The 43,592-nt window shown below is 64.6% G+C and carries 38 protein-coding genes and 1 pseudogene; 12 read left to right on the top strand and 27 right to left on the bottom strand.

Going from position 1 to position 43,592, the window contains the following annotated elements; translation table 11 throughout:
• On the bottom strand, nucleotides 1–218 hold a 218-nt coding region (locus ACLFKU_RS35765), incomplete at its 3' end, for a hypothetical protein (protein WP_410852303.1).
• A 264-nt stretch (nucleotides 219–482) separates the two neighbouring features.
• On the opposite strand from ACLFKU_RS35765, the gene ACLFKU_RS35770 reads away from it, so the two are divergent.
• Nucleotides 483–2,390 (top strand): ATP-binding protein, encoded by a 1,908-nt coding sequence (locus ACLFKU_RS35770; protein ID WP_410852304.1) that lies wholly within the window; start codon nucleotides 483–485, stop codon nucleotides 2,388–2,390.
• Here the strand turns inward: ACLFKU_RS35770 and ACLFKU_RS35775 are convergent.
• The 9 genes from ACLFKU_RS35775 to ACLFKU_RS35815 all read right to left on the bottom strand — a co-directional run bounded on the left by ACLFKU_RS35775 (nucleotide 2,385) and on the right by ACLFKU_RS35815 (nucleotide 11,978).
• Complete coding sequence (locus ACLFKU_RS35775; protein ID WP_410852305.1) at nucleotides 2,385–3,077, bottom strand: RNA polymerase sigma factor; 693 nt, start codon at nucleotides 3,075–3,077, stop codon at nucleotides 2,385–2,387. The genes ACLFKU_RS35770 and ACLFKU_RS35775 overlap by 6 nt on opposite strands.
• Nucleotides 3,074–3,379: a cupredoxin family copper-binding protein gene (locus tag ACLFKU_RS35780; RefSeq protein WP_368582488.1), complete on the bottom strand. Its 306-nt coding sequence runs from the start codon at nucleotides 3,377–3,379 to the stop codon at nucleotides 3,074–3,076. The genes ACLFKU_RS35775 and ACLFKU_RS35780 overlap by 4 nt, the downstream gene beginning before the upstream one ends.
• A gap of 1 nt (nucleotide 3,380) precedes the next feature.
• The gene (locus tag ACLFKU_RS35785; RefSeq protein ID WP_368582489.1) at nucleotides 3,381–3,917 is read right to left on the bottom strand and encodes a DUF4142 domain-containing protein; all 537 of its coding nucleotides are present in this window, start codon (nucleotides 3,915–3,917) and stop codon (nucleotides 3,381–3,383) included.
• A gap of 132 nt (nucleotides 3,918–4,049) precedes the next feature.
• Nucleotides 4,050–5,468, bottom strand: coding sequence for an FAD-binding oxidoreductase (locus tag ACLFKU_RS35790; protein ID WP_410852306.1), 1,419 nt, complete (start codon nucleotides 5,466–5,468; stop codon nucleotides 4,050–4,052).
• Between the two features lie 17 nt (nucleotides 5,469–5,485).
• Entirely contained in the window at nucleotides 5,486–6,745 is a 1,260-nt protein-coding gene (locus ACLFKU_RS35795; protein WP_410852307.1) for an alpha-hydroxy acid oxidase, read from the bottom strand.
• 60 nt (nucleotides 6,746–6,805) lie between these two features.
• Nucleotides 6,806–8,353, bottom strand: coding sequence for a UxaA family hydrolase (locus ACLFKU_RS35800; protein ID WP_410852308.1), 1,548 nt, complete (start codon nucleotides 8,351–8,353; stop codon nucleotides 6,806–6,808).
• A 48-nt stretch (nucleotides 8,354–8,401) separates the two neighbouring features.
• Nucleotides 8,402–9,682: an MFS transporter gene (locus ACLFKU_RS35805; RefSeq protein WP_410852309.1), complete on the bottom strand. Its 1,281-nt coding sequence runs from the start codon at nucleotides 9,680–9,682 to the stop codon at nucleotides 8,402–8,404.
• Nucleotides 9,683–9,801: 119 nt separating this feature from the next.
• Nucleotides 9,802–10,935, bottom strand: a complete 1,134-nt coding sequence (locus tag ACLFKU_RS35810) for a mannitol dehydrogenase family protein (protein ID WP_410852310.1) — start codon at nucleotides 10,933–10,935, stop codon at nucleotides 9,802–9,804.
• Between the two features lie 20 nt (nucleotides 10,936–10,955).
• Nucleotides 10,956–11,978, bottom strand: coding sequence for a zinc-binding alcohol dehydrogenase family protein (locus ACLFKU_RS35815; RefSeq protein WP_368582495.1), 1,023 nt, complete (start codon nucleotides 11,976–11,978; stop codon nucleotides 10,956–10,958).
• A 270-nt stretch (nucleotides 11,979–12,248) separates the two neighbouring features.
• On the opposite strand from ACLFKU_RS35815, the gene ACLFKU_RS35820 reads away from it, so the two are divergent.
• Nucleotides 12,249–12,959: a FadR/GntR family transcriptional regulator gene (locus tag ACLFKU_RS35820; RefSeq protein ID WP_410852311.1), complete on the top strand. Its 711-nt coding sequence runs from the start codon at nucleotides 12,249–12,251 to the stop codon at nucleotides 12,957–12,959.
• Between the two features lie 97 nt (nucleotides 12,960–13,056).
• On the opposite strand, the gene ACLFKU_RS35825 is transcribed toward ACLFKU_RS35820, so the two are convergent.
• The 12 genes from ACLFKU_RS35825 to ACLFKU_RS35880 form a co-directional block, all read right to left on the bottom strand.
• Nucleotides 13,057–13,977, bottom strand: a complete 921-nt coding sequence (locus tag ACLFKU_RS35825) for a LysR substrate-binding domain-containing protein (protein WP_410852312.1) — start codon at nucleotides 13,975–13,977, stop codon at nucleotides 13,057–13,059.
• A gap of 74 nt (nucleotides 13,978–14,051) precedes the next feature.
• Nucleotides 14,052–15,299 carry an amidohydrolase family protein gene (locus ACLFKU_RS35830; RefSeq protein ID WP_410852329.1) on the bottom strand — a complete coding sequence of 416 codons (1,248 nt, stop codon included), beginning with the start codon at nucleotides 15,297–15,299 and terminating at the stop codon, nucleotides 14,052–14,054.
• Between the two features lie 65 nt (nucleotides 15,300–15,364).
• Nucleotides 15,365–16,555 carry a M24 family metallopeptidase gene (locus ACLFKU_RS35835; protein WP_410852313.1) on the bottom strand — a complete coding sequence of 397 codons (1,191 nt, stop codon included), beginning with the start codon at nucleotides 16,553–16,555 and terminating at the stop codon, nucleotides 15,365–15,367.
• Nucleotides 16,556–16,627: 72 nt separating this feature from the next.
• Nucleotides 16,628–17,515, bottom strand: coding sequence for an ABC transporter permease (locus tag ACLFKU_RS35840; protein ID WP_368582500.1), 888 nt, complete (start codon nucleotides 17,513–17,515; stop codon nucleotides 16,628–16,630).
• A 3-nt stretch (nucleotides 17,516–17,518) separates the two neighbouring features.
• The gene (locus tag ACLFKU_RS35845; RefSeq protein WP_410852314.1) at nucleotides 17,519–18,580 is read right to left on the bottom strand and encodes an extracellular solute-binding protein; all 1,062 of its coding nucleotides are present in this window, start codon (nucleotides 18,578–18,580) and stop codon (nucleotides 17,519–17,521) included.
• Nucleotides 18,581–18,591: 11 nt separating this feature from the next.
• Complete coding sequence (locus ACLFKU_RS35850; protein WP_410852315.1) at nucleotides 18,592–19,644, bottom strand: ABC transporter ATP-binding protein; 1,053 nt, start codon at nucleotides 19,642–19,644, stop codon at nucleotides 18,592–18,594.
• A gap of 2 nt (nucleotides 19,645–19,646) precedes the next feature.
• Nucleotides 19,647–20,510 carry an ABC transporter permease gene (locus ACLFKU_RS35855; protein ID WP_410852316.1) on the bottom strand — a complete coding sequence of 288 codons (864 nt, stop codon included), beginning with the start codon at nucleotides 20,508–20,510 and terminating at the stop codon, nucleotides 19,647–19,649.
• Nucleotides 20,511–20,771: 261 nt separating this feature from the next.
• Nucleotides 20,772–22,067 carry an MFS transporter gene (locus tag ACLFKU_RS35860; RefSeq protein ID WP_410852317.1) on the bottom strand — a complete coding sequence of 432 codons (1,296 nt, stop codon included), beginning with the start codon at nucleotides 22,065–22,067 and terminating at the stop codon, nucleotides 20,772–20,774.
• Nucleotides 22,068–22,182: 115 nt separating this feature from the next.
• A complete protein-coding gene (treA, locus tag ACLFKU_RS35865) occupies nucleotides 22,183–23,991 on the bottom strand; it encodes an alpha,alpha-trehalase TreA (protein WP_410852318.1) in 1,809 nt (602 codons plus the stop codon).
• A 341-nt stretch (nucleotides 23,992–24,332) separates the two neighbouring features.
• Entirely contained in the window at nucleotides 24,333–25,823 is a 1,491-nt protein-coding gene (locus tag ACLFKU_RS35870) for an alkaline phosphatase family protein (protein WP_410852319.1), read from the bottom strand.
• A gap of 188 nt (nucleotides 25,824–26,011) precedes the next feature.
• A complete protein-coding gene (locus ACLFKU_RS35875; RefSeq protein WP_410852320.1) occupies nucleotides 26,012–27,928 on the bottom strand; it encodes a potassium transporter Kup in 1,917 nt (638 codons plus the stop codon).
• A 240-nt stretch (nucleotides 27,929–28,168) separates the two neighbouring features.
• Complete coding sequence (locus tag ACLFKU_RS35880) at nucleotides 28,169–28,480, bottom strand: glycosyltransferase (RefSeq protein ID WP_368582508.1); 312 nt, start codon at nucleotides 28,478–28,480, stop codon at nucleotides 28,169–28,171.
• 279 nt (nucleotides 28,481–28,759) lie between these two features.
• Between ACLFKU_RS35880 and ACLFKU_RS35885 the strand changes: the two genes are divergently transcribed.
• The 5 genes from ACLFKU_RS35885 to ACLFKU_RS35905 are packed head-to-tail and all read left to right on the top strand — an operon-like array spanning nucleotide 28,760 to nucleotide 34,078.
• A complete protein-coding gene (locus ACLFKU_RS35885) occupies nucleotides 28,760–29,455 on the top strand; it encodes a TetR/AcrR family transcriptional regulator (RefSeq protein ID WP_368582509.1) in 696 nt (231 codons plus the stop codon).
• On the top strand, nucleotides 29,452–30,417 hold the full coding sequence (locus ACLFKU_RS35890; protein ID WP_368582510.1) for an HlyD family secretion protein: 966 nt from the start codon (nucleotides 29,452–29,454) through the stop codon (nucleotides 30,415–30,417). Before ACLFKU_RS35885 ends, ACLFKU_RS35890 begins: the two co-directional genes overlap by 4 nt.
• Entirely contained in the window at nucleotides 30,414–31,400 is a 987-nt protein-coding gene (locus tag ACLFKU_RS35895; protein ID WP_410852321.1) for an ABC transporter ATP-binding protein, read from the top strand. Before ACLFKU_RS35890 ends, ACLFKU_RS35895 begins: the two co-directional genes overlap by 4 nt.
• 32 nt (nucleotides 31,401–31,432) lie before the next feature.
• Nucleotides 31,433–32,548, top strand: a complete 1,116-nt coding sequence (locus tag ACLFKU_RS35900) for an ABC transporter permease (protein ID WP_410852330.1) — start codon at nucleotides 31,433–31,435, stop codon at nucleotides 32,546–32,548.
• A gap of 12 nt (nucleotides 32,549–32,560) precedes the next feature.
• A complete protein-coding gene (locus ACLFKU_RS35905) occupies nucleotides 32,561–34,078 on the top strand; it encodes an efflux transporter outer membrane subunit (protein ID WP_410852322.1) in 1,518 nt (505 codons plus the stop codon).
• Between the two features lie 12 nt (nucleotides 34,079–34,090).
• On the opposite strand, the gene ACLFKU_RS35910 is transcribed toward ACLFKU_RS35905, so the two are convergent.
• The 5 genes from ACLFKU_RS35910 to benA form a co-directional block, all read right to left on the bottom strand.
• Entirely contained in the window at nucleotides 34,091–35,308 is a 1,218-nt protein-coding gene (locus ACLFKU_RS35910) for a benzoate/H(+) symporter BenE family transporter (protein ID WP_410852323.1), read from the bottom strand.
• A 124-nt stretch (nucleotides 35,309–35,432) separates the two neighbouring features.
• Complete coding sequence (locus ACLFKU_RS35915; RefSeq protein WP_368582514.1) at nucleotides 35,433–36,224, bottom strand: 1,6-dihydroxycyclohexa-2,4-diene-1-carboxylate dehydrogenase; 792 nt, start codon at nucleotides 36,222–36,224, stop codon at nucleotides 35,433–35,435.
• On the bottom strand, nucleotides 36,221–37,243 hold the full coding sequence (gene benC / locus ACLFKU_RS35920; RefSeq protein WP_410852324.1) for a benzoate 1,2-dioxygenase electron transfer component BenC: 1,023 nt from the start codon (nucleotides 37,241–37,243) through the stop codon (nucleotides 36,221–36,223). The genes ACLFKU_RS35915 and benC overlap by 4 nt, the downstream gene beginning before the upstream one ends.
• A 25-nt stretch (nucleotides 37,244–37,268) precedes the next feature.
• Complete coding sequence (benB, locus tag ACLFKU_RS35925) at nucleotides 37,269–37,760, bottom strand: benzoate 1,2-dioxygenase small subunit (protein ID WP_410852325.1); 492 nt, start codon at nucleotides 37,758–37,760, stop codon at nucleotides 37,269–37,271.
• Nucleotides 37,757–39,124: a benzoate 1,2-dioxygenase large subunit gene (gene benA, locus ACLFKU_RS35930; RefSeq protein ID WP_410852326.1), complete on the bottom strand. Its 1,368-nt coding sequence runs from the start codon at nucleotides 39,122–39,124 to the stop codon at nucleotides 37,757–37,759. The genes benB and benA overlap by 4 nt, the downstream gene beginning before the upstream one ends.
• Nucleotides 39,125–39,569: 445 nt before the next feature.
• On the opposite strand from benA, the gene ACLFKU_RS35935 reads away from it, so the two are divergent.
• The 5 genes and pseudogenes from ACLFKU_RS35935 to ACLFKU_RS35955 form a co-directional block, all read left to right on the top strand.
• Nucleotides 39,570–40,487, top strand: a complete 918-nt coding sequence (locus tag ACLFKU_RS35935) for a LysR family transcriptional regulator (protein WP_018434770.1) — start codon at nucleotides 39,570–39,572, stop codon at nucleotides 40,485–40,487.
• Nucleotides 40,488–40,774: 287 nt separating this feature from the next.
• On the top strand, nucleotides 40,775–41,548 hold the full coding sequence (locus tag ACLFKU_RS35940) for an ABC transporter substrate-binding protein (protein WP_410852327.1): 774 nt from the start codon (nucleotides 40,775–40,777) through the stop codon (nucleotides 41,546–41,548).
• A gap of 87 nt (nucleotides 41,549–41,635) precedes the next feature.
• Nucleotides 41,636–42,325 carry an ABC transporter permease gene (locus ACLFKU_RS35945; RefSeq protein ID WP_368582519.1) on the top strand — a complete coding sequence of 230 codons (690 nt, stop codon included), beginning with the start codon at nucleotides 41,636–41,638 and terminating at the stop codon, nucleotides 42,323–42,325.
• Nucleotides 42,322–43,035: an ABC transporter permease gene (locus ACLFKU_RS35950; RefSeq protein ID WP_410852328.1), complete on the top strand. Its 714-nt coding sequence runs from the start codon at nucleotides 42,322–42,324 to the stop codon at nucleotides 43,033–43,035. Before ACLFKU_RS35945 ends, ACLFKU_RS35950 begins: the two co-directional genes overlap by 4 nt.
• A 32-nt stretch (nucleotides 43,036–43,067) precedes the next feature.
• A pseudogene (locus ACLFKU_RS35955) lies at nucleotides 43,068–43,463 on the top strand (ATP-binding cassette domain-containing protein); the annotation flags it as partial.
• Between the last annotated feature and the right edge of the window lie 129 nt (nucleotides 43,464–43,592).

A 43,592-nucleotide genomic window follows, 5' to 3' on the forward strand; every position in this document is an offset into this window, starting at 1 on the left:
TGCAATTCGCGCTGGCGATTCACTTTATCGAAGACCAGCTTGCGGTCATCCGGACGCTGCGCGGCTTGACGCCGGTATTCGGCTGCCTCGACGACGCGCAGTTCAACGAAGCTCGCACCGAACAGCACTATCTGGATCTGAACAAACCGTCGCTGTCGGCCGCCGCATGCTGGTACTGGATCCGGAAGCTCCAGGCGCGCTATCTCGTCGGCGACCACGAGGCGGCCATGGCCGCCGCGTCAGAGGCGCAGCGGCTTCTGTGGACCTCGCACTCGTTTCTCGACGAGGCCGAATATCACTTTTATGCCGCGCTGGCGACGGCTGGACGGCGCGACTCCATCGCGGCTGGCGAGTGGCCGCAGCGGCGGGAAGCATTACTTGCCCACCATAAGCAGCTGCGCGTCTGGGCCGATCTGTGCGCGGAGAATTTCGCAAGTCATGCCGCACTGGTCGGCGCCGAGATCGCGCGCATCGAAGGCCACGTGGCGAAGGCCGAAACGCTCTACGAGCAGGCTATCGATTTGGCGCAGGACAGCGGCTTCGCGCATATCGAGGCACTGGCGAGCGAACTCGCGTCGCGCTTTTATGCGGCCCGCGGTCGTCGAAGAATTGCGCGCATGTATATGCAGGACGCCCGCTATGGCTATCTGCGTTGGGGCGCCATCGGCAAGGCGCGTCAACTCGAGGAACAGTACCCATACCTGAGAACCGAAGAGACGGTGCCCGGACCGACCAATACGATGGCGGCAGCCATCGAGCACCTGGAGCTGGCGAAAGTGATCAAGGTGTCGCAGGCGGCGTCAGGCGAAATCCACCTGGAAAAGCTGATCGGGATGGTCATGCGCACGGCCATCGAACAGGCGGGCGCCGGACGGGGTCTGCTGATCCTGTCGGATGCGGGCGAGCATCGGATTGCCGCGGAAGCCACCACCGCCGGCGACGCGGTCCATGTGCAGCTATCCGACGCGCAGCTCAACTCAGCGGTGTTGCCGGAGTCGATCATCAACCAGGTCTTGCGTACGCGCGAGAACATTTTCCTCGACGATGCCGCAACGGACCCGATGGCCGATCCGGACCCTTACGTCCGTCAGCATCGCGCACGTTCCATTCTGTGCCTGCCGCTGATGAACGGCGCCAAGCTGATGGGCGTGCTCTACCTCGAGAACAATCTCACTGCCCGCGTGTTCAGCCCCGCACGGATCGCGGTGCTGAAGCTCGTGGCCTCGCAGGCTGCCATTTCGCTCGAAAATGCCCGCTTGTATCGCGACGTCGCGCAACGCGAAGCAAAGATCCGACGCCTCGTCGACGCCAATCTCATTGGGATCGTCATCTGGGGCCTGGACGGACGACTCATCGACGCCAACGATTCCTTTCTCGACATGCTCCAGTACGACCGTGAGGATTTGCGGAAAGGGCTGCGATGGTACGACATGACGCCCCCCGAATGGCAACAACGCGTGCCGCGCGAGTTCGAAGAGCTTGCGGCGACCGGCGCCATGCAACCCTGCGAAAAGGAGTTCTACAGGAAAGACGGCAGCCGGGTACCCGTCCTGATCGGCGGCGCGGCATTCGAGGATCAGCCGAACCAGGGGGTGGCTTACATTCTCGATCTGAGCGCGCAGAAGCAGGCGGAAAAGAAAATCCGTGACAGCGAAGAGCGCTATCGCGACGTGCAGGCCGAACTGGCGCACGCGAACCGCGTCGCGACGATGGGGCAGCTCGCCGCGTCGATCGCTCACGAACTCAGTCAGCCCGTTACCGCGACGGTGGCCAACGCGGAGGCCGCATTGCGATGGCTGGCCCGCGAGCCCGCCGACCTCGGCGAAGCGAGGCGTGCGCTCGATCGTATCGTCAGGGACACCAATCGCGCCGGAGACGTGCTCGGCCGGATCCGGCAAATGGTCAAGAAGGCGCCACGGAAACAGGAGCCGGTAGATATCAACGAGGCGATCCGCGAGATCACCGAACTGGTCCAGGGAGAAGCAAGGAAGAGTGGCGCCAGGCTGGAGATCCAACTCGCGGAAGATTTGCCGTCCATCGAAGGCGACCGGGTGGAATTGCAGCAGGTGCTGCTCAACCTGATCATCAATGCATTGGAGGCAACGAGCAGTCTGGAGGGGACTCGGCACGTGCAGGTCAGCACGGGCGAGGCGGACGGTGCCGGCGTGGTCGTGACCGTGCGCGACTCGGGGCCGGGCTTCGGTCCGAACGGTCCGGAACACGCGTTCAGCGCGTTTTACACGACCAAAGCGACGGGCCTGGGCATGGGACTTTCAATCTGCCGTTCGATTATCGACGCCCATGGCGGCCGGTTATGGGTGAGTGAATCCACGCCGCGCGGCGCGGCGGTTCAGTTCACGGTGCCCCTGCACGCGTCGCCAATGCTATGACTCGCCACCGGATATTTTCCCGAGGACGCTCGCAACGATGCGATCGCACTGCGCCCCGCCGAATTCGAACACGTCGCGCTCGGCGAGATCGAGAGCCTGAGCGAGCGACTCGCGCAACATGCTGCGCGCGCGGAAATGCCGGCTCCGTACCGTCGCTTCGGGAATGTTCAGACACTGCGCGGTCTCCTCGACGCTCATTTCCTCGATCGCGCGCAGCACGAATACGACGCGAAACGGCTCGGGCAATTCATCGAGTTTGCGTTCGAGCAGCGCGCGCACTTGCGAACGCGCAAGCGCCCGGTCGGGGGCATCGTCGTCGTGTGTGGTCATTGCATCGTCAGGTTCGATGTATTCGGGTGCGTCCACGATCGGAATCACATTCTGACGCCGCGCCGAGCGCCGTAATCGCGCGAAGCATTCGTTGAGCACCAGCCGTGACAGCCACGTGAACAATTGCGACTCACCGCGAAACTGGCTGATCGATCGGTACGCGTGCACATACGCATCCTGTAGCGCATCTTCCGCCTCGGCGTCGTTGCGCAAGGTCGCGCGCGCCATGCGATAGAGCCGGCGGTTATGCCTTCGCATCAGCAGTTCGAACGCGTCACGGTCGCCCGCGGCGATGCGGCGCGCGATGCCGAGGTCGTCTTCAGTGGACTTGACAGGCAGATTCATCATCGCTTTCATCGTACGTTCAGAACCGCGTGCATCGTCGGATGCAGCGTGCACGAATACGCGTAGCGTCCCCCCTTGGTCGCCACATAACTCCACGATGCATCCGGCGCGATGTCATGCGAATCGAACGCCTTCGCATCAGCGGTCGCGGTGTGCGGAAACAGGTCCTTGTTGATCCACACCACGCGATCACCGCGCGCGACCGTCAACGCGGCCGGATTGAACCGCATCTGTTCGATCACGACGACGTACGTCGCCGCCATCGCATCGACGTGCAACACCAGCACGCCCATCAGACAAACGAGCCGGCGCATCTCACGCACCGCTCTTTGCCAGTTCCGCCTGCACGTGGCGCGCATGTTCGAGATGCGCGACGAAGGCCGGCCGCACCTTCACGAGCAGCGCCTTCAGTTCCTCGTTCTTCGCGCTCGGAATGAGCGTCTTGTCGAGCGCGTCGATCACGTTTTCATGATAGGTGACCTCGTGATCGATATAGGCCTTATCGAAGCTGGCACCCGAAAGTGTCTTCAGTTTGGCGATGTTCTGGTCGCCGCCCTGCTTGAGGTTCTGACTCGTCGGATTGTCCTCGGGGGTCACGTTGAGCTTCTTCACGAGATCCGTCGCGGCCTTGTTGACGCCGGTGTGATCGGTGACCATTTGCTGCGCGAACGCCTTCACGTCCTTCGATTTGGTTTTGGATTCCGCGAGCTTGCCCGCGTCGATATCGACCTGATTTGCGGTCACGACGATCGCGGCAATCTGCGGATCGCTCGGTCCGGCGCCTTGCGCGCTGGACGCGATGCTCGCTAACGCGAGCGTTGCCGCCAGCACTGTGTGGATGATGAGCTTCATCTGACATCTCCCCATATTCCGTTGCGGATATGGGATTGGATGTCACGTCGGAGAAGCGCGTTCCCGATCGGCCAGGAACGCGCCCGGAATGCGCGCGCCACGTTGCCGCGTGACGCGCAAAACCACCGCACACTACATCGCGATCACCTTGCCGGGGTTCAGGATATTGTGCGGATCGAGCGCAACCTTGATCGCCTTCATCGCCGCGAGTTCGGCCGGCGAGCGCGACATGCCGAGCACGCCCAGCTTTTCCTCGCCGATCCCATGCTCGGCCGATACCGAGCCGCCCATTTCCCCGGTGAGTTCATAGACGACGCGCTTGACCTCGTCGATGTCCGCGTCGGTCCAGCCGGGTTCCTGCGCCACCACGTGCAGATTGCCGTCGCCGAGATGCCCGTACACGAGGATCGTCGCTTGCGGCCAGCGCGCGCGCAGCCGCTCGTCGCAACGCTGCGCCGCATCGCCCGCCTGCGCGACCGCGAAGCTGATGTCGAACGAGATGCGTCCCGGGATCAGGCGCGGATATTCGGCCGGCGCGTCGCGAATCGCCCAGAACGCCGCGGCGTCCGCGTCCGATTGCGCGAGCGCGGCATCGGAGATCACGCCCGCGTCGAGCATGTCGGCGAGAAAGTCCTCGAACGCCGCCGACTGCCGCTCCGGGTCCGCGCCGCAAGTCTCCAGCAATACGTAGTAAGCGTGATCGCTGCCGAGCGGCACGCGCAGTTCGGGCAGGCGTTCCCGCACGAAATCGCAATAGCTGGGCCACATGACTTCGAACGCGGACACGCCGGCCGGCAGCCGTTCCTGCGCGCGGCCGAGCAGCGTGGTCACCGCCTCGTAATCCGGCATGCCGCACCATGCGGTCGAGATTGCGCGCGGTTTGGCGCGCAGGCGCAGCACCGCGCGCGTGATGACCCCGAGCGTGCCTTCGCTGCCGGTCAGCAGGTTGCGCAGGTCGTAGCCGGTATTGTTCTTGATCATCTTGCGCTCGCCGCCGATCACGCTGCCGTCGGCGAGCACCGCTTCCACGTCGAGCACCTGGTCGCGCATCATGCCGTAGCGGATCACGCGATTGCCGCCCGCATTGGTCGCGATGTTGCCGCCGATCGTGCAGCTGCCGCGCGCGCCGAGGTCGAGCGCGAACATGAAGCCGGCGTGATCGGCCGCTTCCTGCACCACCTGCAGCGGCGTGCCCGCGAACACGGTGATCGTCGCGCTGACCGGATCGATGTCGATGACGCCGGTCATCCGCTCGACGCTCAGCGCAACCTCGCCGCCGAGCACGCAGGCGCCGCCCGCATGCCCGGTCATGCCGCCTTGCGTGACGACCGGCTGGCGGAATTGATGACAGATCCTGAGCGCGGTGGCGACTTCTTCGGTCGTGCGCGGGCGGATCAGCGCGATCGGATCGGTCGATGGCGTGCCGCTCCAGTCGGCGAACTGCCGCCCGCCAAATTCGGCCGGCAGACTCACGATGTCCGCGCCGAGCGCTTCGCGCAGCGCGGCGACGGCTTCGTTACCGCGGGTCGCGACGTTCGGTTCTTGCTGCATCAGATATCTCCAGTTCGTCAGACGGACAAAGCCGCTGCACGCGCCTGCACGGTTTGCGTTTGCGCTTGCGATTGAGATTGCACGCGCGGCAGCGGCGCCTGCTGCCCTGGCCAACGCAGATAACTACGGTCCAGCCCGGCGATATCGCAGCAACCGAGCAAGCCGAGCGCCCGGTCGATCTCGGTCTGCAGAATCTCGATGGCCCGCTCGGCGCCCGGCTGACCGCCCGCGCTCAGACCGTAGGTGGTCGCGCGTCCGAGCAATACCGCATCGGCGCCCAGCGCGACCGCCTTCAGGATCTCGGAGCCGCGGCGAAATCCGCCGTCGAGCATCACGCACAGCTTACCCCCAACCTGCTCGACGACTTCGGGCAGCACGTCCATCGCCGATACCGCGCTGTCGAGTTGCCGCCCGCCGTGGTTCGACAGCACGATGCCGTCGACGCCGGCCTCCAGAGCCTTCAGCGCATCGGGCGCACCCAGCACGCCTTTGACGATCAGCCGACGCGGCCACAGATCGCGCAGCCAGCGGATATCGTCCCACGACAACGACGGGTCGAGTTCGCGGCCCAGTGTGATCGTCGCGCCCTTCACGCTGTCCTGCCCCGGCGGCAGCAGGTCGCCGAGATTGGCGAAGCGCGGCATGCCGTTCGGCCACAGCACGTTGGCCATCCAGCTCGGATGGCGCAGCACGTCGAACTTGTTGCGCCAGTCGAGTTTCAGCGGCTCGATGTAGTTGCGCAGGTCCCATTCGCGTTTGCCGAACACCGCGCTGTCGGTCGTGACGACCAGCGCCTCGATGCCCGCGGCGTTCGCGCGCCGCGCCAGCTTCGCGAGAGATTCGCGCGTGCGGTACATGTAGACCTGCATCCACACGCGACCGCCCGCGCGCTGCACGACGTCCTCCAGCGAGATCGTCGACACGTTGCTCAGCACGAACGGAATGCCGGCCGCTGCCGCCGCACTGGCCAGCTTGACGTCGCCTTCGCGAAACATCAGGCCGCTATAGCCGGTCGGGCCGATCATGAACGGCGACGCGCTGCGCTCGCCGAACAGCGTCACGCTCTGATTGCGCTTTTCGACGTTCACCAGCGTGCGCGGCAGAAAAGCGATTTCGCGGAACACGTCGCGGTTGCGCCGCAGTGTGGCTTCGTCTTCGGCGCCGCCCTCGACATACTCGAAACAGAAATTCGGCAGACGCTTGCGGGCCATCGCGCGCAGATCATCGATGCTGTGCGCGCGCTTCACGTCGCGGCCTGAATAAAGGCGGCGTTCCAATTACATCCTCCAGTGCGTGATTTATTCGCTTGTTTGCTTGTGTCGCTGCAATGCAGCCGTTCAGGTCACCACGCCGACTTGCCACGGCACGAACTCGCTCTGCCCGTAGCCGTGCAGCTCGCTCTTGGTGCGCGTACCCGACGCGCAGTCGAGCATCATGCGGAAGATCGCTTCGCCGAGTTCATCGATGCTCGCGCTGCCGTCGATCACCCCGCCGCAATTGATATCGATGTCGTCCTGCTGGCGCTCCCACAACGCGGTGTTGGTCGCCAGCTTCAACGACGGCGACGGCGCACAGCCGTAGGCGGAGCCGCGCCCGGTCGTGAAGCAGATCAGGTTCGCGCCCGAGGCGACCTGTCCCGTCGCGGAAACCGGGTCGTAGCCGGGTGAATCCATGAACACGAAGCCCTTCGCGGCGATCGGTTGAGCGTATTCGTAGACGTCGACCAGATTCGTCGTGCCGCCCTTCGCGACCGCGCCGAGCGATTTTTCGAGGATCGTCGTCAGACCGCCCACCTTGTTGCCCGCCGATGGGTTGTTGTCCATCGCGCCGCCATTGCGCGCGCAGTAGTCCTGCCACCACGCGATGCGCGCGAGCAGTTTGTCGCCGACCGCCGCGCTCACCGCGCGGCGCGTCAGCAGATGTTCCGCGCCGTAGATTTCCGGCGTTTCCGACAGGATCGCGGTACCGCCATGCCGCACGAGCCGATCCACCGCGGCGCCGAGCGCCGGATTCGCGGAGATGCCCGAGTAGCCGTCCGAGCCGCCGCATTGCAGACCAACGCACAGATGCGACGCCGGCACCGGCACGCGCTGCACACGGTTCGCGTCGGCGAGCATCTCGCGCACCATCGCGATACCGCGTTCGATCGTCTTGCGCGTGCCGCCGCTGTCCTGGATCGTGAAGCTGCGCAGCTTCGTCGTGCTGGCGTCGAGGCCGCCCGCCGCGAGCACGCCGTCGATCTGATTCGTCTCGCAGCCCAGCCCGACGACCAGCACCGACGCGAAGTTCGGATGCACCGCGTAGCCGGCGAGCGTGCGACGCAGAATCGCAATGCCCTCGCCTTGCATGTCGATGCCGCAGCCGAGCCCGTGCGTCAGAGCGATCACCCCGTCGACGTTCGGATAGTCGGCGAGCGCGTCGGGACGCACGTCGCGCCGGAAATGATCGGCAATCGCGCGCGCAACCGTCGCCGAGCAGTTCACACTGGTCAGAATGCCGATGTAATTGCGCGTCGCGATGCGGCCGTCGTCGCGACGAATCCCCATGAAATGCGCGGGTTCATCGACGTAGACGGTCGGCTGCGCATCGGCGCCGAACGCGTGCTCGCGCGCGAACTCGGACATGCCGAGATTGTGCGTATGAACATGCTGGCCGCGCGCGATCGCCTCGCGCGCTACGCCGATGATCTGGTTGTAGCGCTTGACCGGCTCGCCGCGCGCGATGTCGCGCGTCGCGATCTTGTGCCCCGGTGGAATCAGCCCGGCGACCACCAGTTGTTCCGCGTCGATGCGCGTGCCCGGCAACAACTGCCGGGTGGCGATGATGACGTCGTCGGCGGGATGCAGGCGAATGATCGGGCACCCGCGGCTAGCTTGAGTCGACATGAAAAGCCTCGAAGACAGGGTTATCGGTAAGCGTTCAAACAGAATACGTCAGATCGTGGAGCCCACGCCCTTGGGCAGATCGCGGCTGTCCGATTCCAGCGACAGCGGCTCGATGCGTCCCACGATGAAAAGATAGCTGAACGCGCCAAGGAAGCAGAAGCCGCCCGAGACGACGAGCGGAATCGTGAACGAGCCCTTCGACATCGCCACCATCACGCCGGTGAACGTGGTGATCACGATCCCCGCCAGATTCGACGCGAAGTTCTGGATGCCGCCGATCGACGCGACGTGGCGCGGCGTCGGCGCGACGTCGCCGGGCAGCGACCAGATGCTCGCCGCGGCGAACGCGAGGCTGCCGTACGCGATGCCGAAGAACGCGAGCATCAGATACGTGTTCTCCGTGAACGCCGACAACGTGATCACCGACGACAACAGCATGCCGCCGACCATGCAGGTCTTGCGCGCGGCCGTCAGGCTCCAGCCGCGCCGGAACAGCGCGTCGGACACGAAGCCGCCGAGCCAGCCGCCCGGAATCGCGATCAACGCCGGAATCATGCCGAGCGTGCCGAGCGATTTCAGCGAGAAGCCACGGGTCTCCACGAGGTAGCTCGGAAACCACGTAATGAAGAAATAGATCACGAAGTTCAGGCAGAAGAAGCCGAGCATCATGCCCCACAGCGTGCGGTGGCGAAACAGCGACGCCCATGTCACCTTCTCCGCGCTCACCTGAGCCGCGGGAGTCGCTTCGAGTGCGACGGCCATCTCGTCTTGCACCGGATTGCGATAGATCACGAACCAGCCGACGATCCAGACCGCGCCGAGCAAGCCGGTAAGAACAAAAGCCGCCTTCCAGCCGAGCGTGCTGATGATCAGCGCAACCACTGGAATCGACAGTGCCGAGCCGACCCGCGAGCCGCTATCGAAGATGCTCGTCGCGAGCGCACGTTCCTTGGGCTGGAACCATTGGCTCACGAGCTTCGTGCAGGACGGATACGCGCCCGCCTCGCCGACGCCGAGCAACAGGCGGCAGCCGAACATGCCCGCGACGCTGGTCGTGACCGCGGTCGCCGCGGTAAACATCGACCACCAGCCGACCGCGAGCGGCAGCGCGATGCGCGCGCCAACTCGATCGACGAACCAGCCGAACGGCATCTGCATGAACGCGTAGGTCCAGAAGAAGCCGCTCAGGATGAAGCCCATCTCGGCGGGGCCGATGCCGAGCGCCTTTTCGATTTGCGGCGCGGCGACCGCGAGATTCGCACGATCGATGTAGTTCACCGCGATCGCGAGAAAGCACAGAAAAATCACTACCCAACGCATTTTCTTCATGAAACTGTCTCCTGCTAGCCAGGCTAAGCCTATGTTTAGATGAACCTTGCGACCTCGTGAGCCGCCGGTGTACTGCGGGGTCGACTACCCGATTTACTGCGGAGTTGCGGCCCGCGCCTTTAGCCGCGCTGCACGCACGCGGCAAGCGCCGCGTTCAGACGCGGTTGCTCGACACGCACGTCGAGCTCGCGCGCGAGTTCGATCACCGGCCTGAAGCGCCGCTCTTTCTTTTGCTCGTGATTGCGCGCGATGTCGGCGAGGCGATGATCGAGGAACGGGTTTTCGAAGCGCTCGCGCACGTCGTCGAGATAGGCGCGCGCGTCGCTGCCCTGACCGAGCGCATCGAAGACCGGCAGGACCTCGTCGCGCCACAGCGATTCGAGATCGGCGCGCAACAGCGGATCGCGCATCGCGTGCAGCACGTTCTCGTCGGGATCGCGCGCGTCGGCCTGCCAGCGCTCGGCGAGCCACGTATGCCCGAGATTCAGCAGCAACAGCTTCAGGCGTTCGTAGTGCAACAGATCGTCGGTGACGATCATCGCTTCGTGCTCGCACGGCAGCACCATGCCGGCACGCCGCTCGATCGCCCACAACGCGTAGGGTTCGGCAATCGCGCCGACCGGCCGGATCGGCTCGGATACGATGCGGTCCACCAGCGAATTGACCCAGACGCAGGTGTGCTCGATGTAGCGCACGAACTCGGTCCCGGCGCCCCACTCGCGCGCGATATCGGCGACGAGACCACGCAGCGTGTCGCCGTTGCCCGATACGAGTTCGCATGGCAGCAGCGTCAGCGGCGCGGCGCCGGCATTGAAGCGCGCGTGCAGCAGTACCACGAGCTTCGCCGCGAATCCGCGCGGCACGCTCTTGTCGTTGTGCAATAGCTCGGCGGTGTCTTCGGCGAAACACTCGTAGCCTCGATCGCCGGTGTTAGAGATCACCACGCGCGCGTCGCGCGCAAAGCGCTCCACCACCGTCGGCCAATCGGTATTCGCGTTCAATGCCTCGCTGATCGCATGACAATGCGTGGTCGTATCGATCACCGCTTCGCGGCGCAGACCGCGAATGCGCACCTCGTACTGCCGGTGCGCGCGTAACGCGTCGATGCGCGCGAGGCTCTTGGGGTTGGCCGTCGTCTGCACGACGGTCACGTGTCCCAGCGCGCGGCCCGCGTCGAGCGCCGCCGATACGAACAGATCCGCGTGCGCCTGCAGAAAGCGACTCGTGCCGAATTGAAGAATCGGGTTGCCCATCGTCCGTTGTCCCCGCTCGCTCAACAGGCCACCAGCGCCTTGATGACGCCGGCATCCGGTTTCAGCAGCTTGGGGAATTCGCCCGGCAGATTGGCGAGTTCGACCACGTGCGTATTGAGCGCGGCCGTCGGAATCTTGCCGGCGCGCATCGCTTCGAGCACCGTTTCGAAGTCGGCGACGGTCGCATTGCGGCTCGCGAGCAAGGTCGTCTCGCGCTTGTGGAACTCCGGATCGGCAAACGAAATGCGCTCGCTGACGATCGACACCAGCACGTACTTGCCGCCATGCGCGACGAACTGCAGCCCGCGCTCCATCGCCTTCACGTTGCCGGTCGCGTCGAACACCACGTCGAAGAACTCGTTGTCGGTCAGCGCCGCGAGTTGGGCGGCATCGGTCGCGGCGTCGGTGGTGTCGAGCAGCACCGTGTGATCCGCCTGCAATGCGCCCGCGCACACGGACAGACGGTCCGCGCGGCCGTCGAGCACGCTGACCTCGCCGCCGCGCAGCTTCGCGAAGATCGTCGCGGCCATGCCGATCGGCCCAGCACCGACTACCAGCACACGCTGCCCGGCTTGCACGTCGGCGCGCGCGACCGCGTGTGCGCCGATCGCCAGGAATTCGAGCATCGCGGCCTGGTCGAGCGTCACGCCGTCGGCCTTGAAGACGAACGCCTGCGGCACCGCGAGGTACTCGGTCATGCCGCCGTCGGTATGGACGCCGAGCACGCGGATGTTCACGCAGCAGTTGCCCTTGCCCGCGCGGCAGGCCACGCAGCGCCCGCACGACAGATATGGCATCACGTACACCTGGTCGCCGGCCGCGACGCGCGCACCGGCCGGCGCCGCTTCGACGATGCCGGCAAGCTCGTGCCCCATCACGCGCGGATACGACAGATACGGCTGATTGCCGGTGAAGATATGGAAGTCGGTGCCGCAGATGCCGACTCGCCGGATGCGGATCAGCACATCGTCAGGGCCGGCGTCCGGCATCGCGCGTTCAGCTAGCGCGAGCTGGCCGGGTTGTTCGCAAATGACTGTCTTCATCGTCGTGGAGGAATTGTTCGGGTATCGGGGAGTGGAGCGACCCGCAGGTCTACTCGTTTGACGCCTGCGTGGCGTCGATCTGGCCTTACCAATTTGCAAAATTAACCGCACGTGCGATACTGGTCAAGCCAATTTGCACGGAGTTGGGGGAAACCCCGAACGCTGTCAGCGCGCCGCCGGGCGCGCGCGATTTGCGCGCAGGGCGCTTCGATCTACAATCGGCGCTCGCCTTATCGGGCTTGCACAAGCTCCATTGCCGGGAATCGTTTCGTGAACACCAAACCTGCCGACACTCGCCGCCTCTATCTTCAGATCGCGGAAAAATTGCGCGATCTGATCGCTCAGCCGGAGTTCGCGCCGAACGGCCGCCTGCCGCCCGAGCGCGCGCTGGCGGAGACGCTCGGCGTATCGCGGCCGTCGGTGCGCGAGGCTCTGGTCGCGCTCGAACTGGAAGGGCTCGTCGAGATTCGCATGGGCTCGGGCGTCTATCTGTGCACGACGCCGCCCGCGCAGCGTGATGCGTCGCTGCCGCAGGCCGAACTCGGCGATAGCCTGCTCGACATCCTCGGCGCGCGCTGCCTGATCGAAGGCTCGATCATCGCGAGCGTCGCACCGTTCTGCAAACCGAAAGACCTGAAAATGCTGCGCGCGATCTACAACGAGATGGAGCGCGAAGTGAAGGCCGGCAGAATTCCGGTCGCGGCCGATCGCGCGTTCCATCTCGCGATCGCGCAGATGTCCGGCAACGAAGTGCTGGTGCGCACCGTCAGCTCGCTATTCGATGCGCGGCATAGTCCGCTGTCGGAGAAGCTGCGCGGCCACTTCGAAAACGAAACGACGTGGGGCGCCGTGCCTGAAGAACATCTGGTGATTCTGGAAGCGCTGGAAGCGCATGATCCGCTGCAGGCGCAGGCGGCGATGCAGCGCCACTTGAAGCTGTCGTTGGAGCGGGTGATCACTGGCGGGCAGCGCACGACTTAGGCGCCGCTGCCGGGATACGACGACGTCAGGCCTCGGTGGCCCGATCTGTATTTGATTGGATAGCTTGTGAGCGACGCTGCCCTGAAGCGGCAATAGGTCAACTCGCGGCAGTCAAACGCGCATTCACGGCCGCCAGCACTTCTTCGAGCGTCTCCTCCATTACCTTCGACAAATCGTCGAGATGCGGAGCCGGTGCGGCGCCACGTGGCGTGATCTTCAGCGTATAGAAAGGCATCGCGTGCTCGAAGCGGCGCAGGATCAGATTCGAGTCGAGAAAGTCGTACGCCGACACCGGATGCAGCAAACCGATGCCAAGACCTTCCTTGACCATCGTCGCGATGTTGACCGAATACGGCGCGATCGCCACCACCTGCGATTGCAGCTGACCGGTCGCGAACACCTGATCCATGCCCCAGCGCACGAGGTCGGGCAAGTCGTACGACACGATCGGCTGATTCCGCAGATCGGCCACCTTGATGACCTTGCGCTTGCCCAGCGGATGACCGGCCGGCAACGCGCAGATCGCATCGAGCTGCGCGAACGCGGTCGAATCGGTGCCGGTCACGTCGACCGTATTCGTGACGAGGCCGAGCGCGAGTTGGCGCGACACCACCTGATCGCGAATCAGCGACGACGCCCCGGTCGTCAACGCAATCTGCACGGCCGGATGCCGGCGATGAAAGTTCGCGACCACGCGCGCGAAGTAGCCGAGCCCGAACGACACGACCGAACCCACGCGAATCACCGCGGTCGACGGATTGCGCAAGCTCAGCGCGAACTCGCGGATGTTGTTCAGCCCCGCATAACGCCGCTCGACTTCCTCGAACAGCGCCAACGCTTCAACGGTCGGTTCGAGCCGTCCGCGGCTGCGATCGAACAGCGTCAGACTGGTCAAGCGCTCCAGGTCGGTAATCAGACGGCTGATGCCCGACTGCGAAGTGCCGATGACCTGCGCGGCGCGCGTCGTCGTGCGGGTGAGCATCAGCGCCCTGAATGCGTCGATGTGCCGAAAGTCCATCCGTTCTCTCCGGATTGCATGGGCCGCCGGCGCCCCCCGCTGTCAACCGCGCTCGCACGGCAGCGCTGCGCATGTCACGCCGGCAAATCAAAGGCATGGATTTTACCGGCCTTCATCACGACCGGAATGCGCTCGCCCTGCCCCAGCAGACAGTCGAGCGACGCAAGCGGATTGCCGTCGACAACCAGCATGTCGGCGTGCGCGCCTGCCGTGATCTGCCCGAGCTGCCCGACCTGGCCGAGCACCTGCGCGCCGACCACCGTCGCGCTACGCAGGATCTCGAGCGGCGACAGCACTTCGCTGCGCAGGCGGAATTCATCGCTTTGCAGACGCTGCGATTCGCCGAGCAGATCGCTGCCGAAGCCCATCGGCACCCCTGCCGAGCGGAAGATTTCGAGCGAATGCAAGCCCGCCTGACGCACGCTCTCGATCTTCGCAACGCTGTCTGCCGGCAGGCCGAGCGCTTCGCCTTCGTTCGCGAGCGCGTCGTAGGTGACGAGCGTCGGCACCGCGAACGCGCCGTGCTCGGCCATCACGCGCGCCGCCGCTTCGTCGACCAGATTGCCGTGCTCGATCGTGCGGACCCCGCAGCGGACCGCGCGCGCGATCGCCTCGGCCGTGTACGCATGCGCGAGCACGTAGGTGCCGCGCGCCCGCGCCTCGTCGACGATCGCCCTGATCTCGTCTTCCGAATAGCCCCATGCGCCGACCGGATCGGTGGGCGACGCGACACCGCCCGAGGCCATGATCTTGATCTGGTCGGCGCCCATCTGCAGCTCTTCACGCACCGCGCGACGCACGGCATCGACGCCGTCGGCGACACGCGATATCGCGCCGACGCGCGCGCAACACGCGCATGGACTATCGGTGCCGATGTAGTCGCTGCGGCCGCGCATGTCGCCGTGTCCGCCGGTCTGGCTGATCGCGCGGCCCGACACGAAGAGCCGCGGACCTTCGGCGAGCCCCTGTTCCAAAGCCTGCTTGAGCGCGAAGCCCGCGCCGCCCGCATCGCGCACCGTCGTAAAGCCGCGTCTGAGCATGCCTTGCAACAGCGGCAACGACTTCAGCGTGACCAGCACGTTCGGCAGGTTCACCTGTGCCGCGAGATTGAGCTGCGTCGCGTGCACGTGCACGTGCAGATCGATCAGGCCAGGCATCAGCGTCTTGCCGCGCACGTCGATTTCGCGCGCGGACGTGATACGGATCGGCCGATCCGAGACTTCCTTGATGCGTCCGTTTTCCACCAGCACCGCGTGGTCGTCGCGCAACTCGCCGGCAACCGGATCGAGCAGCGCGCAGTGCGAGAACAGAATCGACTCCATCATCTCTCCTCCCGGTTCACAGCCGGGTCCTCTTCAACGTTGAAGGGTGTCGCGAGCCGCGCGACTCAATCGATGGTCGCGTGCGCGAGCGTGCGCGGGGTCTTCGTCAGCAGCTCGGGGGTGGGGCCGGTCACGACCGAATCGTCGAGCCGGAAGCCGCCGAGGCCGTACACATAGATGCCAGGCTCCGCCGAGTAGACTTCGTTGTCGAGCAGCGCGCGGTGATTGAATGCCATGTCGTCCGGATACTCGTGACCGATGATGCCCATGCCATGCCCGGTGCGATGCCGGATGTACTTCGCGCAGCCGGCCTGCTCGATCACAGCCTGCGCGGCCGCGTCGATACCCGAAACGGGCTGGCCGGTGACGGCCGCCGCGACCGCCGCCTCGTTGGCCGCGCGCGCGACCTCATGAAAACGCGCCTGCTCGGCGCTCGGCTTGCCGCAGAACCACGTGCGCTCGTTCTCGATCACGAGACCGTTCAAACGCGGAATCACGATATTGACGAGACCGTCGCCCGCCTTGATCTTCGCGCCGCACGACGCCCCGTCGCCATGCGGCGACGCCGATGCCGGTCCCGACAGGGTCCAGCAACGCATCACTTCGAGGTTCTCGCCGGGAAAGCGGCGTGCGCCTTCGGTCACCATCAGCGCGGCCATCTGATAGTCGAGTTCCTGCACGAGCCGTCCGGGGCGGATGTTCTCGCGATATTGGTCCTGCACCCAATCGGCGAGACTCGCGGCTGCCCGCATCACGGTGATCTCCTCCAGGTGCTTGACCCAGCGCAACGAGCGCAGCTCGGCGAGCATCGGCAGAAACTTCGCGTCCGGCAACAGCGACGCCGCACGGCCGAGCGGACCACCCGCGGCCTCGACGCCGATTCGCGATGCGCCAAGCCCGGCGGCGCGCAAACGCGCGGCGATCAGCTCCGGGACTTCCGCGAGCAGCGGCTGCCGCTCGATCACGCGCGGATGCTCGGAATAGAACGAAATGTCGTCGAGCCATAGATGCCCGCGCTCGCGCGCCATCATCACGTGATGCGTCGACAGCTCGTTCATGATCGCAAACGGCTCGCCCGACAGCGGCACGCACACCGCGATCGGCCGCTCCCAGGTCTGCACGTCGACATGGAAATTGGTCGCAAACTGGAAGAAGTCGGCGGACGTAAAGATCAGTGCATCGACCCGCTGACGTTCCATCAGCTTTTGCATCAGGTCGTGACGGTAAGCGCGAGTCTTTTCGGTGAGGGTCGGCATCTGTGATTCCTTCAGAAAGTCAATTGAAGAGAGGCGCATCCCACACACGAGCCCGCGGCGCGCCCTGCCAGTTCAGGTCATCATCGTCTTCGCGTAGCGGCGCTGGATGATCCAGTGCGACAACAGCGCCAGCGCAAACGTGACGACCATCGATACGAGCGACAGCACGGCCCCGAACGGCCAGTTGTTGGCCTTGGCGATCTGGTCGTAGATCGCCGGCGTCATCATCGTGATGCCGGTGCCGCCGAGCAGAACCGGTGTCGCGTATGCGTTCATGCACAGAATGAACACGAGCATCGTGCCGGCCGCGACGCCGGGCGCAGCGATCGGCAACACGACGCGCGCAAGCGTCTGGGCGAAGCTCGCGCCGAGATTGCGCGCAGCTTCCTCGATCGAAAAATCGAGGCCTTCGAGTACGCTCTGCAACGTCAGGATCATGTACGGCAACACCACGGCGGTGGTGCCGGCCACCACCGCGAACGGCGTATACAGCAGCCGCACCGGTTGATCGACGACGCCGAGCGCGATCAGCGTCGCATTGACGAAACCCGCGTTGCCAAGCATGACCATCCAACCCGCCGCGCGCACGACGTTGCCGACCAGCAGCGGAAACACCAGCAGCATCACCAGCTGGCTCTTGTAGCGGCTCTGCGTTTTAGCGAGCACATAGGCGACCGGAAAACCGAGCACGAGCGACAGCGCCGTGCACAGCGCGGCCACCTTGATCGTGGTCCACAGCACCGCGTGGTAGTACGGATCGGTCAGAAACTGGACGTAGTTCTCGAGCGTGAACGCCGCCTGCATCATCTGGACCGAGTCGAAATGATTGAAGCTGTAGCGCACCAGTTGCACGCCTGGCAGCACGATCACGAATAGCACGACCAACACTGCAGGCGTTGCGAGCAGGCCCCCGGTGAAGTCGCGGCGCCGCGGCGCGGCGTTCAGTGCGCTCGTCGTCATGGTTCAAAGTCCCGGCTTGAATTCCTTGTTCCAGAAGTCGAGCAGCGCCGGTTTTTCCGCGGTGAAGCGCGCGTAGTCGACTTTCACCAGACGATCGAGTTCGGCATTGGTGAAGCCGACGCTCTGTTGCAGCGTCGGCGGCAAGGCCGCATCGGTGACGGTCGGCGCATAGCCCATCGTCTCGGCGAAGCCGACCTGCGCGCGCGCATCCAGCATCGCGTTCAGGTAGTTGAAGCCGCACGCACGCGATGGGGCATTCTTCGCCACGGCGGCTTCGAACGTGACCGGCACGCCGCCCTCTTTCGGGAATACGTAGTCGACCGGCACGCCGCCTTTTTTCCACTGCAACGCGCGCGCTTTCCACATGCAGGTCATCCAGATTTCGCCGCTTTTCAGCGCCGCCGCGACCGCTTCGTTCGACGGATAGACCTTCGGCTGCTGCTTGCGCACCTCGCGCAGAAACTGGATACCGGCCGTCGTGTCGCCATTGTGCTGACCGGCCGCGAGTGAGGACTGCAGCACGTTGAAGTTGTACAGAATGTCGGAAAAGCCCACCCGTCCCTTCAGTTTCGGATCGAGCGCGACCGCGAACGAGTCGGGCTTCGCCTGAAACTTCTCCGGGTTATAGACGATCACCATCGCACTGAAGATGTGCGGAATCGAATACGGGCGGCGCAGCGCTTCGATCGTGCGCGCCGAGTTCGGCACCAGTTTCGTGTCGAGCGGTTCGAGCACGCCCGAACGGTTGACGTCGAACATGTCGATGTCGGCGAGACAGGCGACGTCGAGCGAACCGTGACGCGACATCTTCTCCGCGCGCAGCTTCGTCATGCGGCCGATCTGATCCGCCGAGTCGTAGGTGACGCGACCGCCGGCCGCCGCGATGATCGGCTTGCCGATGTTCTGCTCGAGCAGGTTCAGATAATCGCCGCCCCACGTGCCGACGACGACACTGGGACAAGCGTCGGCTGCCAATGCCGCGCGCGGATCGAAGCCGAGCGTGGGTGCGACGAGCAGACCGGATGCAGCTTTCAGAAACGTGCGGCGCGTGATGGGATGGCTCATTTGATGGTCCTTCAGGCGGAAAAAAGCAGGCAATCTTCGGTTCTGAAGCACGCGTGCAGCGTGTCGCCCGGCGACCATCCGCCGGCACCCGCATGCGCGGTGTTCGGCACGAGCGCGACGAGGCTCTGGCCACGCTCGCTCGTGAGGCGTAATTCGACGGTTGCGCCGAGATAGATCCGGTCGGCGAGCCGGACCGGAATCGATACTTCGCTGTGCTCGGGCGCCGCGGCGAGACGCAGGCGCTCCGGGCGAATGCCGAGCGTGTTGGCCCTGGGCGCGGCGGCGCTCAGCGCGATCTTTTCGCCGTTCGCCGTGATGAACTGGCCGTTGTCGACGTGGCCCGCGAGGAAATTCATGCGCCCCAGAAAGCTCGCGACGAACGGATTCGCGGGCCGCTCGTACAACTCGTCCGCGCTGCCGATCTGCTGCACGCGTCCGTCGTGCATCACGGCGACGCGGTCCGCCATCGCGAGTGCTTCCTCCTGATCGTGCGTGACGAAGATCGTCGTGAGACCGAGACGCTGCTGGAGTGCGCGGATTTCTTCGCGAACCTCGACGCGCAGCTTCGCGTCGAGATTCGACAACGGTTCGTCGAGCAGAAACACGTCGGGCCGGATCGCGAGCGCGCGCGCAATCGCGACGCGCTGCTGCTGCCCACCGGACAACTGCCGCGGATAGCGTTCGGCGAGCGACGTCAGCCGCACCATGTCGAGCGCCTCGCGAATGCGCGTGTCGCGCTCGGCTTTTGGCACGCGCCGCATTTCCAGACCGAACGCGACGTTCTGCGCGACGGTCATGTGCGGAAACAACGCATAGCGCTGAAACACCATGCCTGTATTGCGCTTGTCGGGCGCGAGCCGCGTGACCTCGGTATTGCCGATCCAGATTTCGCCGTCGCTCGGCTCGACGAAGCCCGCCACCATGCGCAGCGTCGTCGTCTTGCCGCAGCCGCTCGGGCCGAGGAAAGCGACCAGCTCGCCCTCGGCGATATCGAACGACACGTCGGCGACCGCGGTCGTCGCACCGTACTGCTTGCGCAGATTGCGCAGGGATACCTGAGCCATATTCAGATCACCTTGCCGAGCTTCACGAATCGATCGGTGATCAGCATCACGATGCCGAGCAGCACGATCTGCGCGGCCGATACCGCCGCGATGGTTGGGTCGAGATTGAATTCGAGGTACTGCATGATCGCGATCGGCAACGTCGTCTTGCCGGGGCCGACGAGCGGCAAGGTCATCTCGAGGTTCTCGAACGAGACGATGAAGCCGAACAGCGTGGACGCGACGATCGCCGGCCGCAGCATCGGCAACGTGACGCGCCACAGCGTGCGCCACGCGCCGGCGCCGAGATTGCGCGCGGCCTCCTCGACGGTGGTGTCGATCTGGCTCAGGCTCGCGGTGACGAGCCGGATCGTCCAGGGGATCGTCAGGCAGATATGCGCGAGCAGCAGGCCGCCGAAGGTGCCGACGATGTCGGTATCGAGCGCATTTTCGGCGCGCAGATAGAACAGATAAGTCGCAATCCCAGCGACGATGCCAGGCACGACTAGTGGGAGCAGCAGCGTGTTGCCGACGAGGCGCCGCCCAGGAAACCGGTAGCGCGCCAGTGCGAGCGAGGCGGCCACGCCGAGCACCACGCCGCCGAGCGCCGCGCCCGCCGCGAGCTTCAGCGACAGCACGAAGCCATTCGCGAACGCGTCGTTACGCCATGCATTGACGTACCACGACAGCGTGTAGCCGGATGGCGGAAACGTGATGATCGCGTCCTTGAAGAAGCTCAGCCAGATCACGAAGATCAGCGGGCTCAGCATGAACAGATAGATGAGCGCGACGCCCGCCCTGACGAACCATTTCGCCGGGGCCAGACGTGGGCGGGACAAAGCGTGCGCGGAGACGATGCTGCTACGTTCGATCGGAACCTGCGTCACCGCGCTTTCTCCCTGGTCAGGATTACACGTTGGGGTGTGTCCGGCGGGGTGGCGACCTCAGGCCATCCCAGTTCCGCCTCGGCCGGCTGCAATGTAAATTTGCATAGCCTTGCGAACTGCGATTCGCAGTAGCATGAATAAAATAAGGAGCAAAGCGGGTTCGGGCCAGACGCGCGCTGGGGTTTACGCGGGCGCTGGCCGCCTAGGGATGGGGTGTTTTCGCCGCAATGGCAAACCTGTCGAGCGTCGACGCGGCTCGTATCAGGGCGCCGCCTCGGCCCGTACGCTGCGCGATTTCACGCGCCAGTTCGCGAGCGCGCCGAGCGCCATCAGCACGCTGGTGCCGAGAAACACCGCGCGCATGCCGACATGTCCGCCGACGAAACCGCCCAGCAGCGGGCCGGCCACCTGGCCCGCGTACTGCGACGACACCGAGTAGCCGAGAATCGCGCCAGTCACGCTCGCCGGCACGTTGTGGCGGATCACACTCGCGATGCACGGCAACAGGCCGCCGAGTGCGATCCCCATCAGGAAACGCAGCACGATCAGCTGCCAGCTCGCGGTGACGAACGCCTGCGGCACGAGCAACACCGCCGATACCGCGAGGCAGCCGACGATCACGTTCCAGTGCCCGACGCGATCGGCGAACCTGCCGAGGCGCGACGACGAGATCACGCTGCCGAGCGCCGCGCCGGACATGACGAAGCCCGCGACCATCGTCACGCTTTGAGGCTTCGTGAGCTGGGCGACGTAGACGGTGATGATCGGTTCGATCGACATGTTCGCGACCATCAGCAGCAGGCCGGTGGCAAGCATCGCGATGGCTGGCCGCTTGTCGTCGACCGAGGCCCACGCGCCCTTCTTCGACGCGCTGTCCGCGCGCTTGCGGACGGGCTGCTCGCGAATCAGAAACGCGGTCGCGAGAAAGGCGACGAAGATCGCCGCGCCCGAGGCCCAGAAGGTCGCGCGGATGCCGATCAACGGCGGCAAAAAGCCGCCGATCAGCGGGCCGACCAGGTTCCCCGCCATGATCCCCGACGACAGCACGCCGAGCGCCCAGCCCGAACGCGCCTTCGGCGTCTGCGTCGCGACGAGGATCATCGAGCCCGACGCATAGCCGCCGAGCAACCCGGCGAGCAGCCGCAACGCAACCAGTTGCCAGGCCGAGTGCGCCATACCGATCAGCGACATCGCAACCGCCATGCCGAGACTCGAGCGGATCAGCATCAGCTTGCGGCCGTAGAGGTCCGCGAGCTTGCCCCACAGCGGCGCGACGAGCGCGGCGCTGAAAAAGGTCGCGCCGAATGCGGCGCCGGACCATTGCACGATCGCCGCATGATCCTTCACGCCGAGCTGTTCGACGTAGAGCGGCAGGAATGGCAGCAGCAGCGTCATCGCGACGATGGTCGTAAACGAGCCGAACACGCACACGCACAGGTTGCGCTGCCAATGCGCGGCGGCTTCATCGCCGGCCGCCGGAGCGGCCTTGGCCGCCGCCGTGGCCTGCGCCTGCAGCGGCACCGGTTCGGCCGATGGTATGTCGAGCTTGCGATTCATCTTCGAGACTTTCCAGGTGACTAGGGGCCGTTCGAGCTATCCGAAGCATGCTAACGGGCTGCGTCGCTGTCAGGCAGTCAACCCATCATCCTGGTATCGCTACTACCTCTTCCCGCTAGTGGCCCGCGGCCGACGTGCTGTGCGACGTCTGCGGCGCGGCCGCCGCCGATGCCGCCGCATCCGACACCCCCACCGCGCCGCCCGGCAGATCGGCCGGCTTCGTCGAACTCACCGCATCCGGATAGAGCTGCATCAGCACGCGCAGCACACCATTGGTCCAGCCAAAGCCGTCCTGTAGCGGATACTCGCCGCCGCCCGCCGACTTGTCGCTCGCGTCGACGTCGTACTTTTCGACCAGCTTGCCCGTGCGCTGGTAGTACGCGACGTTGGTGCGGATCCAGCGGGTCGCGATATCGCGCGCGAGCTCCGGCTCGCTGTAGCGGCGCAGCCCGATCACCGCGAGATACTGCAGCGGCGCCCAGCCGTTCGGTTCGTCCCATTGCTGTCCGGTATTGGTCCGCGTCGTCGCCAGACCGCCCGGGCGCAGCAGATCCCGCCGGATCGTCTGCGCGACTTCGCGCGCGTCGTTGCGTGCCGCGACGCCGGTGTAAAGCGGGTACACCGTCGCGGCAGTCAACCGGTGCGTGAGCGTGCGATGCACGAAGTCGTAGTCGGTGAAAGCGTGCAGTTGCGGATCCCACAGCATCCGGCGGATCGCATCGGCGCGCACGCGGGCGCGTAGTTCGAGATTCTCGGCGTGACCCGCGTCGCCGGTCACCCGGTAGGCTTTCGCGAGCGCGCGTTCGAGCTCCACCATCAGGCAGTTCAGGTCCACTGGCACGAGCGAGGTCACGTCGATGGTCGCGAGCGTCCTGCCGTCGGCGAACCAGCGCGAACTGAAATCCCAGCCGGTTTCGCCGCCCGCGCGCAGGTTGCGCCACAAATCCTGCGCGTCGCGTTGCGGTATCTGCTGCGCCGTCATCACATCCTCGCGGTACGACTCGTCGCGCGGCGCCGCGCGCTCGTCCCAGTAGCGATTGAGCAGCGTGCCGTCGGCGAGGCGCACCAGATGGCGGGCCGCGTTGCCCGGCGACAGATGATCGCTGCCCGCCATCCAGTACGCGTATTCACGGCGCAGCTCGGGCAGATAGCGGGCGTAGACCTGATCGCCCTCTTTGCGCGCGACGAGCTGCACCATCTGCGCGAAGAACGGCGGCTGCGAACGGCTCAGGTAATACGTGCGATTGCCGTTGGGGATGTGGCCATAGCGGTCGATCAACGTCGCGAAGTTGTTCAGCTCGTCGTCGACGAGCGCGCGCTGGCCGCTCGCGTCGAGCCCCAGCAGGATGAAGTACGAATCCCAGTAGTAGATCTCGTCGAAGCGGTCGCCCGGCACGATGTACGACGACGGCAGCGGCAACAGCGAAGCGTACGGGCTGGCGCTCGCCTCCGGTTCGCGGCGCAGCACGCTCCACAGCGTATCGATGTGCGCGGTGACGCTTTCGTTCGGATCGGACACATAGCGCTTCGGCTCGCGCGGGGGCAGCGTGAAACGCTGTTCGACGAATTGCTTCAGGTCGAAGCGCGGCTGAGCGCGCTGGCTGTCATAGTCGGCGATGACTTGCGCCGGCGGCTGGTTTGGCGACATGTCGGCGAACGTCTTGCTGTCCGGGTACAGGTGGGCGAGTTCGACGTCGCGATACAGCTCGCCATACAGTTCGGACGGCGGCGTCGGCACGACCGGCGACGGCTGCGCATGATCCGTGTTGTCGACGTGCCTGGCCGCGGCGCTGCTCCCGGCATTCGCAGCGGCAGCCGATGCGGGCAGCGTAAGGGCCGGCACGGCCGGCTGGGTCGGTGCGACCGTCGGCGCGGATTGCGCGGTGACGCCGGTGCTTGCGGCGAGCGCCAGCGCCGTAGCCACGGAGGCGAGAACGCAGCGGTACGACCGCTGGCGGGAAAACCAAACGGGAAGATCGGAACGAAATGGCATCGGCGGACCCGTTGAGGACGACGCGGTGACGTCGACGTAGGCGGCCCGCCGCGCGTGCCGATCCTATGCTGCACGCTGCCGCGGGGCTTCGAGAGGGTCTCGCTAGCAAATGCGGGACCCGCTTCGCAAAACGATGTCGCGCGCAAGCGCTCTCTACCAGGTGCCGACCAGGTTTCTGGCGACCGACCGCGCTCGAGGCATGAGCTTCGTCAGGCCGCGCGGCCCGGTCCGGCGCCGGCTTGCGGCCCGCTCATTCTAGGCGGAAACCGGCGTTAGCCGCCGGTCGCGAATCCTAATGACGCCGCCTTCGCGCGCAGATCCGCGAAGCGATCCGCCGCCGGGTTGATCGCCCGCATTTGCGACTGATCGATCGCCGATACCGAGCTCGACGGCGAGGGCGCGGCCGCCCCCAGGCAGGTTCCGCCGAACGGCCCCTGGGCGACCGTGAACGCGGGAGCGTCGGTGCGCGGCGCGCCGTTGAAATCGAGCGCGTAGGCGAGATTGAAGGTCGCCGGATCGCTGCCGCGCACGCCGAGCGGCTGCAAGCCGAAGCGCCATTGCAGCAGCGCGTGAATCGAGCTGGGGTCGAACGGATAGCGCGTGACCGAACCCGCGCGCACGCGCGGGCCGAGCAGCGCGAGCGGCACGCGAAAGCCGAGCTTGCCGTCGTTGCCGAGCGTGAGCTCGCTGTTGCTGATCGGCCTGGTGGGCGGCACCACGTGCTCGAGAAACCCGCCCCATTCGTCGTAGACGACGATCATCAGCGTGCGGCTCCACGTCGGGCTCGTGCGCAGCGCCTCATAGACTCGCGCGAGAAACGCCTCGCCATCGCGGATGTCGGCATGCGGATGGTCGTCGGCGGAAACGCCTTCGGGCTCGCCCGTAAATGACGGATCGACCATGCAGAATGGCGGCAGCGTCCCCGCCGCGGCATTCACGAGGAAATCCGCAAACGGGCGCGATATGCCGAGATACCGCGTGCCATAAAGCGCCGTGAGCGGCACGTCGTGGTAGTAGTAGCGAGCGTCGACATCGGCGTCGCTCAGCTTGTCCCAGATCGTCGCGAGCGACGACGTGTCGGCGCTGTCGTCGAGCCGGTCCGTTGCGCCGCTATGCAGATACAGGCGATTGGGAAACGTGCTGGTCAGGATGCCGCTGAAGTAGAAGTCGCCGATCGTGTAACTGCTGGCCACGGCGCTGAAAAATTGCAGGTCGGCCTGCGTGTAGAAGCCGATCGGCAGCAGGTCGCCCCGGCTCAGGCTCGTGCCCGGCGTGAGCAGCCAGCCATTCATCGCACCCGATGCCAGTTGCGTGCGGCCCCCCGAGAAGCTGTGATTGGGGTCCAGGAAGGCGCACGCCTGATAGCCGTACGCGGCATTCGCCGCAAGCGAAAACGGCGTTTGCGTCGCGCCGAACGCGTCCTTGAATTGCCGGTTCGCGGGCATGCCCTCCGCGCCCGGCACCCAGCCCAGGAAATGGTCGAACGAACGATTTTCCATCGTGACCAGCACGATGAAGTCGATGCCCGAGCTGGCCGGCGCGGGCAACGCCGGGCGCGGCAGGCCATAGCGGTCGGCGGCGTTGGGCGCCGGAATGTCGGTAATCGAGGGCGCGGGGTCGCCGCCGCTTCCTCCGCCCGTTATGTCGTCGCCCGATCCGCCGCCACCGCAACCCGATAGCGCAACGCTGCCGGCCACCGCGGCTACGCCGGCAAGAAAGCGGCGGCGGTCGTGTCCATGATTCTTGTTAGCCTCGTCGCCCATCGCACGCCTCCTGATTGGCTGCGGCGCGGGCATTCGTCCATGCCTGCCTGCCGCGGAGCAACACGCGCGCGCCGATTGGAGCGGCGGTTGGTCGTTGGCAGCAAGTTTCGAACCCGAGCCGGTGGAGGGCCGTTGCGAAGTGGCGATGTCTATCGAATTACTTCAAAGGCAGATGATGCCTTGTCTGCCTAAATCTCCACGCGCGCGCCGACTTCGATCACGCGACTGGCCGGCAGTTTGAAGAAAGCCGCGATATTGCCGACGTTGTGCAGCATCACCGCGAAAAGCCGCTCGCGCCATAGCGCCATGCCGTGGACGCGTTTGGGCACGACAGCCGCGCGGCTCAGGAACCAGGATGTGTCGTCCGGGTTGAACGTGAATTCCGGCGACTTGTGGGCGGTCAGCGTGCGCGGCAAGTCCACTTCGTCCTTGAATCCGTAGTTCACCGTTGCGTGCCAGCAACCCGCGCACAGCGGCCTGATCTGCACGCGCTCGCTGTCGGCCACCCACGGCACGTTTTTCGTGATTACGGTCAGGAAGACCGTGCGCTCATGCAGCACACGGTTGTGCCGCAGATTGTTGACGAGCGCGTGCGGCACCGCTTCGGCGTCCGGAGTCAGGAAGATCGCCGTGCCGCCCACACGCGTCGGCGAACTTTCGAGCAGCGTGGTGAGGTACTGTTTGAGCGGCGTCTTTCCCGCCCGCGTGCGCGCTTCGGCCAGCATCATCTCCCAGCCGCGTCCCCACGTCGCCATGATCGTGAACATGATCGCGCCGACTACGAGCGGGAACCACCCGCCATCGACGATCTTGAGCAGATTCGCCGAAAAGAACAGCGCGTCGATCACGAAGAAGAACGAGGTGGAGAGCACGCACAGCAGCCAGTTGTAGCGCCACGCGTAACGCACGACGAAGAACGTCAGGAACGTGGTGATCAGCATCGTGCCGGTCACGGCGATGCCGTACGCGGCCCCGAGCGCCGTCGACGAGCGGAAACCCAACACCGCCGCGACCACGGCGACCAGCAGAATCCAGTTGATGCCGGGCACGTAGATCTGCCCGATCTCGCGCTCCGACGTATGCACGATGTTCATGCGCGGCAGGAAGGAAAGCTGCATCGCCTGCATCGTCATCGAATAGGTACCCGAAATAACGGCTTGCGACGCGATCACGGTGGCGATCGTCGCCAGCACGATCATCGGCACGATGGCCCACTGCGGGAACAGTCGGTAGAACGGGTTTTGCACCGCGCCGGGGTTCGCCAGCAGCAGCGCGCCCTGGCCCAGATAGTTCAGCGCGAGCGCGGGAAAAACGACGCCGAACCACGTCACACGAATGGGCCGCTTGCCGAAATGGCCCATGTCGGCGTAGAGCGCCTCGGCGCCCGTCAGCGACAGCACCACCGCGCCAAGCGCGACGAACGCGAGCCAGCGGTGATGCATGACCAAGCGGAGCCCTTCCAGCGGATTGAGCGCATACAGCACGACCGGCGTGGCCATGATGTTAGCGACGCCCGCCGCGCCGATCACGACGAACCACAGCACCATCACCGGCCCGAACACGGCGCCGATGCCGCCCGTGCCGTGCTTTTGCGTGACGAACAGGACGATCAGCGCGGCGAGCGTCACCGGAACCACATAGGTCTTGAGCCCGGGCTCGACGACTTCGAGCCCTTCCACGGCGCTCAGCACGGATATGGCCGGCGTGATCACGCTGTCGCCGAAGAACAGCGCCGCGCCCATCACCCCCACCACGAGGAGCCCGCGACGCAAGCGCGGCCGCGACACGATCGACGACGCCGCGAGCGCGAGCAACGCCATGATCCCGCCTTCGCCGTGATTATTCGCCCGCAGGATCAGGACGACGTACTTCAGCGAAACGACGATCATCAGCGACCAGAAAATCAGCGAAACGATGCCGACGATATTGAAAGCATTGAGCGTGAGACCGTTGGCGGGATCGAACACGGTGGCAAGCGTATAGAGCGGGCTCGTGCCGATGTCGCCATAGACCACGCCGAGCGCGGCCAGCGCGAGCGCTGGAAGAGCCGGTGAGGCGTCGCCGTGGCCTTCCTTCCCCGACTCGGCGGTTGCGGAATGTGCCATGTCTCCCTCCTCATACGAATCGCGCGTGAGCCGTGATAGCGGCGCCGCGGGTTCGCTTCGATTCTTTCGTTTCGTTGACGTGAATTCGTCTGGGTCGCGCGGGCTGGATCGTGCCAGGTGCGCTACAGAAGTATAGAAATTTCCGGCGAAAATGCGCTTTGCGCGCAGCAGTCACGCATTTGGACGACGCCGTCGCGCCGTCCACTGTCAGCTTAACGTCCAGGTAGAACGGCGCAAGCGTCAGCAGACCGCCTCGTCTGTCCGCCTCGAAGGTGCCGTGCCCGCATGCTCTCCGAGTTCCATGATTTCCACGAGCCGCTGCTGGTAGTGCTCCGGCAAATACTCAGCGAGTGAATAGCTTCTGCCCTTGTCCGCCAGATGCTTCGCCAGTCGATCCAGTGCCAGTTCGAGGCTCTGAGGCTCTGACCGAAATTTGATCTTGTTGCCTACCGCGTCACCGGTCGTCGCCATGCTGCCGCCGTCGTGGACGAGGGCAGGCAAACCGAGCATCGCGGCCTCGATAGTGACGAGCGGCGCATTCTCGGCTCCCAACGATGGCTCGACGACCGCGTCGGCAAGTCGAAAGGGAAAAACATCTCAAGGGCTCAGTGCTGTGAATTTCGTCGCGTTGTTTGTAAGAGCGTCTATTCCGGTACCCAGGTTGCATGGCCGCGCGGTCTCTTGACGCGGATCGACGACACGACGGCGGCCACTCCCAGCCAGGGTTTCCCCTCCTCCAGCACCTCAAAACTTGTCCTACTATCAAGCAGTTAAAACTAACTAACTCATCAGTTAGTCAGGTTTCCCATGCCGCAAGTCGCCCGCTCCAGAATGGGTCGCCGTCCTCATCCGCAGGACTTCGACGCACGCGAACATCTGCTCGATGTCGCGGTGACGCTGTTCGCCGAGCGCGGCATCGCCAACACGACGGTGGCGCAGATCGCGGCGGCGAGCGGCGTGACGTCCGCGATGGTGCACTACTGGTTCCAGACCCGCGAAAAGCTGCTCGACGCGTTGTTCGAGGAAAAACTGGTCGCCGCATTCGGCGCGATCTGGGACCCGGTCGATGCCGAGCACGACGATCCGCTCGCGCTGACGCAAGGCATCGTCAAACGCATGTTCGACGTCACCGAGACCATGCCGTGGCTGCCTTCGCTATGGCTGCGCGAAATCATCAACGAAGGCGGCCTGCTGCGCGAGCGCGCGTTTGCGCATATCCCCGTGCAAAAGGTCGCCGCGTTCGGTCAGAACATCGCACGTGGCTGCGCGTCGGGCCAGTTGAATGCGCAGCTCGAACCGTTGCTGCTGTTCAACTCGGTGCTCGCGCTCGTGATGCTGCCGCAGGCAACCGCCAGGATCTGGCAGCGCCTGAATCCGCGCAGCTCGTTCGATCGCGCGACGCTCGAACGCCACGTCGTGGCACTGCTCACGCAGGGCATGAGCGCAGCCACGGCAGTCAAGACCAGCTCCAGGGCCAGGACCCGGGCGACGTCCACCGCACGCCGCGCGAAAGGAAAGCCGTCATGATTCCGTCCGCCCGCTCATCCACACGTGTCGCGTTGCTCGCACTGTGCATCGCGTGCGCGAGCTGTTCGCAACAACCCGCGAACACGTGGCAAGGCTATGTGGAAGGCGAATTCCTGTACCTCGCGTCTTCGCAGGCGGGACAGTTGACCGAACTCGCGGTCTCGCGCGGGCAGACCGTCGCGCAGAACACGCCGCTCTTCGCGCTCGAAGCGCAGAACGAAACCGACGCGGTGGCGCAGGCCAACGAGCAACTGCGCTCCGCCCGCGCCCAGCTCGCCGACCTCGGGACCGGCAAGCGTCCGCCGGAAGTCGACGTGACGCGCGCACAACTCGTACAGGCCGAAGCCGATGCGGCGCGCGCCGCGACCCAGTTCCGCCGCGATCGACAGCAATTCGACGCCGGCGGCATCGCGCAAAGCCAGCTCGACGACTCGCGCGCGAGCGCGCTGTCGAGCGCCGCGCACGTGCGCGAGTTGCAAAGTCAGCTCGCGGTCGCACGTCTGCCGGGGCGGATCGAACAGATTCGCGCGCAACAGGCGCAAGTCGACGCCGCGCAGGCCCAACTCGGCCAAGCCCAATGGAAGCTCGATCAGAAAAGCGTGCATGCGCCGCACGCGGGCCTCGTGTTCGACACGATGTATCGCAGCGGCGAATGGGTGCCGGCGGGCAGCCCGGTCGTGCGCATGCTGCCGCCGGAAAACGTCAAAGTGCGTTTCTTCGTGCCGCAGGGTGTGGTCGGTTCGCTCGCGCCGGGCCGTCACGTATCGATTCATTGCGACGGTTGCGCCGCCGATGTGCCGGCCGTGCTCAGCTTCATCTCGGACCAGGCGGAGTACACGCCGCCGGTGATCTTCAGCAACGAAAGCCGCGCGAAGCTCGTGTTCATGGTCGAAGCCAGACCGCAAACCGCCGATGCGCCGAAGCTGCGGCCCGGCCAGCCCGTCACGGTCACGCTGCAATGAGTGCGCCCGCGCCGCCCCCCGCCAACGCCAGCGAGCCCGCGTACGCGATCGACGTGCACGGGCTCAACAAGCATTTCGGCAGCAAGCACGTGGTCAACGACGTGACGATGCAGGTGCAGCGCGGCGAGATTTTCGGTTTTCTCGGCCCGAACGGCAGCGGCAAGACTACCTGCATCCGCATGATGTGCGGACTGCTGACGCCGGACTCCGGCAGCGGCACCTGTCTCGGCTACGACATCGTGCATGACAGCGCGCAGATCAAGCGCCGCACCGGCTATATGACGCAGCGCTTCTCCTATTGGGAAGATCTGTCGATCCGCGAAAACCTCGACTTCGTCGCGCGCATCTACGAGATGAAGAACCGCCGCGAGGCGGTGGATCGCGCGCTCGAACAGCTTGGTTTGCAAAGCCGTGAGAAGCAGCTGGCCGGCGCACTGTCGGGCGGATGGAAGCAGCGTCTCGCGCTGGCCGCGTGCATGCTGCACGAGCCGGAACTGCTGCTGCTCGACGAACCGACCGCCGGTGTCGATCCAAGCGCACGCCGCGACTTCTGGGAAGAGCTGCACCGCCTCGCGGCGCGCGGCATCTCGGTACTCGTCAGCACGCACTATATGGACGAAGCGGAACGCTGCCACAAGCTCGCCTATATCGCGTACGGCAAGCTGCTCGCGCAGGGTACGTCGCAACAGGTGATCGACTCGCAAGGGCTCGTGACGTGGGCCGTGTACGGCCAGAATCTCGTCGAGCTCGGCGACCGGCTGCGCAGATCGCCCGGCGTCGAGCAGACCGTCGCGTTCGGTTCGTCGCTGCACGTTAGCGGGCCCGACACGCCCGAACTCCACGCGAGCATCGATCAGTTGGAACGCTCGAACCCCGCGCTGCGAATCGAAAGACAGGAAACCGGCCTCGAAGACGTGTTCATCTTCATGATGAACCGCTCGACCGACAATTACGCAACGCCTTCCGCGGGCAAAGCATCGTGAATTCCGCGCGCCGGCTTCCACGCTTTTCGCTGATGCGCTGGTGGAGCATCGTGCGCAAGGAGTTCTTGCAGCTGAAGCGCGATCGCATCACGTTTGCGATGATGATCGTGCTGCCGATCATGCAGATGGCGCTGTTCGGCTTCGCGATCAATACCGACCCGAAGCATCTGCCGACCGCCGTCATCGCCGCCGACCACAGTGAATTCACACGCAGCTTCCTGATGGCGATGCGCAACTCCGACTACTTCGACATCGTCTCGACGCTGCCCGACGAAGAGTCCGGCCGCCGCGCGCTCGCGCAAGGCAAGGTGCTGTTCGTGCTGAATATTCCGGTCGGTTTCACGCGCGAGCTGGCCAAGGGCGCGCGGCCCTCGCTGCTCGTCGAAGCCGACGCGACGGACCCGATGGCGGTGGGCACCGCGCTCGGCGCGTTGCCGTCGATCACGCAGTCGGTATTGCAGAAGGACCTCACGGGTCCGCTGTCGTCGCTCGCGGTCGGCCCCACCGCTTTCGATGTGCAATTGCACCGGCTCTACAACCCCGAAAGCATCACCCAGTACAACGTGGTGCCGGGCCTGATGGGCGTGATCCTGACGATGACGATGGTGATGATGACGGGCCTCGCGATCACCCGCGAACGCGAGCGCGGCACGATGGAAAATCTGCTGGCTACGCCGGTGCTGCCGCTCGAAGTGATGACCGGCAAGATCGTGCCCTACGTCGCCATCGGTCTGGTGCAGGTCAGCATCATTGTCGCGGCGGCTCGCTTCGTGTTCAACGTGCCGTTCGAAGGCAGTCTGATCGCGCTGTATCTGTCCGCGCTATTGTTCGTCGCGGCCAATCTGACGATCGGCATTACGCTGTCGTCGCTCGCGCAGAATCAGTTGCAGGCCATGCAGCTGACGATGTTCTATTTTCTGCCCAACATCCTGCTGTCGGGGTTCATGTTTCCGTTCGCGGGCATGCCGAAGTGGGCGCAGTACATCGGCAATCTGTTGCCGCTCACCTACTTCAACCGGCTCGTGCGCGGCATTCTGCTAAAAGGCGTCGGTTGGACCGACATGTGGCCGCATGTGTGGCCGCTGCTGATCTTTCTGTTCGTCGTGATGGGTGTCGCCGTGAAGTTCTATCGACGCACGCTCGATTGAGGAAGGCCCGCAATGTGTTCCGCTCCTCGCTTTCGTGACGTGGTCTTTCATCGCGCGGCTTATTTATCCGCTAAGCGTCGGCTCGCCGCCTTCGGCGCAAGCGTGACCTTGTGCGCGTGCACCGTCGGCCCCGATTTCCATCGGCCCGACGTGACCAGCGTGTCGAGCTATACCGCCGCGCCGCTCGCGGCAAGCACCGTCGCCGCCGATGGTCCCGGCGGCGCCGCACAACACTTCGTGCCGACCGATGTGCCCGGCGACGGCTGGTGGCGCGCGTTCGGCTCGCCGGCGCTGAACGCGCTGGTGCAGCAGGCGCTAGACGACAGCCCGACCCTCGCGCAAGCCCGCGCGAAACTCGACCAAGCGCAGCAGGACTACCGCGCGCAGGCGGGCGGCACGCTGTGGCCGCAGGTCGACGCGAACCTGTCGACCACGCGCGAAAAAATCGATCCCGAAGCGCTCGGCTTCGGCCAGCTGACGCAGGGCCGCGCGTTTGCGCCGTTCACGCTGTACAGCGCGCAGGTCACCGTGTCGTACACGCTCGATCTGTTCGGCGCGAATCGCCGCGCGCTCGAAGCGGTGGCCGCGCAAGTCGACTATCAGCAATACGAACTCGAAGCCGCGCGTTTGACGGTCGCGGGCAATGTGGTGACGGCGGCGATCCGGCGCGCATCGCTTGCGCGGCAGATCGCGCTCACGGAAGCGCTGCTCGCGAACCAGATGCAGCAACTCGATATCGCCGAGCGCCGCTATCGTGCGGGCGGCATCTCCGAGGTCGATCTGCTGAGCCAGCGCACGCTCGTGCAGCAAACCCGCGCGACGTTGCCGCCGTTGCGCACGCAGCTCGCACAGACCGATCATCAGCTCGCGATCTATCTGGGACGCCCGCCAGCGGAATTGGCCACCGCGCACGACCTTGCCGCGCTGGACCTCGATACGCTCGTACTGCCGGCCGACCTGCCGCTGACCTTGCCGTCGACGCTCGCGCAGCAGCGGCCCGACATTCGCGCGTCCGAGGCGTTGTTGCATCAGGCGAGCGCGAACATCGGCGTGGCGACCGCGAACCTGTATCCGCGCATCACGCTATCGGGCAGCGCGGCGACCGAACGGGTCAACGTGTCCGACCTGCTGACGGGTTTCAACGTGTGGAGTTTCGGCGCGGGTCTCACGCAGCCGCTGTTTCATGGCGGTGAACTGCTGGCGCGCAAGCATTCTTCCGAGGCGGCCTACCAGGCGGCGCTCGCCGTCTACAAGCAAACCGTGCTGCAGGGACTGCAACAGGTCGCCGACGCGCTGCGCGCGCTCGATCAGGATGCGATTGCATTGCAGGCGCTCGATGCCGCGCAGCGCAGCGCGCAGCACAGCGCCGGTATCGCGAGTCAGCGTTATGCGGCGGGCGGCATCAGCCAATTGACGCTGCTCGATACGCAGCGCCAGGAATTGCAGACCGGACTCGATCGCACCAAAGCCGCCGGGCAGCGTTATGCCGATACCGCCGCACTGTTTCAGGCGCTCGGGGCGCGGCCTTGAGTCACTGCTTCGTCATTGGTTTGCCGACGTCTCGCGCCGCACCTTGTTCAGCACGAGGTAGGCGAACGAGCCGATCACGATGCCCCAGAACGCGGAGCCGATCCCGAGGAAGGTCATACCGGATGCAGTCGCGAGAAACGTGATGACCGAGGCCTCGCGATGGTCTTCGTCCTGGATCGCGCCCATCACGTTCGACGTGATCGCACCGATCAACGCTAGACCCGCCAGAATCGCGACGAACTCCTTCGGCAGCATCGTGAACAGCGCGACGATCGCACCGGCGAAGGTGCCGCCGATCAGATAAAACACGCCGTTGGCGATGCCCGCGATATAGCGCTTATCCGGGTCGTCGTGCGCATCCTTGCCGGTGCACAGCGCCGCCGTGATCGCGGCGATCACGATCGTGATGCCGCCGAAAAACGCCACGCCGATCGACGCGATGCTAGTCGCGGTGATGATTGGCCGCGCCGGCGTGTGATAGCCGGACAGGCGCAGAATCGCCATGCCCGGCAGAAACTGCCCGGTCAGACTGACGACGACGAGCGGCAGCGCAAGACTCAGCGTCGAGCTCAGCGTCCATTCGGGTTGGATGAAGATCGGCCGCGTGACTTGCAGCGGCAGCGCGCCGAGGTGCGCGGCGCCGAGCGCGATGGCGAGCACCGTGCCCGTCAGCAGTACCAGCACGATGCAATAGCGCGGCAGCAGGCGCCTGAACACGATGTACGCGCCGATCATGCCTAACGCCAGCGCCGGCATCGACGTCGCAGCCTTGAACGCATGTGTGCCGAACTGCAGCAGAATGCCGGCCATCATCCCGCAGGCGATGCCCTTCGGAATGCTGCGCACCATGCGATCGAAATAGCCCGAGATGCCGATCAGCAGAATGATCACAGCTGCGCTCAGGTATGCGCCCACCGCCTGATGCAGCGTCAACGCGGGAAACAGTCCGACCAGCAGCGCGGTGCCGGGCGCGGACCACGCGGTCACGACCGGCACTTTCAGCTTCCAGCTCGCGAAGATGCCGGAGACGGCCGCGCCGATCGAGATGCCCCATACCCACGACGCGACCATCTCGTTGGGCATGTGGGCCGCTTGCGCCGCCTGGAAGAAGATCACGAGCGGGCCCGCGTACGAGATCAGCACGGCCAGAAAGCCGGCCACGATGGCGGACACGGACCAGTCGGCCGCAATGGCGCGCGCGGTCGGCGCCTGGCTAGGGGTGGGATTCATCGTCGATGTGGGTCGTGGCGGCCCGCTGTTGGTGACATCGCGCCGGGCGGAGCAGTCATTCCGGGCCGATAGTATGAAGGACAATCGCCGCGCGGCCTATCGGCGTGGTTCGGCCCGCCGCTCGCTAGCCTTGATCGCCGCCGCCGACCGGCAGCACGGTGCCGGTGATATACGACGCTTCATCGGAAGCGAGGAACAGGATCGCGCCGACCTGTTCGTCGATCGTGCCGTAGCGATGCATCAGGCTCGACGCGATCGTCTGATCGACGATGCCCTGATACCACGTCGCTTCCTGCTCGCTTTGCGGCGCGGTATTGCGCGGCACGCGGCGCGGCGGCGCTTCGGTGCCGCCGGTCGCGACCGCGTTGATGCGGATGCCGTGTTCGGCATGCTCGAACGCGAGGCTCGCGGTCAGCGCATTGACGCCGCCCTTCGACGCCGCATACGGCACGCGATAAATACTGCGCGTCGCAATCGACGACACGTTGACGATCGCACCGCTCGCGCGCTCCAGCATCGCGGGCAACACCGCGTGGCAGCACCACAGCGTCGGGAACAGCGAGCGCCGCACCTCGGCCTCGATCTGCTCGGCTTCGTACTCTTCGTACGGCTTCGCCCAGATCGTGCCGCCGACATTGTTGACGAGCGCGTCGATGCGGCCGAACACCTCGATCGCGAAGGCCGTCATTGCAGCCGCGCCCGCATAGGTTTCGAGGTCGGCGATGAACGCGCGCGCAGCGCCGCCGGCACGCGTAATCTCTTCGGTCACCTCGTGCACGATAGGCGAACGGTCCACCAGCACCACCGCCGCGCCCTCGCGCGCCGCGCGCAACGCGACGCCGCGGCCGATGCCCTGGCCCGCGCCGGTCACGACGAGCACCTTGTCCTTGAAGCGATCGATAAAGGTCGAAGTCATGCTACGTTGCTCGCCGAGAATTTTTCGTAGTAGAAGTTCGCGGGCTCGACGCTGCTCTCGCGCAGCCAGCCCTGCACCGCTTCGACCATCGCGACCGGGCCGCACAGGTAGACGTCGACGTCGCCGCTATTGAGCCATTCGCTGTCGACGTGCGCGGTCACGTAGCCTTTGCGCTCGTGGCTGCTCGCGGCATCCACGACACACGTGCGGTAGCTGAAATTCGGCAGCGTGCGCTGCGCTTGTTCGAGCTGTTCGAGCGCGACCAGATCGATGTCGTGGGTCACGCCGTACACGAGCCGCACCGGCTGCGTGTTGCCGCTCGCCTTCAGCACGTCGAGCATCGACAGGAACGGCGCAATGCCGGTGCCGCCCGCGAGGAACAGCACCGGACGCTGCGGATCGCGCAGATAGAAGCTGCCATACGGACCCGTGAAGCCGATCCGCTGACCCGGCTGCGCATCGCGGCTCAGAAAGCCGCTCATCTTGCCGTGAGGCACGTTGCGCACGACGAACGCCGCACCCGCCGCGCCCGGCGCCGAGCTGAACGAGTACGACCGGCTCTCGCCGCTCGCGCCCGGAATCTCGACGTTCACGTATTGGCCCGCGAGAAAGCTCGGCGCGCTCGCGCCTTCGATATCGATCGAGAAATGGATCGTCGAATCCGACAGCCGTTCGACCGCCGCGAGCGTGCCTTCGAAACGCGACACCCCGGTCTTGCACGCCGCCGACGACGCCTGCACGCGAATCACCAGATCCGAGCGCGGCCGCGTCTGGCACGCGAGGATATAGCCCTTGCCCGCTTCCTCGGGGGTCAACGCATCTTCGACGTAGCTCTCCTCGGGCATGTCGTACGCGCCCGATTCGCACAGTCCGCGGCAGGTGCCGCATGCGCCTTCGCGGCAGTCGAGCGGAATGTTGATCTTCTGCCGATACGCGGCATCCGACAGTGTTTCGTTCTCACGGCAGCTGATGAAGCGCGTGACGCCGTCTTCGAACTGAAGTGCAATAGTGTGTTCCATGACCTGTCTCCTGCAACCGCACCGGCTAGATGTGGTAGATGTCGATGACCTGATTGATGTAGTCGTTCTTCAGCACGACGTACTTGCTCAGGATTTGCGGCTCGGCGCCGTTGAAGTCGATCACGTAGCGCGACATGCCGAAGTAGCTGTAGTTCGTCCTGTAGCGATGGCTCAGCGTGTGCCAGTTGAAGCGCACCGTGTACACGCCGTTCTCCACGCTCTCCACTTCGACGTTCGCGACGTTGTGGCTCGTGCGCGTATCGGGCATCGTCGCGCTCGAACGCTCGGTCTTGATGCGGAACACGCGATCTTCGAGGCCCTGGCGGTTCGGGTAATAGATCAGCGAGATCTCGCGCTGCGGATCGGTGACGAGCTTGTCCTCGTCGTCCCACGACGGCATCCAGAACGACGCATCCGGGTGATAGCAGGCGAGCCACTCGTCCCATTGCTCGTCGTCGAGCAGGCGGCTTTCGCGGAACAGGAAAGCCTGAATATCGGTGATGGCGATGTTGCTCATGCGCGGCTCCCCGGCGCGTTCAGCGCCTTTTTCATCGTGTCGATCCAGTAGCGGTGCTGCACCGTGTAGAGGCCTTCGTCTTCGGTCTTTACACCGCTCATCACGGGGTTCAGGCCGATCTTTTGCGCGGCTTCGTCGGCGCCGTCGATCCAGTGCTTCGAACCGCGGCACATGTCGTTCCATTCGACCGCGCGGGCCGCGTAGCCCAACTGGCAGGCGCGGAATTCCTCGAGGTCGTCGGGCGTGGCCATGCCGCTCACGTTGAAGAAGTCCTCGTATTGCCGGATGCGGCGCGAACGCGCTTCGTCGGATTCGCCCTTCGGCGCGATGCAGTAGATCGTCACCTCGGTCTTGTCGACCGACAGCGGCCGCAGCACGCGAATCTGCGAGCCGAACTGGTCCATCAGATACACGTTCGGGTAGAGGCACAGGTTGCGCGAGTTCTGGATCATCCAGTCGGCGCGCTCGGCGCCGCAGCGCGCGGCGAATTCCTCGCGGCGGCTGAAGTTCGGACGGTCTTCGGGATTGGCCCAGCGCGTCCACAGCAGCATGTGGCCGTGCTCGAACGCGTAGAAGCCGCCGCCCTGACGGCCCCAGCTGCCCGCATCCATCGCGCGGATCTTGTCTTCGCGGGCGTTTTCTTCCTTGCGATGATTGGTCGTCGCCGCGTAGTTCCAGTGCACGGCCGACACGTGATAGCCGTCCGCGCCGTTTTCGGCGGTCAGCTTCCAGTTGCCTTCATACGTGTAGGTCGATGAGCCGCGCAGCACTTCGAGACCGTCTTCCGACTGGTCGACGATCATGTCGATGATGAGCGCCGCCTCGCCGAGGAACGTCTCGAGCGGCGGCACGTCATCGCTCAGGCTGCCGAACAGGAAGCCGCGATAGTTGCCGAAGCGCGCGAGCTTCTTCAGGTCGTGCGAGCCTTCCTTGTTGAAGCAGTCGGGATAGCCCGCGTCCGACGGGTCTTTGACCTTCAGCAGCTTGCCGCTGTTGTTGAAGGTCCAGCCGTGGAATGGGCACGTATAGGTCGCCTTGTTGCCGCGCTTGTGACGGCACAGCATCGCGCCGCGGTGCGTGCACGAATTGATGAACGCGTTCAGCTCGCCCTGACGATTGCGCGCGATCACGACCGGCTGCCGGCCCATATAGGTCGTGAAGTAATCGTTGTTGTTCGGAATCTGGCTTTCGTGCGCGAGATAAATCCAGTTGCCCTCGAAAATATGCTGCATTTCGAGTTCGAACAGACGCTCGTCGGTAAACGCGCTGCGATGCAGGCGGTAGTCGCCGCGCTCGCGGTCTTCCACGAGAAAGTCGTCGATGTTCTTCAGTTGTGGAGTGTGATCCGGATAGATCGGAATCATGCGTGTCTCCTGGTACGGACTGTCGGTATGCGTGCGAAGCACGCGTGTAGGGAGCGGCCTGCCTGCCGGGAGGCCGGCAGGCCGGTTGGTCTTTCACGTCGGGAGTGGAGGCGGTGCGCCTCCGGGCGTTGCGTCAGGTCGCGGCGCGCAAGGGCTCGACCTTCGGCACGAGAGGCGGGATATCGGTGGGCAACCCTTTCGACAGGGTTTCGATTTCAGCGTGTTTCATTGCTGCTCCTGAACTCTTTTAAGTCTTGGATCCCATGCGCGAGGAATTGCCTGCGCCGTCTCCGTGGGGCCGACCGACGCTTCAGACCGGGCCGAGTTGTCAATGCTCGGGAGGTATAATTTTGTGGGGCGTCTACGGTAACTGAAGGATAGTTGTCCGCCATTTGCATCGTCCAACACTGATTTAGTATCGGGACGATACTTAAAAGGTATTTTTATGGAATTGCGCCACCTGCGCTACTTCGTAGCCGTTGCCGAGGAATGCAACGTCACCAAGGCCGCCAAACGTCTGCATATTGCGCAGCCGCCGTTGAGCCGGCAGATCCAGCAGCTCGAAGACACGCTCGGCGTGCAGCTGTTCGAGCGCAACTCGCGGCCGCTGAAGCTGACCGAGGCGGGCCGCTTCTTCTATTCGCACGCGGTGCAGCTGCTCGCGCAAACGACGGAAATCGAGGCGATGACGCGGCGCGTCGGCAAGATCGAACGGAGTTTATCCGTTGGCTTCGTCGGTTCGACGCTGTACGGCATGCTGCCGAAAATCATCCGGCGCTTTCGTACCGAGAACAGCACCGTCGAGCTGAGCCTGCACGAGATGTCGACGATGGATCAGATCAAGGCGCTCAAGGAAGGCCGCATCGACGTCGGCTTCGGCCGCATTCGTCACGAAGACCCGAGCATCAAGCGTGTCGTGCTGCGCGAAGAACGGATGATCGTCGCGCTGCCCCTCGGCCATCCGCTGAGTGACGCGAAGCCGGTGCTGTCGCTGCACGACCTGACCAGCGAAACGCTGATCATCTTTCCGAAGGCGCCGCGGCCCAGTTACGCGGACCAGGTGCTGGCCGCGTTTCACGATCGCGGCCTGAAACCGCAGCGGCTCTACGAGACGCGCGAGTTGCAGATCGCGCTCGGCCTCGTCGCCGCGGGCGAAGGCATCTCGATCGTGCCGGCGAGCGTGTACGGCTTGCAGCGCGGCGACATCGCCTATAAGGACCTCGACGATCAGAACCTCGTGTCGCCGATCATCATGAGCATCCGCATGCTCGACGAATCGGCCGACATCCAGCGCATGCTCGAACTGATCTACGCGCTGTACGACGAACAGCACATGACCTATCTGCCGCCTTCGCATCAGTAGCGCGGTTCGCGCGGTTCGCGGCTAGATGCCCATGCGGGCATCGCCGTAACGAAGTTGTATGGACAAGCTATTTGCCACGGTATAGACCGCGGGTATACGCGAAAACTCGGGCTGCGCCCGCAGCCTTTCAATCAGCCTGACAATCCCGCCAACAAAGGCTTATACGCCTATTCCCCGTCTCCCCCCTGGGTGCGCGTAAGCACTAACCCTGATTGCCGCTCAACGGCCGTACGGGATAATTTGTCTATACAACATCGCACCTCGCAGCATCCCTCCCGGAGACTTTGATGAAGAAACTTGCCCTATCCCTCGCCCTCGCACTCGCCGCCACCGGCGCTTTCGCCAAAGATTGGTCCACGGTCCGCTTCGGCGTCGATGCGAGCTATGCGCCGTTCGAATCGAAAGCGACCGATGGCAAGCTGGTCGGCTTCGACGTCGACCTCGGCACCGAAATCTGCCGCCGTCTGAATGCGAAGTGCGTTTGGGTCGAGCAGGACTTCGACAGCATGATTCCGGCACTGAAGGCGAAGAAGTTCGACGGCGTGCTGTCGTCGATGTCGATGACGCCGAAACGTGCTGAACAGATCGCTTTCTCGTCGAAGCTGTTCAACACGCCGACACGGCTCGTCGCGAAGAAGGGCTCGGGTATCGCGCCGACCGCCGACTCGCTGAAGGGCAAGACGGTGGGCGTCGAACAGGGCACGATTCAGGAAACCTACGCGAAGACCTATTGGGAGGCGAAGGGTGTGAAGGTCGTGCCGTACCAGAACCAGGACGCGGTCTACACCGACCTGCAGTCGGGCCGTCTGGACGCGGCACTGCAAGACGCGGTGCAGGCTGACCAGGGCTTCCTGAAGACGCCGCGCGGCGCGGGCTTCGCGTTCGTCGGGGAGAACATCGACGATCCGAAGATCCTCGGCAACGGCGCGGGCATCGGCATGCGCAAGGAAGACGAAGATCTGAAGATCAAGGTCGACAAGGCGATCGCCGACATGATCAAGGACGGCACCTACAAGAAGATCGAGCAGAAGTACTTCGACTTCGACGTGTACGGCGGCTAAGCCCGCGCGCAACACCACGAGCCCGCTCCACCCGATCGGTAGACCCCGCGCGCATGCGCGGGTCGCTCCTTCAACAAGGACACTCCCATGCTGTTTCAAGGCTTCGGTCCGCTGCTCCTCGCGGGCACGTGGGTAACCATCAAGCTCGCGGTGCTGTCGCTGGCGGCGTCGTTCGCGCTGGGACTTCTCGGCGCCGCCGCGAAGCTGTCGACCAACCGCGTGCTTTCGCGCATCGGCGCGATGTACACGACGCTGATCCGCGCCGTGCCCGACCTCGTGCTGATGCTGTTGCTGTTCTACAGCATCCAGATCTGGCTCAATGAGCTGACCGACATGTTCAGCATGGAGCAGATCGACATCGATCCGTTTCTCGCCGGTGTGATCACGCTGGGCTTCATATACGGCGCGTACTTCACCGAAACCTTCCGCGGCGCGTTCCTTTCGGTGCCGCGCGGGCAGATCGAAGCGGGCTTCGCGTACGGCATGAGCGCGCGGCGCGTGTTCACCCGCATCCTGTTCCCGCAGATGATGCGCTTCGCGCTGCCCGGTATCGGCAACAACTGGCAGGTGCTCGTGAAGGCCACCGCGCTCGTGTCGATCATCGGTCTCGCGGACGTGGTCAAGGCATCGCAGGACGCCGGCAAGAGCACGCAGTCGTTCTTTTTCTTCACGCTGGCGACCGGGGCCATCTACCTCGCCATCACGACCATTTCGAACCTGGTATTGATCCGCCTCGAGAAGCGCTACTCGATCGGCGTACGGAGGGCCGCGCTGTGATCGAACTGATCCGTCAATACTGGCAGAACTACATTTTCACGGACGGCTTCAATTACACCGGCCTCGTCATCACGCTGTGGCTGCTGGTTGCATCGATCGTGCTGGGTTTCATGCTGGCCGTGCCGCTCGCGATCGCGCGCGCGTCGCGCAACCGTTACATCTCCGGGCCCGTCTGGCTGTTCACCTACGTGTTTCGCGGCACGCCGTTGTGCGTTCAATTGCTGCTGATCTACACGGGGCTATACAGTCTGCATTTCGTCCATTCGCACGCGATGCTCGACAGCTTCTTTCGCAATGCGATGAACTGCACGCTGCTCGCGTTCGCGCTGAACGAATGCGCGTACGCCACCGAGATCTTCGCAGGCGCGATCCGCGAGACCTCGCACGGCGAGATCGAAGCGGCTCAGGCTTATGGCATGTCGAAGTTCAAGCTGTATACGCGCATCATCCTGCCGTCTGCGCTGCGCCGGGCCCTGCCCTCGTACAGCAACGAGGTGATCCTGATGCTGCACGCGACCACGCTCGCGTTCACGGCGACCGTCCCCGACATTCTGAAAGTGGCGCGCGACGTCAACTCCGCGACCTACGCGACGTTCCAGGCGTACGGCATCGCGGCGATCCTGTATGCGGCGATCGTGTTCGCGCTGATCTGGGGCTTCCGCAAGATGGAAATCCGTTTGCTGGCTTATCTGAAACCGCAAGGGCATTAAAGCGCATTCGCGCCATGATGGAGCATACGAGCATGTACAAGCTGACAGTCGACGACCTGCACAAGAAGTTCGGCGACAACGAGGTATTGAAGGGCGTCTCGCTGAAGGCGAAGGCGGGCGACGTGATTAGCCTCATCGGGTCGAGCGGCTCAGGGAAAAGCACCTTCCTGCGGTGCATCAACTTTCTCGAATCGCCGTGCTCCGGGCGCATCACGCTTAACGGCGAGGAAATCAACACGAGCAGGGATCGCAACGGCTCGCTACGCGTGACCCATCCGAAGCAGTTGCAAACGATGCGCACGCGTCTCGCGATGGTGTTCCAGCATTTCAATCTGTGGGCGCATATGACGGTGCTCGAGAACATCATCGAGGCGCCGATCAGTGTGCTGGGATTGAGCCGCGCCGAAGCGGAAGAGCGTGCTCGCAAGTAGGTTCTGTCGCAGTAAGGAAAGGGAGTCAAGCAAATGCAATATACGAAGGATGACTTATGATGCCAGAGAATAAAATTGCTGGGCGGCGGACCGCGCAGTTTTGCTCGAACATTTCATCTGTCCTTT

This window comes from Paraburkholderia sp. EG304 (assembly GCF_046543485.1).
In the GTDB taxonomy this organism is placed as follows: Bacteria; Pseudomonadota; Gammaproteobacteria; order Burkholderiales; family Burkholderiaceae; genus Paraburkholderia; species Paraburkholderia youngii.

Bases quoted from the DNA above. Each gene is read 5' to 3' on its own strand.
- benB (WP_410852325.1), bottom strand. From the start codon at position 37,760: ATGAGCAACATCGCCATCACCGATATTCAGGCTTTCCTGTTCCGCGAA.
- ACLFKU_RS35775 (WP_410852305.1), bottom strand. From the start codon at position 3,077: ATGAAAGCGATGATGAATCTGCCTGTCAAGTCCACTGAAGACGACCTC.
- ACLFKU_RS35870 (WP_410852319.1), bottom strand. From the start codon at position 25,823: ATGGGCGACGAGGCTAACAAGAATCATGGACACGACCGCCGCCGCTTT.
- ACLFKU_RS35785 (WP_368582489.1), bottom strand. From the start codon at position 3,917: ATGAAGCTCATCATCCACACAGTGCTGGCGGCAACGCTCGCGTTAGCG.
- ACLFKU_RS35830 (WP_410852329.1), bottom strand. From the start codon at position 15,299: ATGGAGTCGATTCTGTTCTCGCACTGCGCGCTGCTCGATCCGGTTGCC.
- ACLFKU_RS35885 (WP_368582509.1), top strand. From the start codon at position 28,760: ATGGGTCGCCGTCCTCATCCGCAGGACTTCGACGCACGCGAACATCTG.
- ACLFKU_RS35875 (WP_410852320.1), bottom strand. From the start codon at position 27,928: ATGGCACATTCCGCAACCGCCGAGTCGGGGAAGGAAGGCCACGGCGAC.
- ACLFKU_RS35815 (WP_368582495.1), bottom strand. From the start codon at position 11,978: ATGAAGACAGTCATTTGCGAACAACCCGGCCAGCTCGCGCTAGCTGAA.
- ACLFKU_RS35905 (WP_410852322.1), top strand. From the start codon at position 32,561: ATGTGTTCCGCTCCTCGCTTTCGTGACGTGGTCTTTCATCGCGCGGCT.
- ACLFKU_RS35805 (WP_410852309.1), bottom strand. From the start codon at position 9,682: ATGAAGAAAATGCGTTGGGTAGTGATTTTTCTGTGCTTTCTCGCGATC.
- ACLFKU_RS35945 (WP_368582519.1), top strand. From the start codon at position 41,636: ATGCTGTTTCAAGGCTTCGGTCCGCTGCTCCTCGCGGGCACGTGGGTA.
- ACLFKU_RS35915 (WP_368582514.1), bottom strand. From the start codon at position 36,224: ATGACTTCGACCTTTATCGATCGCTTCAAGGACAAGGTGCTCGTCGTG.
- ACLFKU_RS35825 (WP_410852312.1), bottom strand. From the start codon at position 13,977: ATGGACTTTCGGCACATCGACGCATTCAGGGCGCTGATGCTCACCCGC.
- benA (WP_410852326.1), bottom strand. From the start codon at position 39,124: ATGATTCCGATCTATCCGGATCACACTCCACAACTGAAGAACATCGAC.
- ACLFKU_RS35780 (WP_368582488.1), bottom strand. From the start codon at position 3,379: ATGCGCCGGCTCGTTTGTCTGATGGGCGTGCTGGTGTTGCACGTCGAT.
- ACLFKU_RS35835 (WP_410852313.1), bottom strand. From the start codon at position 16,555: ATGCCGACCCTCACCGAAAAGACTCGCGCTTACCGTCACGACCTGATG.
- ACLFKU_RS35935 (WP_018434770.1), top strand. From the start codon at position 39,570: ATGGAATTGCGCCACCTGCGCTACTTCGTAGCCGTTGCCGAGGAATGC.
- ACLFKU_RS35900 (WP_410852330.1), top strand. From the start codon at position 31,433: ATGCGCTGGTGGAGCATCGTGCGCAAGGAGTTCTTGCAGCTGAAGCGC.
- ACLFKU_RS35890 (WP_368582510.1), top strand. From the start codon at position 29,452: ATGATTCCGTCCGCCCGCTCATCCACACGTGTCGCGTTGCTCGCACTG.
- ACLFKU_RS35790 (WP_410852306.1), bottom strand. From the start codon at position 5,468: ATGCAGCAAGAACCGAACGTCGCGACCCGCGGTAACGAAGCCGTCGCC.
- ACLFKU_RS35845 (WP_410852314.1), bottom strand. From the start codon at position 18,580: ATGAGCCATCCCATCACGCGCCGCACGTTTCTGAAAGCTGCATCCGGT.
- ACLFKU_RS35840 (WP_368582500.1), bottom strand. From the start codon at position 17,515: ATGACGACGAGCGCACTGAACGCCGCGCCGCGGCGCCGCGACTTCACC.
- ACLFKU_RS35910 (WP_410852323.1), bottom strand. From the start codon at position 35,308: ATGAATCCCACCCCTAGCCAGGCGCCGACCGCGCGCGCCATTGCGGCC.
- ACLFKU_RS35860 (WP_410852317.1), bottom strand. From the start codon at position 22,067: ATGAATCGCAAGCTCGACATACCATCGGCCGAACCGGTGCCGCTGCAG.
- benC (WP_410852324.1), bottom strand. From the start codon at position 37,243: ATGGAACACACTATTGCACTTCAGTTCGAAGACGGCGTCACGCGCTTC.
- ACLFKU_RS35810 (WP_410852310.1), bottom strand. From the start codon at position 10,935: ATGGGCAACCCGATTCTTCAATTCGGCACGAGTCGCTTTCTGCAGGCG.
- ACLFKU_RS35895 (WP_410852321.1), top strand. From the start codon at position 30,414: ATGAGTGCGCCCGCGCCGCCCCCCGCCAACGCCAGCGAGCCCGCGTAC.
- ACLFKU_RS35940 (WP_410852327.1), top strand. From the start codon at position 40,775: ATGAAGAAACTTGCCCTATCCCTCGCCCTCGCACTCGCCGCCACCGGC.
- ACLFKU_RS35800 (WP_410852308.1), bottom strand. From the start codon at position 8,353: ATGTCGACTCAAGCTAGCCGCGGGTGCCCGATCATTCGCCTGCATCCC.
- ACLFKU_RS35850 (WP_410852315.1), bottom strand. From the start codon at position 19,644: ATGGCTCAGGTATCCCTGCGCAATCTGCGCAAGCAGTACGGTGCGACG.